The following is a 56,593-nucleotide window of genomic DNA, read 5'->3' as shown; positions in this document are numbered from 1 at the left end:
GTGCGCGCGGGGATCATGGCTCCCAATTCACCATCACCCCGTCAGCGCCCGGCTCATGCTGGACCGATCTGCGAGAGACGGTCGGTTTTCTCGTTAGGGAACCTTGTCGTGTTCTTCGACGGCAATACGTATCTGGGCGATTCGCGCCTGTTGACGATCGGGAGCAAGCGCCCCGGAAGGGACAGTCGGTCTCAGCAAGAACGGACGCTCAAAGGGTCACACAGGCTTAACGTTCCAGACATGCGTTCCTGCGGTCGAGTGTGAGGTAGGGCCGATGGGTGACGGGTGCATTTCAAGAGGTCTCACAACGGTCGAGTAAGCTCCGCCAAAAACGCGGCACCGATCTCAGCAGCCCTTCGTGAGCTTTCGGGGTCTACGTCCAGGCCATGCGCGGCCTCGTTCATGACCCGGAGGGATTCAAGAAACCGTTCTGTACCGGCCGGTGCAAGACTACGTTCGTGAAGAGCACGCAGCATATTGTCGATGCCGATTGGCTTCGCCGGCAGAAGGCCATGCTCGGACATGGTATCCCGCAAAGCTCGCTCGATCTCGATTCGCAACTTGACAACGGATATGAGCGGGAATTCGCGTGCGAGCTCCTCGACGGTCGGTAACGTCGTTTGATACTGCGCCGGCAGCGCTGGTGAGAGACGGTATTGAGCGACGCCCATCGGCTTGCTGGAGTCGCGCAAGGCATATTCGACGATTATCTCGTTACGGCCTTTGCAAAGAATAATACCAATGGTCGGCTGATCGTCCTTGTGCTTAAGCTGGTCATCGATAGCGGATAGATAGAAGTTCATTTTGCCGGCGAATTCAGGTTTGAATTCCTCAATCTTCAGTTCGATCACGACAAAGCAACGCAGTCGTAGATGGTAGAAGAGCAGATCCACGTAATAGTCCTGGCCGCCGACTTCAAGATGGTACTGGCTACCGACGAACGCGAAGCCTTTGCCGAGTTCGAGGATAAGCGAGCGCAGATGGTCGATCAAACCGCGTTCGAGATCGCGCTCCAACATATCCGGGCCAAGCGCCAGGAAGTCGAAGGTATAGGGGTCCTTGAGGAGCTGCTGAGCAAGCTCGGACTGTCCAGCCGGCAACGTCCGCGAAAAGTTCGTCAGCGCGCTGCCTTGACGGGCGAACAAGTCGCCCTCGATTTGATGGACAAGAACGGCACGACTCCAGCCATGCTCAATGGCTTGCTCTGCGTACCATGCACGCTTCTCGGTTGCCTTGACGGTATCAAGAAGGCTTACGTTGTGCCCCCAAGGCAATTGTGCAACGACCCGTTGCACAAATTCGGCGTCCGTCCAGGCTGCAGCAAAGGCGCGCATATATTTCAGGTTTCGGGCCGAAAGTCCGGTCATTTCCGGAAAAATCCGGCGTAGATCATCCGCGAGCCGGTCGATGACTTTGGCGCCCCATCCTTCGCGCTGCTGACGAGCCAAAATATCGCGCCCGATGCCCCAATAAAGCAGGATCAGCTCGTGATTAACCGCCAGGCTGGCACGGTGACGCGCCTCGCTGATTCTCCGCTTCAGCTCCACGACGAAGGCGGAATAGCTATTGGCATCGATCTCCGTGGCGGGATCGCTGACCTTGCCGCGGCGAGGGGTCGGTTTGGAAGAAGGGTCATGCATGCTACCTACTCCAGCTGAACAAGGGCCGCCTGGTTCCAAGCGGAGCAGCGCGCAGCTATTGCTATACGGCTGAAGGAATGATACCTGTGATTGTCGACGATCTTGCGTTCCGCGTCGGTTGTCTGCCGATGGCCGCGTTCTGCCTGTCGGCGATCGACGCACGCAGCCCATAACAGCCCGCCGACTTTCCGAGTAGAGACGCTCGAAACCTCGCGCTGGACGCACTCACCCGTCCGCCAACATGATGTTCAGTTCAGTTCCTGGCTGAGGATCCTCTAAAGCATGAACGGGTTTAGCGCGGTAACCATGTGAATAAGCTTAGGCGGAAAGCTTCGTTTGACGAGCATTCCGTAGCGGGTAGGCTTTCGCGCCAACTATCAAACCATCTAAGCCGGCATCGACTTAGAGACTAACTGCGCAAAGTCGGTGAGCGCGTCAACCGTGTAGGTACGCAGGGATTCGCACCTGTGCCTGATTGGCACGATTTTGGGTGCGGAAACAGAGCACGTATGCGGGGCAGCGCACCAGAATGAACTTGTACGAGGTAACAGATGAAGGTGTTCGACGATTTGACAGATAAAGAGTGGGAGCTGATCCAAAAATTATTCGACGAGGAGTTTGCCCCGAGCAGTCGACGCGGTCGGCCGCGAGTGGAAGCGCGCACCGTCGTCAACGCCGTGCTTTGGGTTGTGGCGTCAGGGGGAACTTGGGCCAAGTTGCCTGGCCGGTATACGTCGCCGAAGACCTGTCGCCGCCGCTTCGAGACGTGGCAGGCCGATGGCACGTTCGCTGAAATAGTCAGGCGACTCGGGACAAGTGGTCGTGAAATTTCGCTGCCAGGCAAGATTCGCGTCACGTCTGCAAAGCCTCTGACACAGTCGTTAAGCGATCGCTCGCGCGGCGCGTTCTGGACCGATCCAGCATCGCGGCGCACTGGCCTAACGGCGCAGTATCGCCACTCCGATTGTCCCCAACCACCCAGAGAGCTCGACGCCCTGACGCGCGAGCGAATGATACAAATCACGTAAGACGTCGAGCCTGGCGACGTCGGGTGCACTGCTGCTCCCGATTGTCGAAGATCTGGACGCCAGTGTTGACTGACCGGTTTTGACCGGCTACTCGGTACTTGTCAAGGATTGTAGGACGCCCGCCTTCTATTGCCGAACGCCTCTTTTGTGAGTTAAAACAGTCACCGACTGAAGCGATGGCCATGACAGGCGTCGTGGTTTTATCAGCAGAGTGAATGCCTCGTCCCACTTCAATGTCCGACGCAACTCGGATACGGTGGTTGTTCCCCAGTACGATGGAGCAAAGCTTCAAAGGCATGAGACCTTTCATCCTTCCGGCCCACATGTTCACGTCGATATCCATCGGAGTCGGCATTGCATCGCCTCTCCGAGACCATTGCAAAGTATAGAAATCCTTTTCTCCTTTGACAACGGCAATCATTGCGGTCTCACTGTGCCCGGCACTCGCAATAGCGCGGACGGTCCGGTCCGTCGAACTTGTACAAACTGCCGGCTTAAAGTTTGTTTTACTGAGTTGATCTGCATGGCCAGACAGCGGAATGCCTAGATCGATGAAAAATGAAGGATACCTGAATTTACAAACCTGCATCGGATATCAATTGAGAGAAGCTCGCCTGACGCGAGCTTCGATTGAACGAAATCGGTCTGACCCGATTCGGCGTTAACGCGGCGCCTAGGGATTCGGCGGCGTCACCGACAGGATGATCTCGGTTTGCTTGTCGGACTCGTTCCGATATCGATGGGCCAGACGCCCATCGAAGGAAACGCTCTCGCCACCGACCACGGCATAGTCGAAGCGTAGCGCGAATTCCAAACCGAACCACATCAACCGCCAAGAGCCAACTCACTCGAACCGATAATTCACTGCAGCGAGAAAATTCAATTCAGTTCGTTGCTCGGTGATCGGGCTATGCCCTGCGTTGTGCTCCAACCGCCCCGCCGTAAGCGAGACCGAACCCGTCCATTTCTTCGAAAAATCGTAGCTGACGTAGGTGTTGAGGTGAACGTCCCGGATGCCCGAACTCGTGTCATAGACCGGCAAACCAGAAGCAGCGCTTTGACTGGCGGAAACGCCGAACAGTGTCCGGTTATAGACGGCATTAGCCCACGTCACGCCGGGCCCGACCGACACCAGCAGCTTCGAAGTAAGCGGCATATTCGCCACCAGATCGCCACTGACGAGCAAACCCTGCCCCGTCCCCGCGATGTCCTGATAAGCCGCGACCGAGCCCATCAACAGCGACACCGAATAATCCGCAAACACTTTCAGCTTGGGTCCGTAATGCACATTACCCAGGCCGCGGAGGTGCGGATCGTCGGACTCGTTACGCGATTGAAAATCGAAGCTGATTGCCGTGCCGAAATGATAAGCCGGGCCTTTCAGGAGATTGACGCCGAGCACGTCGAGACCTTGCGAGAAGATCCGGTCGTCGTAGGAAATATCGAGCGACGGCAGCGGCAGCACCTGGAACGCACGGGAACCGGGGTATTTCGGCGACACCATCAACGCGGGGCCGATCGAAACCTTCCATAGACCGGCGGCAGCGGCGCTTGCGTCGGGGGAAGCGCTGGCATCCGCCGCAGCGCCTGGCTCGTCCGCAATGGCGGCGTTCGTCAGCCAGACGCAAGTGAACGAGGCTACGGTGCAACGGCAAAAATCGGCAAACTTCACTGCGGGTTCCCTGGCATATCGAGTCCTTCGGACTCGTGTGGACTGAACGTCTTCAGCGGCTTGGGCGTCGCCTGCAATGCTCGCCGCTTCGTTCCGGCGCAAGAATACGCCAATCTCCGCGCACCAATCTCCCGCATGCCGATCTTCTAGCCGCTAATCACAATGCGCGACTTCGCGCCGCTCGGCATTGTGCATGGGAAAGTCCGCGAACGCACAACTCATGAGGCTGTGCAGCGCCGCCCCGCCGGCCGGGTCGCGATCCGCATGCGTCGCGCTCACCTGATAACTCAGCGCTCCGCTCGACCGCTGGACAAACTGGACGGTCAGCGCATGAACATAGTGTTTGCGTCCAAACCACTCCTTCTGCGGCACGACGTCATCGCATGCGCTTTCGGGCGCGCCAGTGCACTCGGCGCGCACGCGCACGGCTTGCGGACGCGTTGCATAAGCCAGCTTGACGAGGTAGTCCGCGCTGTTCGGCGGCGCCTGCCGCAAGCCCTTCGCGGCCAGTACTTCATCAAGCCAGCGAGCGGACGCCTGATCGGTCGACGCAGCGGTCGCCGAAGCGGCCGCACCGTCGCCCTGAGGCTCGACATTCGATGATTGCAACGCATAGGTCTTGACGCCCGCCGTCGCGAAATCTCCGCCAGATGCACTGTAAGCACTGATCCTCACCGGCGGCTCGCTGGCGCAACCGCTCAGGAGCGCGAGAAGGAAAATGGCGCTTGCCATCGATCGTATGTTCACTTCGTTCCCCAAAAAACGTTTATTGCTTCTGCGCAGCGGATTGTTCGTCGCCCGCTTCGCGTGGTTCGATTGTCTGTGAGCTCAAGGTGATCGTCACCGTCGTCCCCCGATCCGGCGCGCTTTGAATGGCGATCTCCCCCGCGTGGCGGCTGACCACCGTTTTGACGAACGCCATCCCCAGCCCGGTTCCGTCGCTCGGCGGCTGGCCATCGAGATGAAAGCGCCGGAAGCGTTCGAACAAATGCGCCTGCTGCTCAAGCGCAATACCGTAACCCGCGTCCCGCACCATACACACGATCGCGCCGGGCATCTCCGTGACGACACAGTCGACGCACGTGCCAGGCGGGCTGTATTTCACCGCATTGCTGAGCAGATTGATAAGCGCGCGCGTCATCAGCGACCGGTCCGCCAAAACCCAGAAGGCCTGCCCTTTGCTCTCGCAACGTACCTCGATGTCCTTCGCGTTCGCGAGCGGCCAGATTTCGTCGCTGGCGTCGATCGCGAGTTCATGCAGGTTCAGCAGTTCGAGGCTGTAGTGCTGCGACTCGGCGCGGGCAAGCTGCACAAAATCATCGGCCAGTGCGAGCGTGCGCCGCGCGTAGCGTTCGACGCGCTCCATTAACTCCATCGCCGGCTTCGAGTCGATGTGCGGCCGCTCGGTGTCGAGCAACGCAAGAATGGACGCCTGCGGCGAGCGCATGTCGTGCGACAGCAGATGCAGCATGTCGTCGCGCTGCCGCTCGGAAGCGTGCAGCGCGGTGATATCGACCCAGCTCGCGATCCACCCGAGCGACTCACCCGTGCTGGTCGTGCAGGGCGCATACCGCAGCATGTGATCGCGGCCGTAGCGGTCGCGCACTTCAATGCCGTGCATCATCACGGCGGTGTGACGCTCGACGCGCGGGTCGAGCATCGCCGGCCATTGCATGCCGGTCGGCAGCGCGCCGCTGCTGTCTTCGTCGACGAGACGCACGAAATGGAACTCGCCGAAGAGCTGCGTGATCGACAGGTCAGTGAACTGCAACGGACCAAAATGCAGCCGTGCGGGATCATTGACCATCAGGATGCGGCCGTCGCGATCGCAGACCATGATCGGCTCGGGCAAGCTGTTCAGGCTGTCCCAGATGAACTGCCGCATATTGCGCTGGCGCTGCACGGCCTGGCGCGTGAGAGCGATCAGGCGCTCGAGCACGTCGCCCGCCGTGCCCTGCGGTTTGGGTTGGAGATCGGCCAGCAGATTCGGCTCGGCGGCAAGCAGACGCAGTTCCTGTCCGAGATACGACATCGCGACTTCGAGACGCCGCCAGCTCCACAGCAAATAGATCAGCGCCAGGCCGCCGAGCGCCGGCACCGGCGAGAGCCAGCGCGAGCGCAGATACACCATGCAGGCGCTCGCAATCAGGCTCGCGCAGGCTAGTGCGATCGTCAGCATGAGCGACTGCAACGGCGACACCACCAGCAGGCCCGCAAGCAAGATGCCGACCGGCACGAGACTCGCCCAGCCGGCCGCCTTGTCGCCTATCGGTTCAATGGCGCGACCGTCAAACAACGCGTCGAGGATGGTCGCGTAGATATCAACACCCGGCAGTTCGCCCACTTCGCCCGAGATCGGCGTGGCAAAGCGGTCGCGCAGGCCGGCCGCCGTTGCGCCGACCAGCACGATCTTGCCCGCGAAGAATTCAGGCGGGACCTCGCCCTGCATCGCGGCCGCGAACGACACCCGCGGATAATCCAGCGACGTGCGCGAAAACGGAATCATCATCCGGTGCGCGCGCTTCAGGTCGCCCGCGCCCGCCGGTCCCGACGCCGCGAACTGGGCGTCCACAGCAGATCGTCCAGTCCCGGGCAACACGGCGTCCGGCCCCCGCAACGCCTGATACACCGGTACCGTGATGCTCGGCCACCAATCCTTGCCGCTGCCTTCGAACAGCGAGACGCTGCGCACGATACCGTCGTGATTCACTTCCAGATCGATATGGCCCATGCCCGCCGCCGCCTCGCGCAACACCGGAACGGGTTCGACCGCGGCGGGCGCGTTCTGGTTGACGGGCAGCTGGTCGACGAGCAGCGGCAGATAGGTCGGCACATGTTTCATTGCCTCGGCGAAGGCGGCGTCGCCGGGAGAGGGTTCGGTGAACAGCACGTCATACGCGACGCCCGCCGGTTTCGCCTTCGCGAGTTGCGTCAACAGCGCCGCGTGGGTCTCGCGCGGCCACGGCCAGCGCCCGAGTTCCGCAATGCTCTCGTCGTCGATCGCGACAATCACAATGCCGCCCGACGGATGGCTCGCCGCGTGCAACAACAGTTGGTCGTAGAACAGGAAACTGGCGCGTTCCGTCAGCGGGCTCGCCACGCCGAAGAGCACTGCAGCCACGCCCACCACGCCGATCAGCGTCCATTCCAGGAAGAAGCGCTTGCCGATCGACGGCCCCGCCCAGCGCCGGTTGTGGAAGGGGAAGCGCCACGGCATGGGTCGCGCCTACCGCGTTTGAGTGAACGACCGGATTTCGCTCGGGATCGACAAGAGCCGGCCGTTCTCGAAGGTATCGACAACGATCGTCCAGTAGTACTTGCCTGGGCTCAGATGCGCCACCGACATCTCGCCGCCCGACACGTCGAGCAAGTCGATAAGCGGCGCGCTCAGGTCCGCATGACTCGACAGGATGAACCGATACCGCGCGCCGTTCGCCTCGCCATCGACATGCCAGCGGAATGCGTAGCCATTACCTTCGATGGGCGTAGCCGCCGCGTTGGTGGTATCGAGATGACGGCTGAACGTGAACACTTGCGGCAAGCCGTCGATGCCGTGCGTATCCGTGGCCGAGACGCGCACGAAATAGTTGCCGTCCGGGATGTTGTCGAACGCCGCGTGCAGGCCTGTCGTGCGCTGATCGCGAAGCAGGTCGAGGAAGTCGGCATCGGTCGCGATCTCCGTACGGTACGCGCCGGCGCCGTCTACCGGCGTCAGGTCGAAGGCGACCTGGGGGGCATTCTGCAACTTGCCCGGATCGGCAATCTCCGGCGGATCAAGCAGCCGCACCGACGCGCCGGCGGCATCGCCCGTGCGCGTCAGGTTGCCGTAGCCGGCCAGCACGAGCGTCTGCGCACCGCCCTGGATCGGCTGCGGGGCGGCCGTGCGGTTGGCCGCTCCGTCAGGCCCCGCTCCATCCACGCCGATCTTGCCCGCCAGCACCTCGACGCTAGTCGCATCCTGCGTCGCCAGGTAATTCACCCGGAAACGCGTGCCGCGCACGCCTGCCACCACCGACGGCGTAATGACCCGGAACGAATCGCGTGGATTCTTGAACGGCGTGACGTCGGTCGCGACCTCACCTTGCTTCAGGTCGAACTGCCGGTCGACCGCGCCGGTCAGCAACGTGGTCCGCAAACGTCCGATCCGGATCTGACTGCTCGACGGCAGGACGACATGCGAGCCGTCGGGTAGCAGCATGGAAACAAACGCGTCACGGCCGGTGCTGATTTCGTCGCCTTCCATCAGCAGCGTCCCCGCGCTCACCGGCATGGGTGGCGCGCCCGCGGTGCCGAGCTTGTCGACACTGCCGCGCACCGCCACCACTCTGGCCGTCAGCAGTGTCTGCCTGAGCCGCGAAGTGGGCATCGAGAGATGGGCGTTGACCTGCAGGCGCCGCGGGTTCGCCACGTGATTGATGGCGCGCAACAACCGCCAGTCGGCAGGACTCTGCATGTAGCGGTCCGCCAGCGTGTAGAGCGAATCGTCCGCGCGCACCACATAGGGCGTCATGTCCTGCTGCGGCACGCGTTTGGCGTAGGCCGGCTGGATCGAACAGACAGTGACCATGACACCGGCCACCGCCATTGCAGCGTCCAGCCTCGAGCGCAGACGCTGATGCGCCACCCGGCCCCGCCTGTTTTTATTGATCCCGTTCACGGCGCTTCATTCCCCACTTTTTCCAGCCGGTAGCCGTAGCTATAGATGGGTGTTATGCGGTAACCGTTTTGCGGCCGCAACACCAGCTTGGAGCGAATCTGCGACACATGTGTATCGATCGTGCGCGACGGGATATCCACGTCCTGCCGCCACACCGATTCGCGGATATGGGTGCGTGACAGCGGCCGCGACAGGTTGCGAAAGAGCAGCAGCGCAAGCTCGAATTCCTTCTGCGTCAGCGCGGCCGGCACTTCGCTGACCAGTGCGATCTGGTCGGTCAGATCGAATCGATAGATGCCGTAGGTTTCCTGGGTCACCTCGTTCTGAAGCATGTAGATCCGCCGCAGCAACGCTTCGACACGAGCGAGCAACACGGCTCGCGACACTGGCTTGAGGATGTAGTCGTCGGCGCCGGCGTTGAGCATCTGGACAATGTCGCTTTCAACACTGCGGCTCGTCAGGAAGAGAACCGGCAGGTTCGTGGTGAGGTTTTGCCTGACCCATTTCAGCACGACGTCGCCCGGCATTTCCGGCATGTTCCAGTCGAGCAGCAGCAGGTCGTACGGCTGACGCCTCAGCTCATGGATCAGGCTCTTGCCATCCGTAAAAACCTGGCAGAAGTGCCCGGCCGCAGTCAGTGTCTGAGCCACGAACGCCGTCTGGCTCAGGTCGTCGTCCAGCACGCAAATCCGCATTGCCTGATATCCCGTTAAATAGTCAAGACGGCCATGTCATTTATTTGCTTGGGCGCCGAATGCCGGTGGCAGATTATTTTGTATTTTTATTATACTTTTTTATGCGGAATCACCGCATTTGAATCAGCATCCGGTCAAAGCTTTTCATGACGTGATCCCACGCCGCATCCGAGTAATCCTCACGCGTGCGTGCGCACATGCACGCGAATGCCATCAAACGCCGCGCCGTCTGTGCGCAATGAGTCAGCGGCATTGGGGCGGTCTCATCTTCCTGAAGTCCGGCTTGAAGTCCGGCCTGAAGTCCAGCAAACCGATCCTGAGCGCGGTCCACCGAACTATTTAATCTCTCCAGTCGTGCTCGCAAAATATCCGCCAACCACGGCAGCTCGGCCGCGCATGAATCGGCATAAGCCTCGATTGCCGCACGAGCATGCGAATCAGACGCGAGATCCAGCGTCACATAACGCAAGCTGTCGGCCGGCTGCCCCGGCTGGATTTTCGACTTCCACGCAAGCGGGCCGCCGCTGGATTTATTCAACATTCAAAGCACCCTGGTCCGGTCCTGTTGGCTGACATGAACGCGCTGTAGAACGAGCTGGATTCAGTTGATTCATTCCGACCTGTCTCCAGCGATCGGTCTAGCAGCACGCCACGAGATCGCCTAAAAGCGATTGCACCGCGACGTTCTGTATATGGCTCAGACCAGAATCCCGCAACGTCAATAAACGGTTGCGCCAATAGTTCGCGTGAAAAATCGCGCCATCGGCTCCCATCGCGAGACAACGCGACATGATCGCTTCAATATGCACTATTTCCGCGTCGATTATTATCGACGCACGATTTCCTTGGTATGGCGTTTTAGTATCCATTGATATCCCCGAAAACTGACGTCTTGTGCGCGGCGAACCCGCCTCTCAGCACTACATAATACGGTTCGCCTTCATGGGCACTCATCCCTTTGGCGTGTGGCGCCGGGCATGTTTTTTCCCACTGATATTATTGACCGAAGGACAAACCGAAAAATGTCTTTCGATGACGCACTCTACCGCCAATCACTGCACTATTTGACGTACTTTTCAGTATTTAACAATTCGCCCACACAGCCCCGGGATGCATCCCAAGGACGTTGAAGTAAAGTGTTTACTTTCGCGGTAAGTTAATTGTCAGGCGAAATCCGTAATCGTTTGCGCATCTTTCTGCGCTGAATAAGACGGGTGTTCACTAGCGGCCATTACCGTTAATGCGTTTAAATTTTGCCTGCGCAAACGTTATCGACTTATCCAGTCTTTTTCCGTGCATTCGATTACGCGATTTGCGGCCGGCATTCCGGTGGGCGCACGACATCCGGCAGGAGCGAAAGCGCTGCTCGACTATCTCGCCTCGCCGGAAGCGGCGCCGGTCGTCACGCAAACGGGACTCGATCCTGTCACGCCGCATTGAGCCGGCCTGCTAATGTATGGGCTGAACCCCGGTCATTGAAGGAGCGAAGCATGTTGACTAGCGTCGAGCAACTGGAAGATATCTACGGCAAGCCGAACGAGCGTTCGGTGCGCAAGGAAATTTCGTTCATCAGCGAAGACTACGCGGCGTTCATCGTTGCGTCGCCGTTCGTGATGCTGGCGTCGGCGGGAGAGGACGGCCTCGACTGCTCGCCCAAAGGTGATGCAATGGGCTTCGTTCGTATCGTCGATGCCCATACGCTCGCCATTCCCGACCGCCCAGGCAATAACCGTATCGATACACTCAGGAACCTCGTGCACGACCCGCGTGTGGCCTTGCTGTTTCTTGTGCCGGGCGTGGGAGAAATGATGCGCGTGAACGGCCGTGCATCGATTGCCGACGACAGCGAACTGCTCGCCTCATTCAGCGTCAACGGCAAACCGCCGCGCACGGTGATCCTCGTGCATGTGGAGTCTGTGTATTTCCATTGTTCGAAGGCGGTCGTGAGATCGGACTTGTGGAACGGTGAGAAATACGTCGACCGCTCGAGCTTGCCCTCAGCCGGCGCCATGCTGCAGAACGTAAGCGATGCCAGTTTCGACGGCAACGCCTACGATCGCGCATTGCCTGGACGCCTCAAGACCGACCTGTACTAAACGGCGCCGTCGCGCTCCCGTCCTACGCCCGCGCTTGCGGCGAGTCACCGCATACCAGCTACCGGCGCTGCCGGAGCGGGCGTACGGATTTCGACGCCGCCCGTCCGCTTTGCCGAGCGTTATCGCGAACGGCTCGATATCTTCGAACTGCCGTTCGAGGCGCGCGGTTTTACGCCGTTTGCGGTGTGGCCGCCTCGCAGTCAGGCCGATCCGGCGCACGTGTGGTTGCGTGACACGCTGGCTGGGCTCGCTGCAAATCAAGGGGCGGGGTTGGGAATGCCGGCCCGTCGGGTCGAACATCGAAATGACTTATGATGTTGCCCCAACCGCGACATCCGACATGGCGAGCGATGGCAGAACTGAGCGAAATTTCACGGTTTGACACCGAGACGAATTTCAGACTTGACCGCCTGTGGTCCGAGTTCGAAGACCCGTCGGTGGAACAGGAGTTTCAGCGCCATCACCGGAGCGCAAACCATGCTGCCCTCGTGCGGGCGCTCGTCTTTTGCAGCTTGTTCTACGTCGCTTTCGCGATAACCGACGTAAGCGCCCTGGGCTACTCCCGCACGACCCTTGTGCTGTTCCTGGCCCGTTGCTGCGTCGCGTTGACGTGCGTGGTGAGCTTGCGCATCGCAGGCTTGCGGCAGGTTTCGGTCACCTCCCTGCGCATGGCTGCGAGCGCGGTCGAAGTGGTCGGCTTTGCCGCCTTCATGGCAATCACATGGCTTCGTCCGACCGGAATGACGGTGCACTGCATGTCCATGGGCATCATGCTGATCGTGGTTTATAACTTCATCCCGAACAAGCTGATCTGGGCTTTGCTCATTGCACTGGCTGCAACGGGCGGATTTATCGCCATCTCCGCGGCGTCGAAGGTGCTGGACTCGTCGGCGTTGCTGACGTCGTCGATGCTCCTGGTCTTCACCAACGCCCTCGGTTATGTGATGGCTCGCCGCCACAATCGTCTTGTCCGCGACGAGTTCTGCCAGCACGCCATGTTGCGCAACCTCTCTGTGCGCGACTATCTCACCGGCTGCTTCAACCGGCGGTATCTGACCGATGTGTTATTCGACGCCGAGCTTCAGCGCACCCGCCGGTACAAGCTCAAGCTCGCGGTCATCCTGTGCGACATCGACCACTTCAAGCAGATCAACGATACCTACGGGCACCCCGCGGGCGACGCAGTCTTGCGGACCTTCGCCGCCATGCTGCTTGCGCACACGCGGCATCAGGTCGACAGCGTGATTCGCTATGGCGGCGAGGAATTCCTGCTGCTGCTTCCACAAACGGATCTCGCCGGCGCGACGGTGCTCGCCGAGCGAATACGCCAGTCGTTCGAGCTGACGGCCACGCGCGCGTGGGATGGCCGCGAAGTGCGGTCTACCGCGAGCTTCGGTGTAGTGGCTGTGAATTGCGCTGGGGAATCAGGTTCAGGTCTCGTGACCGAGGAAAGCCTGGTGGGCGCCGCCGATGCGCAGTTGTATCGCGCGAAAAACGCCGGGCGTAATCGGGTGTGCGCCAGTCCGGCACCGAGCGTGTCGGGCCGGGACGCCGGGCAAGAAGGCATGGTTGCCGTGACATAGCCCTAGTTTTTATAGCGCTGCGCTTATTGGCTCCCGGACACGGGCAACATCGTGGATTTGAAGCCGGGCCGTGATGCCGCGCTATACGCGAACAAAAACAGCATGGCCCGGTTATCAGCCTTCACGCGGCTGACGAATAAACAAGATCACCTTCTACTAGTCGCAGACTCTCCAATAGATAGGTTTCCTCACAATTTTCCTCCTTCCCGCCACGATCCACTACGATAAAGTCCGCAGCAACATCCAGCACGATCAGCGGATGATGCCAGACGCCTCGCGCATAATTCACGCCCTGCCAGCCGCGCGTGAAAAATGCCCGCAGTCTTGATGCATCGAATTCACCTGCCGGCGCGACCACCACCAGATACGACACCGCGCCAAGCGGCAGGAAGGCCTGGCTGCCCAACGGGTGACGCTCCATCATCGATATCTCGATGGGTTGCGCACGCGGCTGACCCCGGAACACATTGATGAGCGGCCGGCCTCCCTCGTGCGCGCCAACATCCACGCTCGCCAGGTCGTGAAAGCGCTCGGTCGTGCCGCCGTTGATCGGAAAATGCTGCGCGCCGTCGAGTTCGATTACATCGCCGAAGGGCTCGAACGCCGAGCGCGTCAGGGGTTCGAGCGTAAGCGTACGCATGGCTGCTTACTCGATCGCACCGAACAGGCGCAAGCGCGACACGCCGCCGTCCGGGAACATGTTGAAACGAACGTGCGTGACAGGTCCAAGAGCCGCCACTTCACTTTCGAATCGATGGATATTGTTCGCCGACAGCTTTTGTTGCGGCAGCAATACTGGCCAGAACATGGCCTGGGTGACGAGCGATTCATCCGTGCCGCCGGTCACACGCGCTGCCTGCAACGAACAGCCATCGGGGAAATTGCCTTTGAAGTGGGCAGTATCGACTTCGATAGCATGGATCACGCCGGGGTGCGCCAGCGCCACGATCGCCCAGTCGTTGCCGGGCTCACGACGACGCCGCGTCTCCCAGCCGTCGCCCATGTCCACGCCGCGTCCTGGCATCAGCATTTGCGATGCCGGTCCGAAATGCTGGTTGTTCGCCGCCACCAGATAAGCGCCATTTTCGATAGCCGCAAGGTCCACTCGCGACCCGCGTTCAACGCGCGTCCAGTCCACCTTCGGCTGACCATACACACGCAAACGCGCGATACCGCCATCGGGGTAGATATTCACGCGCAGGTGCGTATAGGCGCGGGTATCGGCGATGGAAAGATAGTGATGCTGGTTGCCCTGCAGCGTGGTCGCCGGCACGATCTCGCGCCAGTCGGCGTCGTCTTGCGGCGTGGCGCTGTCGCTCGTGCAGGCATCGATTGACGCTGCCGGCGGAAAGTTGCCGGTGAAGTGGCTCGTATCCAGGTCGATGCCGTGAATGGTGCCCGGCCGCGCCAGCTTGACGATGCAGAAGTCGTAACCGGTGGTGCGCTTGCGGCGCGTTTCCCAGCCGTCCATCCACTTGCCGTTGTCATCGTATTTGCCCGGGATGAAAACCGCCGGCTGCGGGTCGAGCATGCGCTCCTTGGGCGCGAAGAATTCATCGCTGGCGAAGAGCGCTGTGGCGCCGAGACGCGGATCGGCGAGATTCATGAAGCGGCGGGTAAATGCCGGAGCGTTGGGGTCGAGAACGGGGCTGGCCATGAGGTGGTTTCCTTTTTTAACGATTCAGAAGATGGCGATGAAGAGCGCGCTCAGAGAGCGTGTGCGGGTTCGTGGCCGTGACTTGTGCCGGCGTGATCGGCTGGGACGAAAAGAAGTTCGGTATCCTGATTGAGTACACGTGTGGCGCGAACGCGGTCAATATCCTTTTCCCACACGGCCACGACCACCGTCGCGACGCAGTTGCCGATCAGGTTGGTGACAGCACGCGCAATACCCACGAACCAGTCCACCGGCAGGATCAACACGAGGCCGAGCACGGGAATGGCGGGAATCGCAGAAAGCGTGGCGGCAAGGATCACGATGGCTGAACCAGGAATGCCATGCGCGCCCTTCGACGTCACCAGCGACACCAGAACGACTATTATCAGGTCGTGGATCGACAGCGGCGTATTGGTGGCCTGTGCGATGAAAATCACGGCGAGCGTGAGATAGATCGAGAAGCCGTCGAGGTTGAACGAGTAACCGGTCGGGATCACGAGGCCGACGGTGGAATCCTTCACGCCCATCCATTCGAGCTTGCGCATGATCTGCGGTAGCACGGCGTCTGACGAAGCGGTGCCGAGCACGATCAGCAGTTCCTCGCGCAGATACCGCACGAGCTTGAAGATGCTGAAACCGGTGAGCCGCATCACCACGCCGAGCACGACGAAGACGAAGAGCAGGCAACTCGCATAGAACACGATCACCAGCATGCCGAGTTGCTTCAGCGACTCGACGCCATAGGTCCCGGTCGTGAACGCAATCGCGCCGAGCACGCCGAGCGGCGCGAGCTTGATGATGAAACCCATGATGCGAAAAAACACGTGCGAGAGTTCATCGATAAGACTCGTCACGCGTTGCGCCTTCTCGCCCAGCAGCGAGAGCGCTGCGCCGAACAGCACGGAGAACACGAGTATCTGCAAGATGTCGCCCTTCGCGAAGGCGTCGGTGGCGGTATCGGGAATGATCTTGAGCAGGAAGCCGGCCGTGTCTTTCAGGCTTTTCGCGTGTTCGGTGTAGGTGGCGAGTGAACCGGCGTCGAGCGTATGCAGGTCGATATTCATGCCCACGCCCGGCCGGGTGGCATACGCGAGCAAGGCGCCGATCACGAGCGCGAGCGTGGTCATCACCTCGAAATAGACCACTGACTTCAGCCCGACGCGCCCGACTTTCTTCAAGTTGCCCGCGCTTGCCATGCCCGAGACGACCACGCAGAACACGATCGGTCCGATCACCATCTTGATGAGCTTGAGGAAACCGTCGCCGAGCGGCCTCAGCGTTTGCGCAAAATGGGGAAACACCGCGCCGATCACGATCCCCGCGACCAGCGCGATCATGACTCGTCCAAACAGGGAATTAAGAAATCTCAACACAATGTTTCTCCTCGGTGTCGCACGGCACGGGATGGTGATCATGCTAACTGTTCAGACTGGTCGGACCAGTTACTGATGAGGAATATTAGAAAGCCGATATAGTGGAGTCAAGATCCGTTTGATACCGGTTTACCCGGGTTTTCAGCGCGCTTTCAAGCGGAAAAGGCGTGACAGAGCAGACGCTTCGGCGGTGTCGCGCCTACAATGGCGGTCAGACCGCGCCACTCTTAACTGTCCTATGAAAAATGTTCCGCATACCGTGACCGATGCCGCCATCGCGACTATTCGTGAGCGCATCGAGACGAGCGTTTATCCGGTGGGAAGTTTGCTGCCGGCGCAGCGGCAGTTGTCGGAGGAACTGGCGATCAGCCGTGCCTCGCTGCGTGAAGCGCTGTCCACGCTGGAAGCGCTCGGGATGCTGACTATTCGTCCCGGCAAGGGCGTGTATGTGAACAGCGCCGAGGCGGCCGGCACGCACGCCTGGCGTTTCGCCGATCAGGCGTCGCTTCCCGATACCTACCAGATGCGCTTCGCGCTCGAGGGTTTCGTCGCGCGGCTGGCGGCGCCGGCTATTGGGGACGCGGACATCGTCTGGCTGCAGGACAATCTCGACTCGCTGCAAAGCGCACTGACCTGCGCCGAACTCGACGATGCCGCGCAACTCGACTTCGCGTTCCATATGCGCATCGTGAGCCTCGCGGGGAATACGGCCATTGAATCGATCCTGCGCGGCAGCGCCGACATCATGAAAGAGAGTCAGCGTTTGCCGTTTTATCGGCGAGAACTGGTGCTGTCGACGTATCACGAGCATCTGGCGATTGTCGAAGCGTTGAAGGCGCGCGACAGCGAACACGCGGGGCGGGCAATTGAAGCGCATATCGTGAACGCGGCTCAACGGGCGGGCGTTCATTTTCCGATTCCGGTTTAATGCGGCAGAAGGTGTTTACGCCGTGCGACGATGAAGCGAAATGGCCGCGCGGGTTATTCACCGTTTATGTTGAGAACCCTGTGGATAACGTGTCTGGCGACCATCTAAGCGCTTGATGTAGCTCGGATTTGAGCCGCTGCCTCGGTTTGGTCAGCGGCGCGTCGCGCCGGGAAAATCCGCTTGGTCCTGACCTCGACAACGGGAATCACCCGCCCTGCGGTGCCGGCGCGAATGACCCGCATCGAGCACGCTGGGACACGTGCCGCGCGAGCATCGCCTTCTACAATGCGTCCATGCCGCCGCCTATTTCCAGACCGACATCCGATCGCCACGCTGACTTGATTGCCCGCGCGCTGGCCCATGCAGAGAGTCATCTCGACGAACCGCTAACCGCCGAAACCCTCGCCGATTGCGCTGCCATGTCGCGCCATCATTTTCATCGGATGTTCCGCGCTTATACGGGCCGCACGGTGGCGAACTACGTGACCTTGCTGCGGCTTCGACGCGCCTGTGCGCTGCTGGTCAGCGGCCATGAAGCGGTATCGGATATTGCGTCGAAGGTGGGCTACGAGTCCGCACAGGCACTCGCCAAAGCAATGCGCCGTGATCTCGACACCACGCCGACGGATGTGCGTCGAGGCAATGTCCCCGCGTGGAACGACCTTTTTACACATTGTCGTGAACCCGATTTTCCCTCTGCTCTCAAAGGAGCCGCCGTCATGCAAGTCTCTCGAATAACCCACTTGCCCGAGGGCATCGTCGCCCTGACCGCCACGGGGCGCGGCATGGTCGACAACAACATGATGCGGGCAGCGCAACAGGCATTTGGCGAGCTGATGCAAGTAGTGAATGGCGCGGGCCTTCGCGATCAGGTGTCGAGTTACATGAGCGTGGTTCCCGACGACCCCAAAGGTCCTGACGATCCGCATTGCCGGTTTGTCGCGGGCCTGGTGTTCGGTTATTCGATGGCCACAGGCAGCGGGCAGTGCAAGCAACCGGACGGCCTGGCGCTTTCCGGCACGCTGAACTGGCAACCGATCGCAAGCGGCCGCTATGCGGTTTTCACCCACGTCGGTCCTTATACGACGTTGCATCGCACGTGGAAGGCGGCGTATCGGGACTGGCTGCCGTCATCGGGCGAACAGCTTCGCGACGAACCGCCGCTGGAGGTCAACCTGAACCGGCCCGAAGTCACTCCTCCGGAAGCGCTTCGGACGGAAGTGTGGTTGCCTTTGGTGTAGCGAACAGGTTTCGCTTACGCCGATGAACCGATCAAGGCTCCCACGGCGCGAGCCGACCAAACGCTCAACAGGCCTGCATCATCGATGGAAACCCGCTGACCAAAGCAAAGCAAAACATCCGGCTGGAAAAGCCAACGCAAGTATCACCGCAAAAGCCCAGGGCAACACCTTGGCGCCATACGCTTCGCCCACGGCGATCGCAATGTTGATGCTCACGGGCGATTGAACGGCACGAGGCGCCGGTCAACCGGCCAGAGCACCGCGAGTCCGCGTCACTGGAACAGTCAGGAGCCGGTGTTAATATCTACCGCTCAGATTAAAGCCCCACCCCGCTCATATCCGATACCCGCTTAGGTCCAGCTTCGCCTCGGACGGCCGCCCGAATTTCCACCCAGCACCTTCATTCGAAGGAACCCGCAGTGATCCGATCGCAACCGCCGGCGCATTCCGATGCGTCCGGAGATGACCTGCATCGTCATATTGTCGATGCCGTTCATGAACATGGATGGTCGGAGCAGGACATTTTCCTGCCGCCGGACCTGACCCTCGCGCTGGCGCTGGAATGCGCGGCACTCGCGGCGGCCGGGAAGCTGACCCTGGCGCGTGTCAGCCAGGGCGCGGCGCGCTCGCTGCAACCTGGCGTGCGCGGCGACCGGATCCGGTGGCTGGAAGCGGGTCAGTCGGACGCGTGCGACCGTTATCTCGCGATCATGGAAACCCTTCGCATCGCATTGAATCGCGGCCTGTTCCTGGGTCTCGATGAATACGAAAGCCACTTTGCGTTCTACGCACCGGGCGCTTCATACATGCAGCACCGTGACCGGTTTCGCCACGACGACAGTCGGACCGTATCCGTGATCGTCTATCTGAATGAGGACTGGCTGCCCGAGCACGGCGGTGCTTTAAGGCTGCATCCGGAAGGTTCGAGCACGCGAGATATCGCGCCGGTCGGCAACCGGATCGCGGTGTTTTTATCCGCCGACATGCTGCACGAAGTATTGCCCGCGACGCGCGACCGTTTATCGCTCACGGGATGGTTCAGACGCCGCGCGTGACTCATTTTAAATATATCAAAACTGATGATATAACTTGATAGTCAGCGTCCCCTATCCTTTTCAGGATTCCCTTCATCGGCCAGCCGCCTTGCCGCTTCGCGCTTTAAAACCGCCCGGTCGATCTTGTTGGTCGACGCGAGCGGAAACGCATCGACGAACCAGACTTGCCGCGGATGCTGATAGGCCGGTGCGTGCTCCAGCGCGAACGCCTTCACCTCCTCCGCGCTCAATTGCGCCCCCGGTTTCAGCACGACAAAGGCCACGGGTTTCGTACCCTTGATCGCATCGTCGACGGGAATCACGCTCGCTTGCTGGATCGACGGATGCCGCTCGAGCATCTTTTCTACATCGCCCGGGAAGATGTTTTCTCCACCGGAAACGAACATGTCGTCGCGTCGTCCGATGAACGAGTAGAAGCCGTTTTCGTCGCGGCGGAATACATCGCCGGTGCGATAAAAGCCGTCCGGCGTGATCGGCGTTGTCAGGTCCGGACGATTGTGATAACCGTTCATCAGGCCCGGGCTGCGCATCTCCAGTTCACCTTCGCTCGCGAGCTCGCCGTTTGTATCGATGAGACGAAGTTCGACTTGGCGGTGCGCCGCCCCGATCGCGTGCGCCGGCGTGGGCAAGCCTGCGGGATGCGGTCCGAACACGACCGGCCCACCCTCGGTCGTACCGTACGCGTTGATGACCGTCGCGTTCGGCAGCAGCGCGTGAGTCCGCTCGAGCAACGCACCGCTGACCGGCGCCGAGCCCATCCGCACATAACGCACCGACGACAAATCCGTGCGCGCAAGCAGTTCATGCTCCTGCATCATCATGGCGATCATCGGCGGCACGGAAGTGAGCCACGTGCAGCGATAAGTATCGATAGCGCGAATGTAATTGCGCGCATTGAAAGCGGGCATTAGCACGGTCGTGGCGCGAGCAGCCAACGCAAGGAGCACCAGCGCGAGCGCGTTCATGTGGTAAAGCGGCGCGGCGATCAGCACACGCTCACCGCTCAGTGGCTGCGCTTTCAAGCGCGTCTCGACCACCCAGAGATGACTCGCGTGCGAAAGCACGACGCCCTTGGGCCGCCCCGTGGAACCCGATGTATAGAGGAACAAAGCGGCTTCGTTTTCGTGTGGAACAACGGGCACGAAGGTCGGGCCGTGCGATTTTTCCGCTGCAATAAACGATTGAAATCCCTGCGCACCAGGGGCTTCCTCTTGACCACCGAACACCACGCGCGGCAGGGGCGCAGGCGCATCACCTACCCGCTGGGAATCTGTGAAGACGAGACGCGCTCCGCTATCCGCGATCACGTCCGCAATCAGCGCGCGTGGGAATTTATAGTTGACCGGCACGGCGACCAGCCCCGCGCGCATGATGCCCAGCATCGTCGCGACATAGTCCGCTGAATTGGCCGCGAGCAATGCAATGCGCTCGCCTCGCGCGTACTGAGCGGCGAGCGTATAGGCCACTGCGTCGGCGAGCGCATCGAGTTCGGCGAAGGTGTATCGGCGCTCGTTGAAACCATCGTCAAGGCCGATGATGGCGAGTGTATCGGCGCCCTCGCCGCGTGCAATCAGCGCGCCGAGATTCGTCGGAAAAGTCATGGTATGAATTCCAGCAAGGTATCGAAGCGAGGCAGCGCGACCAGCGCCCTTTGCATCTCGACGGACGCAGGGAAACCCGCTGCGTCCGCGCGCTCACCCACCGAGCGCCAGGCCGGCGTACGCACCGTGATCGCGGCATAACGCGGTCCGCGAGCGGCAACGTACTGCGCAGTCGTGCCAAAACGCGCGTAGAAATCAGCACGCGTCCAGTACACCAGTTCGAAGCCCGGCTCGATCTCACCGAGTTGCACATACGGTTCGGGCGCAACATCGATCAGATGCAGCGCGCTCAAACCCGCCGCGCCATTCGGATGGCTCTGCCACTCGCTGCGGAAAACGAGCTCGGGCGTCAGGTGCTGGCAGAAATAGACGCGGCCTCCATCAAGCTGGCCTGGCTTCAGCCGCACGGTGGTGAACCGCGCATCGGCGGGGGGCTCGCCGTCCAGTTCGACCGGCCGCGAGAAGGTCTGCGGCGGCGTCGCGTGGAAACCGGCACGCTGCAAGGTATTGAAGGTCGCGGCCGGATCGTCGATGCGGAACACGAGACCGTCGAGACCCAGCGGACTCGACACAATCTCCTCGCGCACGGTCTTGCCATCAGCAGGCAAGCCGATGAGTTCAAGGTAGTGGTCATCGAACACGATCGCGTGATTGATCGACCCTAGCGTGTGATACCCGCGCGGCGCAACCGTGAAGCCGAGTTGCTCGAAGGTGCGCTGAGCAGCGTCGGTATCGAAACGCGTGTTGATGACGAGATGGTCGAGCTTCAGCATCAGGGGGTTGGGGTTACCGTTGCCGTTGAATAGACGCCGCGGCCGCTGGCGACGAGCTTGCCGTCCTTGTCGAAGACCTGCGCTTCGGACACGGAGACCTGCGAGCCGAACTTGATCACCTTGCCCTTCACGGTCAAGTCGCCCTGAAACGCGGCGCGATGATAATCCACGCGAAGGTCGATAGTGGGCACGCCCCGTCCGGTCTTCGACACCAGCGCCCAGTCCGCCGCGAGGTCCACGAGTGCGGCGAGAATGCCGCCGTGCGTGTAGCCCTTGTCGGAATTCACGACCCATTCTTCGCGCCACGTGGCACGCAGCTCGATCTCGCCTTCGCTCACCGATACCACCTTCAAACCCAGCCATTCGTGAAACGGGCCGCGCCGCAAACGCGCCTCGATATCCTGCGCGCTCGGCAATGTTGCTTCGCTCATGATGTTTTCCTCAGCGTATCTCATCAATAGATTCAGGGGTTGACCACGACCTTACCCAGCACCTCGCGGTCGCGAATCAGGCGCAGTCCCTCGGCGGCTTGCTCAAGCGGCAAGGTCCGGTCGATGGCCGGCACCAGCTCTCCCGCCGCAATCTGATCGAGCAGCGCGCGCAGGTTTTCATCATAGAAACTGTTCGAGCCGATGATCTTCAGTTCGAAGCTCCAGATGTATCGAAGGTCTTCGGCGGGTGCATGGCCAGCCGTTGCGCCGCATACGAGCAACGTGCCGCCGCGCTTCAGGCACTTCAGCGACGGCACCCAGGTGTCGCCGCCGGTGAAATTCACCACGACGTCCACCCCGCCCTCGTAAGTCCGCCGCTGGGGTTTGCCGTACTCGCCGATTGCCCACTTCGAAAAGTCCGTGGTCTTGTAGTTCACCGTATGATCCGCGCCGAGCGCTTTCAGTTGCTCGCACTTCTCGTCGCTGCCGGCACACGCGATCACCTCGGCGCCCAGTTGCTTCGCGATAAGAATGCACGCCGTGCCTACCCCGCCGCTTGCGCCGAGAATCAATACGCGGTCGCCTGCTTTCACGGTCTTGTGGGTGACCAGCATGCGGTGTGCCGTGCCGTACGCCACTGGCAACGCGGACGCGGCGTCGTAACTCACGGCATCGGGTAACGGAATCAACTGCCCGACCGACACCAGGCAGTATTGCGCCATGCCGCCATCGAGCATTTCGCCCATCAGGCCTTTCTCGGGATAAAGCGGATTCACGAGCACACGGTCTCCCGCCTTCCAGCCCTCCACGCCTTCGCCCAACTCCGCAATTTCACCCGCCATGTCGAGACCGATCACCACCGGAAACGGCACCTTGATCCCCGGCATGCCCTTCACGGTGAACACATCGTGGTAGTTGAACGACGACGCGCGCACGCGGATCACCACATGCCCGGGTGTTGCCTTCGGCACGGGTTTGTCGGTCACCACGTGGAGTTGATCGAGGTCGCCGTGCTGGTTCAGCACGAGTGCCTTCATGGTCGATGGAATGCTGGTTGTCACAGTGTCTGCTCCGTTTTACTGGATTGATTTCGATGCGGCATACGGGCCGGTATCGAAGAGATCGGGGGGCAGCGTGCCTTTGATCACACCGCCATCCACGAAGATCTGATGCTCGCGCTTGAGCGTCTCGAGATCGATCGGCTCGAAGGTCACGCGATTGATGTCCGACCAGCGCGCGGCATACGCTTGCGCGTCCTCGGCGGGCAGATTCGCGCTCTTTTGCAGGATTGCCGCGACGTCGTTCTGATGCGTCGCGCCCCATTGCAACGCCGTGCGCATGCCCGCGATCAGCTTCGCCACGTCCTGCGGATGCTGGGCCAGGTAATCCGCACGGATCGCGCTCACGCCTATATAGGGCGTTGCGTCGGACTTCGTCAGCTTCTTCCACTCAGCGCCAAAACTGCCGAGTCGCTTCACCTTCAATTCCTTTAGTTGTGCGATGGTTACCGATCGCAATGCAGCGGCGTCGACCTGCTTTTGCACGAGGAACTGGGCGAGCCGCGCTTCATTTCCCGGGACGATGGAAAAATCGTTCGCCTTGATGCCGTCGTTGCCCTGCAGCACCGCGGTGGCAATCGCCGCGACCGAACTGCCCGGTGGCGACATACCGACTTTCTTGCCGCGCAGGTCGGCGAGCGACTTGATCGGCGAGTCCTCAGGCGCGACGAATTCGACATCGGCCGGTTGCGTGGCAAGCACGATCTTCAATGGAACGCCCTCGGCCGCTGTGCTGAAAACAGCAGCGGCAGGTGCCGCGAATGCGAAGTCGATCGCGTTGGCGGCCAACGCGCGATTGGGCGCGTTGACGTCGGAGAAACGAATGAAGGTAACGTCGAGGCCGCGTTGCTGCAGGAATTTTTGTGCCTCGAGCACCGCCCCGAAACCCAGGCTCACGCCGCTCGTCCAATAGCCGATACGCATGGGTTCGGCATGCGCCGTTTGCACAGTACCGAACATCGCGGTCGTCGTAACGGCGGTTGCAACCGCCGCTCGCCTGAGTAGTGAAATGGCTTTCATGGTTCCTTGTTTCCCGTTAGATCAGTCGGTCTTTTTCCAGCGAAACAGGCGGCGCTCAAGCGGCTTCAACACGCCCGCTTCCAGCAGCAGCATCAAGACAACGAGCGTGACGGTCCACGCGAAAACCTGATCGGTCTGCACGAGATCGGCAGCCTGCCGCAGGCGGTAGCCAATGCCGTTCGACGAGCCAATCGTCTCCGCCACCAGCGAGACACGCCAGCCAAAACCGAATGCGAGGCGCGCACCGGCGAAGAAATGCGGCAGGATGGTCGGCAGGAAAATCTTGCGCATGATCTGCGTCTGCGACATGCGAAAGCTACGCGCGAGCTCGACATGGTTCCGGTCTACTGTCAGTGCGCCTTGCCATACGTTCGTCAGGATCAGCGGCATCGCGGTCATGAACACCACGAAGATGGTGGTTGCGTTCGAGATGCCGAACCAGATGATGGCGAACACCGCCCAGATCGCCGACGACACCGTGTTCACAATGGACAGCAATGGCTCGAAGAAATGCGCCACGCGCGGATTCGCTCCGAGCGCAATACCGAGAGGTGCACCGGCCGCGGCAGCCAGAAGAAATCCAGCCACAACGCGATACAGCGTGATGCCCAGGTCATCGAAGAACGTGCCGCTCTGAACGAGCTCCACAAATGCGTGCGCCACTCTCAGCGGCCCGGGCAATACAAACTGCGGCATGCGCAGCGACGCGGCCCACCATGCTGCCAGAAGCAGGATAACGAGCACAACGCGTTGCGCAACGGTTGAAGCAAATGAACTACGCGGAACAGTGGACATGGGTCAGATCAGAAGACGCAATTGGCGGATCGCCTCGGCCACGGTCGGATCCGTGGCGGTTCGCGGGCGCGGCAGGTCGACGTTGACAATCTCGCGTACCCGGCCGGGACGCGGCGCAAGCACCACGACTCGATCCGCAAGCACGATCGCTTCCTCCACGTCGTGGGTCACGAACAGCACAGTCATGCGCTGCATCGCGTGAATGCGCAGTAGTTCGTCGTGCATTTGGGAGCGCATCTGCGGGTCGAGCTTTGAAAACGGTTCGTCCATCAGCAGGATGCGAGGGCCGGTGACCAGGCTCCGTGCGAGGGCGACGCGACTGCGCATGCCGCCCGATAGCTGATGCGGGTGGGCATCGGCGAAACCTTGCAGGCCGACCAGATCGAGGACCGCGTTCGCGCGGGTATGGCGTTCGCGGGCGGGAATCGCGGGGCTCGCGGCTTCCAGGCCGAACTCGGCATTCGCGCGCGCAGTGCGCCAGGGCAACAGCCGGTCTTCCTGAAACATATATGAGAGCGCGTTGCGATCCTTCGTGCCTTCGGTCCGCTTGCCGTCGATCCAGAGTTCGCCCTCCCCCGGTTCGAGCAATCCCGCCACCATGTTGAGCAACGTGCTCTTGCCGCATCCCGACGTGCCGAGCAGCGCGACTATTTCACCTTGCGCGACATCGAAGGAAACATGATCCAATACCTTTAGTGATCCGAAGTTCTTTTCTATTCCGCGCAGGGAAATGGCAGCGCTCATCGGCGAAGCTCCGCCACCGTGTACAGTGGCAACGATGCCCCCGCGCTGGAAAGACTCGCGTATACCTTCTCCATTGTCATGCTCTGGAACGTCTCTATATGACGGCGCGCAATAGTCTCTGCGCGACGCCCATCGCCTGCGATAAACGCATCGATCATTGCATTGTGATCGTGCTTGATCTCGGGTTTGGTTCCCTGTACGCCAAAGCCAAGCGCGACGAGGCGCGACATTTCATCGAGCAGGCTCGCGAGCGTTCTATGCAATCGCTCGTTGCCACTCGCCGCCGCTATCGCCAGATGAAATTCGCGGTTCGCGTCGAGAAAAACGTCAATTTGCGCCGATAACGCCCGTTCCGGATGCGGCACGCGGCACGCCGCTTCGAGACGGCGCAGCAGCTCCACGTCAACACGGCCGCAGGCTAGCCGCGCTGCCAGTGGTTCAAGTTGTACCCGCAGCGCGAACACCTCTTCCACGTCTTTCAATGTGATCGCTGCAATGCGGTAACCCTGTCGCGGCAGAGAACGCACGAAGCCTTCGTGCACGAGCCGCACGAGTGCAATACGGCAACTCGTTTTACCAATGTCGTACTCCGACATCAACTGGCTTTCGGTAACGGTCGACCCAGGCATCAGCTTGCATGAAAGCAGATCGCGGCGGATGCGTTCGTAGGCGTCATCGCCGCGCAACATTGCGGGGGCAGACGGTGCAAGCTGATCGGTAGCGTGTGTGGCGGATTCGTCGTAGGTCATGGCCGTTGGGTTGTAAGCTGCTCACGACATCGAATTGATAGGTTCAAGAAACTATCGTAGGCGTTTACGACATTTTTCAAAAACAAGTTATTTAAATAAGTAAGTCCAGAGAAGAGATATCGTGGGAGGCTCAGGGGTGAGTAACTTGACCACTACAAACGTCCAGGGCTTGCGTAGGGCGCGCATCCATTGCCTAAGCTGATTTGCAGGCTTCTCCTTTTCATTCCGGTGTAAATGCTGACTATTGTGGGCAATCCTTAGCATGATTTTTATTGCCCGGTTCGCAACTAAGCGGTAACCAAATCGGCGCGAGGAATCGAATTGTTGTTACCGGCAAGGGGAATTGACCAAAGAGTTAAGCGATCACTGATCTGGCCTGCGGTTTGCGTGTACCTGCTTAGCAAACTTCATTGGAGATGATCATGTTCAAGGCTCTTATTCCTGCTGTTGTTATCGCCTCAGCGCTCGCCACGCCGACATTTGCGTTCGCTCAGGACAACACGCAAGTGACACGCTCTGCGGTAAAGAACGACCTTCAACAAATGGAGCAAGCGGGCTATAACCCGGCGGCCGACCGCACCAATTATCCCGACCAAGCCCAGGCCGCCGAACAGCGCGTGGAAGCGGAACGCGGCGTGGCCGCTACGTCCTATGGCCCCTCGGTGAGCGGTACTTCCGCTTCAGGCATGCGCTCCGACACGACCCAGCCTGACGGAACCCACTCTGTCTATTTCGGTCATTGAGGCGCCAGCGAAAATTGAGTCTCGCCTGGATCGCTCACGGATAGAAAGGTGGCCAGTGATGATTAAGCGGCGTTGCTTTGCACTCTGAGAGCGAGTGCGGACGTGGCCGCCGCGGGCGGCCGGCAAATGGCAACTGCAGTACTGAAAAGGCCGTTTCCAACGCGAGTTGGAAACGGCCTTTTTATGTTTCAGTTCGTATTGTTTTCGGGTTTCAGCGTCTGTTGCCGGAAGCTGGTGTGCTCCCTTTTACCTGCGCGTCTTATTGCTGCTCCGCCGCTGTTTCGTCAAGCATCTGCATTGCCGCTTTCTCCGCATTTGCCACATGCAGTCGTGCCGCCGCGCCGGCCCCTTCCTCATCGCGTGCCTTCAGCGCTTTGAACAACTTGTCGATCTCACGGAGGCTGGCCGGAAGGCGGTCTGGGTGCATCAACGAAGTCGCGCGCAGCAAAGTGACCCGCGAATACAGGCTCGTCAGGATCTCTTTCACCAGGGCATTGCCGCAGTTATCGAGCAGTACATCGTAGAGTTCGGTCTTAGCCTTGATCACGCCAGCCTGATCATTGGCCAATGCTTGCGCGCGCAGCAGCTTTGCTTTTTCGCCGAACAGGGCAATGGCTTCATCGTCCGCAATTCGAGCAAACTCTCCGGCGGCGAAACCTTCGAGCAAACCTCGAATTGCATACAATTCAGTGGCCTCCTGCTTCGACATGATCGCGACCACCGGCCCCTTGTGCGGCACGCTGCGTACCAGCTTTTCCGCTTCCAGCCGGCGCAATGCCTCCCGAACCGACGTCCGGCTGACACCCAGCGTCTCACACAATTCACGTTCGATGAGCCGCGCGCCCGGCGCGAAGCGACCGGACACGATGGCTTGTCGGAGCACATTCTCTACCTGATGACGCAGCGTTTCCGGCCGCACCAAACCCATTCCGGCTGTCATTATTGTATTCCCGTCTGACAAAGATCACCTCGGCATGATACTTGATACGGCATGCCAGAATGAATGATCGTGGGCCCGGCGTTATGCCGATGGGGTGACGCGCGTTGTTATTTTGCAACGCCATTAGATTGAATGATTGTCATACAAAAGAGCTTGGAATGCCAGATGTCGGCTGGTCCACCGGAAGCTTCGGTGACCGATTTCTTTTCGAGGTTACCTTTCGATCGCGGGATTTGAACTCCAGACAGGGCATGCCGACTCGTTCACGCTTTCCCGCCGGGATATTTGTCGGGCAAGTATGCGGCGCATATTTCGCAATTGATTCGAGAATGGCCGGACCGCGACCCGTTAAAAGCAGATTGGGTGATCGGGTTGAATATTGGGCTCTAGCCTGCGCGGAAGGCAGACGAATGATCGGCTGACCGTTAGTTGCGACTATGCGAATTAGATCGAACAGGATGTAAGGCCCGAAGCCTCGGCGATGCGCGCGGATGCTTATTTTGTTCGATCGGGTTTTCAGGGATAGTTGTAATGGTTGTATTACGCAGCCTCTTTCGGCGTAAGTCGGCTTGATGTTTGTCTGCGAAACGCGGTTGAACGCGTAAGCGCTTATCCAGTGAGCCGAAAGATAGCGCATCGATTTCATGCTGATATCCCGATACCCATACCGCGTCGCGCTCAATCTGGCACGACCGTTCATGCCGCCCGGATCGGTACCGATCCGGGCGGCGATGGCGAAGAGCATCCGATTCTCAGAATTTCGCGAAAACGAACCGATACGTGCCGTCATTCATTGACCTTCAAAACTTGCCCCGAACTCTCGGCAAGCCGCGTGTCACGCGTGTTCAAGGAAACGCCGGCGCATGTAGCCCGGAGCATCTTCTTCATGTCACTTAGGCGATCGTTGATCGTCGATGTCCTTGTTCGCGGCATCGCATGTCCGACTGGTGCCGTGGTCGCCGGTTGGACCGCATGATTGTTGTCGCACTTCAATTGAAATGCAGTGAGCCGATCGGGCGTCGCTCGGACAACTTCCCTTGCACTCAGCGCAGCGACGAACGCGGCTGCCCACTGGCCAGTCGACACGCGTGGTTTTGCTTCTCGGTAGTCGTGGACGGTGATCGAATCGGCTGTGCTGGAGACGGTAATGAGGCGGGTATTGGCGATATCGATAAATACGTGTCCAGCGCACTGGAGCACAGCGGCGTCGATATTCGCGGATCGAGCGTTCTTTTCGGCCAGTTGCTCTGCGGCGAGTCGCTTGGCTCGAATCTGATGCCCGAAATCAACCGGTGAACGGAGCAGGGCACGAAGGTAGCTGATCGGGCGCTTCGCGTTTCGCAGATACTCCCAGGTCGCTTCGACGACGTCGGAAAGCAGCTTTGCCTGCGCCTTCGCTTCTCGCATGAGTTTAAAAATCAAAAATTGACGAAAACCCAAAGTCAGCAAGCGCTGGAGATCCGCTGGGAGCTCTCCTGGTTGTCTCTTTTGATTCTTAGGGAATAGATCCTTATATATAGCGCCGTCTGCCACCGTGACACACGGCGGGCTAAATGAATGGGCCTGTGCGCTGAGTGTCTCAACACCCGGCGGAGCCAGGTCATCGGATTGAGCGGCAGAAAGCTGATGATCAGGAGATTGAGTTTTAGAAGACTGAGTTTCGGACAACTGTGACGTGTAGCCGAGGACAACCGCGGATTTTTCCGTGAGATGCAGATAGGCGCGACCAAACAAGCCAGCGGTTCCGAAGCGCTTCTGCGGCACGCGCTCAATCAAACCGGCTGCTTCGAGATCGTCCAGGCTCCGATAGAACGTGCGCATCGATTGCATGGCGCGCCCGGTCAGGAGCTCACGACGGGCGAATATGGCGGCGTACGGTCGGTTGGCGTCAACGGTGCGTGCAAGTGCAGCCAACACGGCGCGAGCGCGAGCAGGGAGTGCCGGGAAGCTCGCAGCACGATGCGCGGCCCGGAATACGACCCAAGGGAGGTTTGATTGACCGGCTAGAAATTCATCCAGCGCGGTTTGGTCGATATCGACGGAATCGTCGGAGGGTGGAAGAGGGTACAAGTCCCCCTCGCCAGCAACGGAAAGTTGCGCGATAAGCATGTCACACGTCCATTTCTTCAAAATGGAAGAGAAACGCTTGACTGCCGATCGCTATCCGCTACACTTCGAGGTGTTGGGCCTTTATCCGATTCCCGTCGGAGAAATGCAGCGGTGGGCAAGCGACAGCGAAGCCCGGTTACTCAAAAGCCTTCGGTTCCCGCCGAAGGCTTTTGTTTTTCCAGCATTGAAATCAGTTCATGATCGTTCTCGGCCGTTTGGTTAAGTCCATGATTTTTAACGATTCCCTACTAGGGAAGTCCTGAACCTTGATTCACGACTTCAGGGTGCTGATGTGCTGCGAGCTAAGTCATTGATTTAAAGCAGTTCCCTACTAGGGATCACTGCTTTTCGAGTTCCGACTCAATGAATGCGTGAATTCGTTCTGCCCATTGCTCTGCCTCGTCAGCGGCTTTGCCGGAGAATGAAACCCCGACAACGCCATTTCTGGCCGAGATCTGACAAACTTTCTTGGCGCCGCGTTTGACGATCAGTGGTTCGTGCTTCTCACGAGGCGCCCGGTCTGGCTTCGTTGCCGCGACCGCTTGCGCCTGGGTGTAAGTGTCATCAGCCAAAAGCCGCTCGATCGCTGCTTTGACCTTGTCCTCCCGCCCCTCAGCTACCGCCTTGGCCATTTGCTCTGCCGCGTTACTTCCCAAGCGCTCGGGTCGAGCTGCCAGCAATTCCTTGCACTCGTCAGGAAGCAGATCGAATTTCATGATCCGCCCGACGTGCGAGTCACTAATGCCGGCAGCCTTCGCCAGATCCTCTTTCGTAATCCCCGTTGAGTCCTGGAGCGACTTGAAGCCCCAGAATTTCTCGAAATCCGAAAGAGTGGGTGACAAGAGGTTGGAGAAGAAGGCGGCGTACTCGACCATCGACGCATCGATGTCCAGCACAATGCCGTCAATCTCGGTGCGACCGAGTTCGCGATACACCGACGCCCGGTTATGACCAGCCACGATGTCGTATTCGCCGTCGTGGCGTTCGCGCACCGTAATAGGCTGCGCGAGAGGGTATGCCATCAGGTTCGCTTTAAGTTCTGCGTACTCTGAAGGCGTAAGACGTCGGCGACGGCCGGGAATCTCGTGAAGCTTGTTCAGCGGAAGTTTGCCGGGCGCACGCTGTTCCAGTGCCCGCTTCAGCTTGTCAATTTCAGCCTGCTGGCTGTGAACCCGCCCTTGAAGACCGATCAACTGCCCAGGCGCGGTGCGAGGCGCCACCGGTTCCGAAGGCGTGTCAATGCCATCGTCGTCCAGTCGAATGCCTGCTGCCTTTGCCTTTTGTTTCGCTGCTGTAGACATGCTTACTCCTTGTCCCAGAGGTAACAGACCTTGCTGTCGATCAGATCCACGACCTGGTCGTATGGCACGCGGATTCGTCGAAGCGTTGCGGCATTGCCGTCGTAGTTCGGGAAGTCGTACACCGTCGAAAAATCGTTGGTGGTCGTCCGGGCAAGGTCGGTTTCCGGGATTTCAACCGGCAATACACGCTCGCCATAGGTCGTAATGACCCAGTCGCGAACAATGGACGCATTCGCCTTATTCGGCATGCGCGTCACCAGGATGTCGATGAAATCGAACACCTTCGCTTCGTCGGCTGATTCCCCGAATTGCTTCATGCCGGAGACCATGTCGGAGAAAAGCGACCAGAACTGGACCATTGATGCAAACGAGAGCGTGTCCGGCATCACCGGCACAATCACCCCATCTGCCGCGAAAAGCGCATTGATGGTCAGGTAACTCAACGTGGGCGCGGTATCGATGATGATGTAGTCGTACTCGTGCTTGAGTTCCTTGAGCCCGTCGTTCAGCACGTTCCAGAACTTTGCGCTCGGCGAAGCGTGAACGCGCGCCGGGAGCATGAATTCGGCGTTGAACAAATCCGTGGATGATGGGATCAGGTCAAGGTTTTCCCAATACGTCTGCATCGGCAAATGCTTCATGTCGAAGGCTTCGCCGCTGACGTAAGCCTCGATCAAGGGCAAAATAGTCTGGTCGCCGTTGATTTCCGCGTGCGGGTTGATCCCGTACAACGTGGTCGCGCTGCCCTGCGGGTCCATATCTATATGGAGGACCCGGCGGCCGTGACGCAACGACAAGCCTTGCGCCAGCACCATGGACGTCGTGGTCTTGGTCACGCCGCCCTTGAAGTTGCCGATAGCAATGACTTTCCCGTCTTTCCCCGCCGGACGTTGTCTTGGCTTGCGTTCAGCCTTGACCCACTCGATGGTTTCAGCGAGCGTAAATTGCCGCGCGGCTCCGGCCTTCTCCTGGGTGCCTTGAGGCAGTTCCCCTTTCTTGATCAGATAGGAGAATCGGGCTTTGTCGATGCCACACAGTTCCTGCAGTTTGCCGCTCGGGAACACCGGGGCAACCTTCCGTGGGAACGGCTGGAGCATTTGAGTGCGAATTCGCTCGAGCATTTTTGCGGAGCGAGCCGCCAAATTGACGAGGTCGTCCGGCGTCACCTCGATGGGTGGCGTCGAAAGGTTAATATCCATGCGTTCTTCCCGGTGGCACTGGTTCTACCAAAAACGTGGATTCTCCCTCAAAAGGTAGAACCGACGGTAACCGAAGACTAAGAGGTATACGGAGTAAACGCAAGTAAACTTTGCCGGGCCGGGGTAGCCGCAAAGGCACGTGGTTGTTGGGCTTGCAGGGAAAAGGTGAGAAAAGACTTGAGGCAAATCGAAGGTTTTGCGGCGCTTTAGGTCTGTAGATTCAAGCGCCGGCGAGGAATTTCTTGGCTATTGGCGCGCCGACAAGACGCCGTTTTTACCGTTAGTGGACGAGCTGTGACCACGGGCTTTCACATAAAGAAGCGTGGTGGACAGGTTGGCGTGGCCGAGGCGGAACTGGACCTCGCGGCAATCCGCGCCGCCTTCGAGTGCGTGATGCGAGTGGGTGTGACGGACCCAGTGAGTGCTCGCACTGAAACAACGATGTGAATCGAGCAAATTCTGCTGTGTTGAGAGAACTGCGGCCCAAGAGAAAAGCCGCCGGAATACCTGCCCCATCCCATCGGGCGTCAATGAATTGCCGGTGCGAAAATGAGCCAGAAGCGGCGTGTCGGCTGGACAAGCGCCGGGGTCCCCGGGCAAACCGCGCGCCCGTAGGCTCTCAAAAAGCAATTCCATTACGGCCTTCGGGACCGGAATGGTGCGTGCCGCACGCCCTTTTCCGGGGATTGCCAGTTGCCAGGCGTTAGCCCATGCGCTTTCAAGTCCACTTTCCAGCGCAGGCTGGATCAGTTGGCCGGTTGTTGCGTGTGCCAGTTCCGCCCGCCGCAGCCCGGTCGAGTAGGCAAGATTCAGCGCCAGATAGTCACGCAATTCCCGTTGGGAATACTGGTCCCGAGAGGCCGCCTGGACCACGCTCTGCCACTGCCCGTGGTTGAGCGAGCGCCCTGAAACGTCAATTCGCGGGCCAATTGCCACCGCCGGAGCATTCGAAAACGGGTTGTGCGCCCAATAGTTCTGCTCGACCAGCCATTGACCCATTGCGTGAAGAATTGCTCGTGCGGTCTCGCGGCTGCGATTGGAGAGGGCGCCGGCAAACGGCCGCCAATCCAGATGAGTTCGCTCGATTTTCGCGCGTCCGACCCAGCGGGCGGCCGGTTGCGGATCGGCCAAAAACGTCCCGATATACCCCGCGCAGTCGGCGCCATCCAGCGACGATAGCGCCTTTTTCTTTTCGTTGATTGCCCACAGAAGCAGTCGTTCGGCCTCCCGGCGATAGGCGCGGGCGGTGTGCGGACTGTGTTGCCGGGTGGCAAGCCACGCACCAATAGCCTGCAAATCCGTTTCCAGCGAACACGGCAAACCGTGATTTCGCGCCCGGTTAGTACCCGTCGATCCATCTATTTCCGCGGGTACGGCAAGTGATTCGATCGGCACGACGCCGCTCTGGCGTGGCCGCACAAGCACGGGATCGTTGCTGGACAAGCGCCGGCGCGGAGTGAGCGCGCGCGTGGACAGCATATGACGGAGCGAATCGGCGTGAAGAGCGAGCCAGTCAACTATCCGGCGCGCTGCCTTTGGCCCGACCCGCGCCACGCTTGCATACCAGCGGTGGCCGCGCTGTTCGATGAATCCGAGGAGATCGGCGAGCGTATGGATACCCGCGTGCTGAAGACGGCCGGCAATCGCGGGTTCGAGCCAGCTTGCAACCGGGTGGTCCGGCTGCGGCGCCTGGACCAGACTGGCTTCCATACGGGCGAGGGCGTCGATCTGACGTCGGCGCAGGCGGGCATTCCGGGTTGAACGGCGATCGATGCCCAGGCCGCTTTCCTGCGGAAATTCCGCCTGATAAAGCTCCAGTAGTTCGGATTCACTATGGAAACCGTGTGGATCGACGGATTCACGATAGGCCTCCAGCGATGGCATCTCTCCGGCTGTCGACCGCTGCGCGTCAGGAATGCTGCCTGGTCTCAGGCGCAGAAGATGCGTGGCTTCGACATCGCGGGTGCGGCGCGCAGCGCCCGACAGGGTGTCGCGCAACAGGCCGATCAGACGTCGGGTCGCCCGGATGTCGGTAGTGGCGTCGCCGTAAGTCGCATGTAGTTGCTCGACCGAAACGCCATCCAGATATCCGCGATAGAGCGCGAAATGTTCACGAGTAAGCCGCTTGATTGAGGTGCGGTTCTCGGGATTGCGAACGGATGATGGTGGTAAAGCAGCTGGCATGAGTTATTTATGCTTTCGTTTCAATAGCTTGGAGTGAGGCTACCAGCGTGGAGGCGGTTTGACAACAAAAAACGTCACATCTGATAAGTATACGAACCTTCGCAGGTGTTGGCCGTTCGTCGTCGCGCTGGTTGAGGTGCAACGACGAGGCTCGATAGGGTAGTGAAATCTGAAGCGCCGGCGCGCGCACGCCGGACGAAATGGAAGAAGCCTATGAACGAACCGACGTCGAACGTCGATATTGGGAAGCGTTCTTTGGGTTCAGCGACTGGAAAACTATGAGGACAATGCAACGCCGTCGTCACATTGAACGAATCGTGCGTGCAGGCACCGTCACTAATCCACACGCACCAGAAAACGCGCGATTACACCGCGAGCGCTTCGGCCACCACGGTAGCCAGGGGCGTAGTCGGCCGGCCAAGGAGTTGACTCAACTGATGACCCTCATCAAAGAGTGCGCCCTTTGATGCACCCGTAGACGAGTCCGACAGCAGCGCAGCCAGGACCTCCGGCAACCCGACGCCGATCAGCGCGGCTTTGTAGTCCGATTCGGAAAGATTCTGGTACTCGACCTTCTTGCCCGACTGCCGCGTTACTTCGGCAGCGAGCTCGGCGAGGGTGTAAGCGGAATCGCCGGCCAGTTCATAAATGTGTCCCGCCTGAGCGTCGCGGGTCATCGCCAGCGCGGCCGCCTCCGCATAGTCGGCGCGTGCCGCCGAGGAAATTTTGCCGTCACCCGCGCTGCCGAGGATCGCACCGTGTTCGAGCGCGGGGGCGAGGCTGCCGGTGTAGTTTTCCGTGTACCAGCCGTTACGTAGCAAAACGAACGGTACGCCTGATGCGCGCAGTGCCTCTTCCGTCTCGCGATGTTCATCGGCTAATCCTAGCGGCGATGTATCGGCGTGCAACACGCTGGTGTAGCCGATCAATTGCACGCCGTTGCGCTTCGCAGCATCGATTGCGGCGCGATGCTGGACTGCGCGCCGGCCAAGTTCATTCGATGAAATCAGCAACACCTTGTCCGCGCCCTTGAAGGCGGTCTCGAGCGTGGCGGGTTCGTTATAGTCGGCGCGCCGGACTTGCACGCCCAGCGCGGCGAGGTCGGCCGCCTTCTCCGGACTGCGTACGGCGGCAACAATTTCGCTTGCCGATTGGGTCTTCAATAACGCTTTGATAACAAGCCGGCCGAGTTGGCCGGTGGCTCCAGTAACGACGATCATGATCAAACTCCTGGGTGAATGCGACAGAAACCGTACCGTATCGGATAAACTAACTTTTCGTAAGTACGTACGCCGAGGTAAGTATCCATGGACTCAAATAGTGGTTTTGCCCGCGACGGCGTGCCGTTATCGGATCAGTTGCGCCATGGCGAATTGCTGTCGGCGGACTGCCCGTCGCGGGAAGTGCTCAAGCATGTCACCAGCCGATGGGGCGTTCTCGTGCTGATGGTGCTGCTGGAGCAGACTTGCCGTTTCAGCGATCTGCGCCGGAGGGTAGATGGCGTGAGCGAAAAGATGCTCGCGCAGACGCTGCAGTGGTTGGTGGCTGATGGTTTCGTGATACGCACTGCGTATGACGAAGTGCCGCCGCATGTGGACTATCGGCTGACGCCGTTGGGGGAGGAAGTCGCGCGGCAGGTCACGTCGTTGGCGGACTGGATTGAAGTGAATCTGTCGCGCATCCTGAATGCGCGGCCGGCGGAGGCGTAGAAGATCGGTACTGATCGGCGACCGCGAGCGGCGTTGCGCCCGTTGTTCGATGGAAACATCGATGCCGCGGCCGACGCGCTGCACGAAAATTTACATGTGGCCCAGCGGCGTACGTTGTAGCGGCCGCGGGCGCTGCCCGTTATATGCGGCGGATCGTGTGAGCGCACCGTCAGTACGGCCGGGGAATTACCGATCGCCGACGTCCGCAAGCGTAACGCTTTCGCTTGTCACCAGATTGGCGCGCATCCAGTCTTCAAGCCCACACGCCGCAATGCCGCGTTGGGCATTGAACGTCTGCGACTTGTCCCACGCCACGCCTTTTCCTTCGGCGAATACCGCGCGATATTTCTTGATCGAATTGTCGGGATCGTCGGCCAGTTCGCGTTTCAATTCCGGCACGGTCCATTCAGTGCGATGGACGTTCAGGTCCAGTAGCTCGTCGACTGCATCGGCCAATTGACGATAGGTGACGGTGTCGCCGGCTATGTACACGATCTGATCGACGACGCGCGGTTCGGCGAACACGATCTCGGTCGTCAGGGCGCCAATGTCGTCAGCCGTTGTCACGGTCACGCCGTTGTCCCAACTTCCCAACGCATTCACGGTGTTTCGCCCGAGGTCCACCACGCCAAACGATGGCTCGAAGAGAAAGCTGGTAAACATGCCTGTCGATACGATCACCCACTCTGTCTGATCTTGCGAGCGCAGCAGGTCGCGCACGTCGAGCTGCTCGTCAAACAGATCCTGCGGGCTACCCCGGCCGATGACATCGTAGTCAACGCCGAACTGCCAGGGAAAATATCGCTTTACTTGCGCCTTCAGTACGGCGCGGGCGAGCTTGAGCTGAACGCCGCTGCCGCCCACGAATCCCGTGCACGAGATGACCGTGTGGAAGCGGCCAAAAACAGCAGCAAGCGATTCTTCCGATTGCTCAGCCAGATCGACCGGAAGCAGTTCGACGCCAAGAGAGCGCAGCTCGGCAATGTCCTTTTGCTTGGCGAGCGCTTGCGAATCGATCGTCGACGGACGTAGGAGCGCTGCGATAGAAATGCCCAACCCCGGCGTAGCGCGACGCGCGAGACTACGCAACATGGCCATGCCGAGTTCGCCAGCACCCAGGACGAGAATAGAATTAGCTTGCGACATGCGAGTACCCTTTTTAGCTTGAGAAAAGTTATCGGAAGCGCGTGCTGACGCGACCTGTCTTCACCGGCGCACTACTCCGCAGCGTTAAAGGAGAGGTCAGCCGGACAATCGGAAGTGTAGTGGCGGGGGTGTGCGGCATTGTTCGCTGTCACGGAAATGAGAACGCGTGTGCATCGAACGATCCGGCGGAAGAGGCTGAAGATTAGTGCAGGATGAACGGCGCTTTTGAGCCACCCGCCGCCGCCAAAAATACAAACTGGACACGTATCCCGTTCATGGACAAACTTCAAGCGATGACAACCTTTGCGCGGGTCGTCGAAACGCAGAGCTTCAGCAAGGCGGCCCAGACCCTGTCAATGCCGCGGTCATCGGTAACGACGCTGATCAAGAATCTTGAGTGGCATCTGGGTACGCCTTTGCTTCGGCGAAGCACACGAACGCTCAGCCTTACCGATGCGGGCGAGCGCTACTACGCGTCATGCCGGACGATTCTGTCGGACATAGTCCAGGCAGAGAGCGGCCTGCTGGCGGACGCGACGGCGCCGCACGGGCGAATACGAGCGGGTATGCCGGGTGTCATAGGACGCGCGGTCGTGCTGCCGCGACTGCGGGAATTCGAACAGCTTTTTCCCGGTATTGAACTGGCGCTGGTTCTTAGCGACCGTCCCGTCGACCTGATTTACGATGGTATTGATTGCGTCATCCGCACCGGCGATCTGACGGATTCCACATTGACCGCACGCCGGCTGGGTCACCTGAGCTGGTTGACCTGCGCGTCCCCGCGATATCTGAAGGAGTACGGAGAACCTGATAGCGTCGAAGCGCTGGGCGCTCATCGCGCGGTCAACTATATATCGAACGCCACGGGCCGGCCCCTTGACTGGCGCTTTAGTGTAGACGGCGAAAACGTCACCGTGACAATGCCAAGCCGTTTTTCCGTCAACGAAACAGAAGCGTATTTGCAATGCGGTCTGGAAGGATTGGGACTGATCCAGTTGTCGGAGTTTGTTGCATCGCCGTACCTCGAAACCGGGCGACTGAAAGAGGTTCTGGCAAGCGCAAGAAGTGCACCCGTGCCCATTTCAATCGTTTATCCGAACGGTAGAAATGCGGGCGCGGCCATCAAGGCTTTCGTCGATTGGGTCATCCGGATTTTTCCGCAAAGCGGCGTCAACCCGGACGCACGATCAAGATAAGAAACCGCTATACGACATGCTCGCTTTTAACTTGTTCGACGCCCGGCGGACTATCCGGGGCAACGCGGATGCGCGTTAAGCCGTCATCGCGTACGCTAGCCGGAAAGGCCGAATGGGTTGAGCACAGTTGACCGTTTGATCGCAGACAATGCCGTTAGCCACGCTTTGGAGGGTAGTGCCATGAAATCCCTGGTTGACCAGCTTGGACAGTACGCGGTGTATCACCGCGACTCGCGCAACATCGTTTCGCATCTCATTGGCATTCCACTGATTGTGGTTGCGGTCGCCACTTTGTTAGCGCGGCCATCGGTTGGCGTGACGGGCACATTGAGCGTATCGCCGGCAATGCTGCTCGCCGCAGCGGTCGCCGTGTTCTATCTCCGGCTCGACATACGATTCGGTATCCTGATGACTCTCTTGCTCGCGCTGAGCGTGTGGGCGGGGAAGCTGCTCTCGATGCAAACGACCGGGCAGTGGCTCGCCTGGGGCCTGGGCCTGTTTTTTATCGGCTGGGTGATCCAGTTTATCGGCCACTACTTCGAAGGCAGCAAGCCGGCTTTCGTGGACGATGTAATCGGGCTGGCGGTCGGGCCGCTGTTCATCGTGGCGGAGCTAGCGTTCTTCCTGGGTCTGCGCGACCCGGTTCGACGCGCGATTGAAGAGCGTGCTGGCCCCATTCGCGGCGGTGCAGGTAAAGGAGCCGTTCGATAATCGTCAGCCATTTGTATGACGACGCTATCAACTCCCTTTCGGGGTGCTAGGGTTAACACCTAAATCGACAATAATCCCTTGCGCGGTCTGCTCTTAATCTTAAGCGTGCATTTACCTACACTTGAAACACTGAAACGCGAACAGGGTTGTTCGCGAAGAAAATCAAGATTCGGAGGTAGGTCATGAAACTCGTTCAATCGCTTATTGTTGCCGCAGTCCTCGCTGTCCCGGCCGTGTCGTCGTTCGCTCAATCGAATGCGCCCGTTACCCGTGCCGAAGTGAAAGCTCAACTGGTCCAGCTTGAAAAGGCGGGCTATCAACCCGGCCGCGATGACCCGCATTACCCGGCTGATATTCAAGCTGCAGAAGCACGGGTCGCTGCGCAAAACGGCGCTGCCAACAGCTTCGGCGGTGTGACGGATGGCACGTCGGCATCGGGTGCCCGCGCAGTCGTGAGCCCCGCGCTGAACGACAACGGAAGGTCGATCTACTCCGGCCACTAAGCAACATAATTAGCCGGTTGCGTTGCCATGCTGTGCAGTAATCCTGCCGGTATTGAAGACGATGCGAAGGTGGTCGATGAGCGCGCAGCAATCCTGTGCGCTTATCGCTTTCGCTCAGTCAATTCGAATCAACGAACAGCACCTCCTCCAGCGGGGTTGCTCCGATCCCGATGGATTTTGCCCAGCTATAGGTTGGGCTTTTTTTGCGTCACCGCGCAAGCAAAGACCAAGGCTAAGCACCTGAGGGTCGCGTTGATCTGCGAAGCAACATCTACCCTAAGACCCTAAGCGCATAGCAGTTCCGCCGTGCCGCGTTATCCGTGTCCGTCTGGAAAAAACCACTCATGTCTTGCGGGATTCTTCTCGCCGAGCACGATCTCATCGATGAACGCTCGCAGATCCTGAAAATGGAAATGTGCTTGTCAAGCGCTCACAACCTCCAAGTCTAGGCAGCGTATGCCGGGAAGTCGATATACGCGCTTTCGTCTCCGCCCCAGAACGCGTCACGCACGTAGTGTGTCAGCGGATAGCCATGACGATAGCGCGCCGGCAGGTCCGGATTCGAAGAGAACAGGCGCCCGAATGCCACCAGATCGGCGTCGCCTTGCTGCAGAATTTGCTCGGCACCTTCGCGATCGAATCCGCCTGCCGCAATGATCGGCCCTTTGAAGATCTTGCGCAGGAACGATGACGCGACCGGCGCCTGCCCTTCCTCGAGTGTCTCGGTGCCCATCACGCGTGGTTCGATGACATGCAGGTAGGCAAGGCCATACGCGTTGAGCCGCTCTGCGAAGTAGCCGAAGGTCGCTTCTGGATTGCTGTCCGAAATCGCGCCCCAGCGTCCGCTCGGCGACACCCGCACGCCAACGCGCTCGCTGCCCCAGACGGAAGCGAAAGCCTCGACCAGTTCCAGCGAGAAACGGGCACGCTTTTCGAGCGTGCCGCCGTAGGCATCGGTGCGCTTGTTGGTGCCGTCCTGCAAGAACGTATCGGCCAGGTAGCCGTTTGCGTTGTGCAATTCGACGCCGTCGAAGCCCGCTTCTTTGGCACGTGCCGCTGCCCTGCGAAACGATTCGACCAGCGCGGGAATTTCCTCTGTTTCGAGTGCGCGGTGCGGCGAATTCGGCACCCAGCCGTTTTGCGTAAACACCGTTGTTTCGTAGGGTACGACGGACGGTGCGATCGGCGCATTGCCCCCACTCAGGTCCACGTGCGACTGACGGCCGTCGTGAGCAATTTGCATGACAATACGCGCGCCTTTGGCATGAACCGCATCGGTGATCTTCTTCCAGGCCTCGACGTGCTCCTCCGTGTAGATTCCGGGCGCACCGATATAGCCGCGGCTGTCATAGGACGGATGCGCACTTTCGGTGATCAGCAAGCCGCCTTCAGAAGCCCGCTGGCGGTAATACTCGACCATCATCGCGCTAGGGCTGTGGTCCTCGTCTGAACGCAGACGGGTCATGGGCGCGTGTACGACGCGGTGCGACAGTTCAAGCGCTCCGACCTTGACGGGAGAAAACAGCTTCAGAGTGTTCGATTCCATTTTATCTTTTCCTGACTCACAAAAACCGAGCTTGCCGAGCATGAATCTCTCTCCGAAAATACCGGCCGAGAGCCCGGCGAACTCATCTGCTCAACGAGCATTCGCATAGTCCGTAAAACGTCAGCGGACATTGAATGCGCTGAAGCTGATCGTGCGGCCGTAACCGGAATCGATTGCAAGCCGCACCGCGAACATGCCCATGGCCTCGGCGTACACTGCGTTTGCCAGCGAGCCGCCATTGATCGCATGGAATCCCAATTCCTTCACAAGCCCAGAGACTGCCGCTTTTGCATCTTCATGATCGGACGCAACAAACGCGCTGACCTGTCCGTCTGTGCCAGGGGTCCGAATGACGTCCGACCAGATCGAAGTGAACGCGCTCACGACCTTGGCGCCCGGGAGCGACGCAGCGAGTGTCTCGGCCGAACTGGGCCGACCATCGCGACCGACGGTGCCAGAAACCGAGACCGCTACCACAATACCTGTGTAGCCACCAAGCGTAGCGGCAGCCCCACTGAGCTCGGTCGCCGGTACGACGATAAACACGATGTCGCTCGTGGACAAATCCTGCGGTGTTGCCGCAGTCACGCCGAGCTCGCCAACCAGCTTCTTTGAGGAAATGCTGGCGTCATTCGAGCCGCGCACGTGAATCGTGTGATTGGTTCGTTTTTTGAGCGCTGTAGCAATCGCGCCGCCCATATCGCCGGTGCCGAGCACCGAAATTTTCAACGTTTCCATCAGTTCAACTCCATCACTGCAGGTTGTGGGAATCACGCATAGCCAGGCCGAATCGACTGACTTCGGGCATTGGAGCGCGCACTGTTCATTACCCGTTGAGCACCGACCTCATCTGCGCGTTAAAGGCATTGACGAACTCGTGTTCCTTCGGCCCTACATTGCTGCGCAACATCTTTCCGGCGTCGACGACGATTTCGTCAGCACTGCTATCCAGAATCTTCATCGTTTCGTCGATGAACTGGTCCAACGGCATCGCCTGTTCCGCTTCGCGACTGTTCATCAGATCCGTGCGTACCCATGGCGGAGCGATCTCGAGCACACGAACCGGTGAGTCTTTCAGCAAGAAGCGTTGCGAAAGAATGTACGAGTGCAACGCGGCTTTGGTGGCCGAATACACGGCCGTTACGGCCAGTGGAACGAACGCGAGCACAGATGTCGTGTACGCAACGACCGCATCCGGTTTCGTCTTCAAATGATCGATCAGAGCAGAGGTGAGGCGCATTGGTCCAACCAGGTTGGTCTCAACTGTTGCCATCATCAACGCATCGTCGAGTCGTTCATCCGCATGGTCGATCTGCATGATGCCCGCGTTGTTGATGAGCACATTCAGATCGGGATAGTCCGCGATCATCGTCGTCGCCACATGTTCGACGCTTGCCGGGTCGGCGACGTCGATCTCGATTGCGTCGATGCCCGGATTGGCCGCGACGACTTCATCGAGTTGCGCGCGCCGCCGGCCACCGACGATGACCTTGTTGCCGCGCCGATGCAGCGCTTCGGCAAGCGCCCGTCCGATTCCGGAACCACCGCCCGTTATGAAAACTGTATTACCTGTGGGTTTCATGATCGTATCCTCACGTTTGAAAAAGTTCAGGAGGGGAAGCGTTCGCCGAACATCGGCAGGCCGCTGACCGACTCCGTTTCCGTGGCTTCTTCCTGCAGCACGTCCCAGTGCTCAGCAAGCTTGCCGTTCTCGATACGCACGACATCGGCGGCAATCCACGCCTTCGTCCGTCCATTGCCGGAGAAACGGCCATGTGCGATCACGTAGTCACCTTCGGCCACGATCAACTGGTTCTCGTAGCGAAGCGTTGCGGGCAGCGTACGGATCAGGGCGAAGAGACCTTCGCGTCCCGGCGCGATGTGCGCGCTATGCTGGATGTAGCGCTCCGACCAGAAGCGTTCGGCGGCCACGTAGTCGCGCTGGTTGAAAAGCGTGTCGAAAGCCTCGAGGACGAGGGCCTTGTTCTGTTCGGGCGTCGTGGTGCTCATGTCGGTCTCGCTTTGCTGAAAGGCTGAAGGGGTCAAACAGTGCACAAACGCAGGGACGGATAGTCTGTGTAACCCTGCGGGCCAGCTCCATACACGGTGGTCCAATCGATTTCCGCGAGCGCTGCACCATTTGCAATTCGCTCGACAAGATCGGGATTGGCGATATACGGCCGCCCGAACGCAACCATGTCCGCGAGGCCTGCGTCGATTAATGCAGCGCCACGCGCCGCGTCCATCTTTACATTCGCGATCAGCGTGCCCCGATAGATCGGCCGGAAATGACGGAACATGCCGTCGTCCATCAGGTGTTCCAGCGGCGTGCCCGTGAAATCAGTGGTGTTGCCCATAAGCAGCAGATGGGACAAGCCGTACCCTCCCAATTCGCGGATCGCGTACTCGGCCATCGGCAGCGTCTCGTCGTTCGCCGCGAACGGGCCGTGCTCGTGCATCGGACTGATCTTCACGCCGACGCGCGCCGGTTCGACCTCCCCGAGCACGGCCTCGACTACTTCAAACAGGATGCGGGCACGGTTTTCAATACTGCCGCCATAGCGGTCCACGCGCCGGTTGGTCGTGCGGTTCAGGAACTGCGCGAGCAGGTACAGGTAGTTGGCGAGAATCTGCACGCCGTCGAAACCGGCGTCCATTGCATTGCGGGCGGCGCGCGCATAATCGGCCACGGTCTGCCGTATCTCGGCTTCGGTCATTGGCCGCGGCGCCACCGTGGGGACACGGCCTTGTCGTGTCACGGATTCGTGCTGCACGTTCACATCGGAAGCGGACACCGGCAGCGCGCCGCCTCGCAGGTCGGGATGCGCGATCGCGCCGGTGTGCCACAACTGCGCGACGATCCGGCCACCGGCCGCATGGACGGCGTCGGTCACCTTGCGCCAGCCGCGCACCTGCGCGGCGTTCCAGAGACCTGGCGTGTCGGCCCAACCGTAACCGTCCGGACTGATCGCGGTCGCCTCGGCGATGATCAGCCCGGCCGATGCGCGTTGTGCGTAGTACTCGGCCTGCAGTTCGGTCGGGACCGCATCGGTCGAACTCGCACGCATGCGTGTAAGCGGGGCCATCACGATGCGGTTGGGCAAATCGAGGCTGCCCATGCGGGTCGGCTTGAACAAGGATTCGAAAGTCATGATAGGTAGCTGTCCAAAGGTTTAGAGCGTGACGACAACCTTGCCGATCTGCTCGCCCGCTTCGATGAAGCGGTGAGCGTCGGCGATTTCATCGAACCGGAAGGTCCGCGCGATGACCGGACGCAGCGATCCATCCGCGATACCGTCGCCGACAAAGCGCTTCATCGCTGCGAGCTGCACGTCGTCGCGCATTCGAACAGTCAGTGCAACGCCACGCACCGTCACGTCGCGGGCGAAGATATCGAATGGCGCAATGACGGTCGCATCGGTCGCGAGCGCGCCGTACAGCACCATCGTGCCGCCGTTCGCAGTCGCTTTCGCGAGTTGTGCGAAGCCTGGGCCGCCGACCGGATCGAACACGAGTTCGGCGCCGCGGCCATTGGTGAGACGCCCGACTTCCGTCGCCACATCCTGCGACTCCGACACCACGACGGCGGAGGCGCCGAACCGGCGCAACGCGTCCGCCTTGGCCGCGCTGCGTGTGAGCGCGATCGGTCGCGCACCCAGACGGTTGGCGACCTGGATTGCCGCGAGCCCGACACTGCTGGATGCGGCGGAAATCAATACTACTTGCCCTTCCTGCAGGCGGCCGACCGCGACCAGACCGCTCCACGCCGTGCCGAACGCGGACCAGACGGCGGCTGCGTCGACGAAATCGAGTTGATCGGGAATCCTGATCAGTGAACGCGCTGGGGCGATCGACATCTCGCCATAGAGCGGATACTGCGCGGCGCCGTAGGCGGGCACGAGCGCTACCCGATCGCCGGGCGCAAAGCCGGTCACGTCCGGCCCGAGCGCGTCGATTACACCGGCAGCTTCAAAGCCGATGCCACTGGGAAGTGCCGGTTTGACCGGGGAACGGCCGGACCGAAGAGTCAGCTCGGTCCGGTTCAGACCGATCGCATGAATGCGCAGGCGCACTTCACCTGCGACCGGGTTGGCAATCGTGACGTCTTCAATGCGAAGCACGTCAGGTCCACCGAATTCGTGAATGCGTACCGAGCGGGTCATCGTCTTTCCTCATCGCTGCGTGGTTGTGCCGTGAGGGAAAGATAGAGCGCGCGCCGCGATCCCGGTAGCCACCGGATCAGGCTATCTCTTATGCGCCTGATGCATTAATGAGGATGAGAGACAACCGTGCGGGCCTGTTAGGGAAGCGCTGGGGACAGCCCCATTTCGTCGCGCTGGAAGCCGGCGACGAGATGCTCGACGACCGCACGGCCTGCTGCGCGGGTCGCCCGTCCCATTGGGAAGTAGGCGTGAACCGGTATGCCTGCGAGTTGCCAGTCGGGTAGGAGGCGCACGAGCGTGCCATCGGTCAGTTCACGACGGCATGCCCACTCGCTCGTCGACGTGATACCGAGGCCGGCCGTCGCGGCCGCCACGGCGCCTTCGTTTTCGGTGGTCGAGAAGTGCGCTTCGAGGTCGACCGCGATTTCGTGCTGGCCGCGCGTGAAGCGCCACGCAGTCGGCACCGCTGAGGCCGGCCCGCCGACTATGCGATGCCGGTTCAGGGCCTCCGGCGTATCGGGCGCGCCGTGCAGATCGAGGTACGAGGGAGAAGCGACTATGACGCGAGCGATGGTCGCGATCAGCCGGGCCGTCGCCGTGGAATCGACCAGCCGTCCCAGGCGGATCGCCACGTCCACTGCGTCGCGCACCAGGTCCTGAGGCCGGTCGCCGAGCATCACCTCGACACGCAGTTCGGGATGCAGCGCCATGAACGGTGCGAGTTGCGGAATCACCGCGCGCGTGGCGACGCTGCTGGGCATGCTCATGCGCAGCACACCGCGCAGGTCGCCGCCTTCGCGCACGCTCTGCTCCGCCTCGTCGAGCGCGACAAGGATCGGATCGATGCGCGACAGGAACTGCGCACCCGCGTCGGTCAGGACGACGGCGCGTGTTGTGCGTGTCAGGAGCCTGACGCCGAGTTCGCTTTCCAGGTCGGCGATAGTACGCGAAGCCTGCGATTGCGACAGGCTGAATTCCCGCGCAGCCGCGGAGAAACTGCCCAGCCGGGCGACCCGGGTATAGAGGCGCAGCGAGAAGATGTCCTTCACGGAATTAGCCTTGGCGGTTGGGCGGATCCTCAAAATGCTAGTGGATTAATGCATTTTCCGCAATTTTTCCGCGAGCGTCATGATCGCGTATCGGCACACGGGCGACCGATGTCGCAAGGGACGCTGGCGTGTGGATGTCGGTGGGAAAGCGGCGGACCAAGAGCGAACGGAGCCGCGTCCAAGCTCTCCGAAATCAATGTCCCGCGAACGGAAAGTGGTTAACGTAATCGAGGAAGCGAGAAAGCGAGTGAAGGCCCGGACGAGGTAGGCAGTCGAACTGAAACCGCACCGGAACCCGTCATGACGAAAGCGGCGGCATCGTTTTCAAGGTGCGGGTCATGAGGTCCTTCACACTCTCCACAAGAAGCGAATCGACTGTACCCGAGCACGAAACGACGGCAATGCCAACATGCGGAAGCGGGGGCAGCATTTCTCCATCGGGCATGATCCGCAAATCTGCAGGAACGGCGCCTCTCGTCAGCACGGCGACAGCAATGCCCGCCCGCACGATTGCCAGCAGACCATCCTTGCTGACGCTCTCATAAGCTACGCGGTAGCTGACATTGGCACATTCGAGCGCACGCCGCGCCGCCTGATGGTCGAGCGTTTCGGGCACCGACAAGGCTATTTGAAGAGGCCCATCGCTTGGGTGGTAAAAGTCCTGCGATGCGATCCACACCAGATCCTCCCAGCGAATCACCCGCTCGAGGTTCCCCTCCGGCGCGAGCGATACCAATGCCACATCAAGACGGCGTGCATCGAGCATTTTCTCGAGCAACGGCGTAGGCGCACATACGACTTCCAGTGCGACCCGCGGATGCTGCGCTGCTATTGCGCGTAGCACGGCCGGAAGGAACTCCGTGCAATAGTCCTCGGGGCATCCGAGCCGGATCGAACCGGTGAGCCCGCGACCGGTCACGTCGACCAGCGCCTCGTCGTGTGCTCGCACCAGCCTTCGGGCGTGCGACAACAGCCGATCTCCGCGCGACGTCAATTCCACGCCGCGTGCGGTACGCACCAGCACCGCGCCATCGACGATCTCTTCGATCCTCTTGAGCTGCATGCTGATCGCGGATTGCGTGCGGCCAACTTCCGCCGCCGCGCGTGTGAGGGACCCGGCATCGGCTATGGCGACGAACGTCCTGAGCAAATCGAAATCCAGCTGCAACATGATGGCATCAGCTCCTCGAATGGCAGGCATCACAACTTTTCATTTCCACCCACGGGTTTAGTTCGCATACATTGACCTTCGGCGCACCCGCCCTCCACACATGGACACCGTCATGTCAGCACAAACCGATCGGGACTTTTGGTCAAACGCTCAGCGGCACCTGATTCGCTACGGCGGTACATTCTCGCCCGTCATAATCGAGCGTGCCAGCGGCAGCCATGTCTATGATTCCACGGGCCGGGCGATACTCGACTTCACCTCTGGACAGATGAGCGCCATACTTGGCCACTCTCATCCGGAAATCGCCGAAGTTATCGCAGAGAGCGCACGGAATCTCACCCATCTTTTCAGCGGGATGCTTTCGCGGCCGGTCGTGGACCTGGCAACCCGCCTCGCCGGCATCGCGCCTGAAGGACTTGATCGTTCCTTGCTGCTCAGCACCGGTGGAGAAGCCAACGAAGCAGCGATCAAGATGGCAAAGCTCGTAACCGGCCGGCACGAGATCGTGAGCTTCGCTCAATCGTGGCACGGCATGACCGGCGGTGCAGCTTCGGCCACTTATAGCGCCGGCCGCAAGGGTTACGGTCCGGCCGCCGTGGGGTCCTTTGCCATTCCGGCGCCCTATCCGTACCGGCCACGATTCGAACGCAACGGTGTTTATGATTGGGCGGCTGAACTCGACTATGCATTCGACCTGATCGACAGGCAGTCTTGCGGCAGCCTCGCGGCGTTCATCGCTGAGCCAATCCTGAGCTCGGGTGGTTTGATTGAACTGCCGCCAGGATATATGCGCGCGCTAAAAGCGAAGTGCATCGAGCGCGGGATGCTATTGATCGTGGACGAAGCGCAAACCGGCATGGGCAGAACCGGAACCATGTTCGCTTGTGAGCACGACGGCGTGGTGCCCGACATCCTGACCTTGTCCAAAACGCTTGGCGCGGGCCTTCCCCTGGCTGCCGTGCTGACGACTCAGGACATCGAGAATCAAGCACATGAACGCGGATTCCTCTTTTATACGACACATGTATCCGATCCAATGCCGGCAGCTGTGGGGCTAAAAGTCGTCGAGATCATCGAGCGGGATGGCCTGGTTGAACGCGCTGGTGTAATCGGTACGCGTTTGCGCAACGGTCTGGAGACGCTTCAAGGCCGCTTCGAATGTATCGGCGATGTACGCGGACGCGGGTTGATGCTCGGGATCGAAATCGTCGGCAACAGATCAACGAAAACTGCGGCCCCCGCTCTTTCCGCTGCAATCACGCGTCGCTGCCTCGAACTCGGCTTGCACATGAATATTGTTCAGTTGCCGGGACTTGGAGATGTCTTCCGCTTGGCTCCTCCGCTTACCATTGCTGAGGCTGAGATCGATAAGGGGTTATCGATCATCGAGCAAGCTATCGAGGAAAGTGTGGGTATGTGACACGCAATGCCAAGTCGCGAGCGCCATAAGGCCAGCGCTGTCATTGGTCGAACCGGGCGGAGCGGCAACAGGTTCTGCTGAGAGGCCGAGCGGCTCCCATCGTTCAGTGGTCGTTCACTTTTGAGCGTCGAAGGATGTCCAACAGGGAGTCCATGGCGATGGCCATTGCCCATGAAGATGCTGACAGTCAACGCGAGACGATGCGCTCATGAAGCGGTTTCACAAGCCCAACGACGAGAAGCGCCCCGTTGTCATTGGGCCGCCAATTCAATATGAGGAATGGCTATCCTGAGCGTCGACCGGTTACTTGCTGCGCGGGGTTTCCGCTGCGCCTGCGCCCGGCTTCACGCTACCGTCGGGCCGCGGAACTTCCACAGGCTTGACTTCGACCGGGGCGGTGCCATTTTCTTTCAAACCGAGCTTATCGGCGGTCTTGGGCGACACGTCGACGATTCGATTCTTGACATAGGGGCCGCGATCCCTGATTTCGACAACCGCGCTGGCGCCGTTTTCCAGATTCGTTACCTGGGCCTTGGTGCCAAGCGGCAGAGTCTTGCTCGCGGCGACATTGGATTGCGGATTCATGCGCGTACCGTCGGCCATCTTTTTTGAGTAAAACTTCTGGCCGTAGTATGAGGCCTTGCCCTTGCGGGTTTTACCGGAGCGGTCAAGGCCGGCGCGGGGAGTTGCCTTCGCGCTCGCCTGCGTGGCATCGGTGGATGCCGGCTTTTGCGCCCGAAGCGCCGTGCTCAGGCAGCACGACAGGACCAGAACCAGAAGCGCTCGAAGCTTGCTTCTTCGACCGTGCCGCGAACGGGTGTGGTCGACGTGGTCGCCAGCCTCGTACACCACCCATCCCGGCGCCGGGTCAACCGACACCGGTTGTGTTTTCAGACGCACCCATTCCGCTTCGGGGAGGGGGCACAGTAGCCGATTCTCCGTGGTATGAAAATCATTTTTCATTTACCACCCCTCTTCAGCCTGTCAAAAGCAGCGGGCACTTGACTCAGTGAGAGAAACACCTGAATTACGCGTGTATGCGGGGTATTACAAAGCCTCTCACGCGAGGCTGGGGATGTCTGTACGGTATCGGTAAGACGTCCGTCAGTTCAATGCACGCGCCGCCGCGCCAGCGAAATTCTGGCGCGGCGCCACGGCGTGATCCGCGCCACGCAGTCGCAGTCGATTTTCAACGATCCATACAGCATTGTTGAGTGGCTGACAGTGGCCGAAATTCGTCTTTCCCTGGTCAAGTTGCATGGAGCAAAGCTCGAGCCAGCTCCCGAATAAAGTACACCTCGTCAGGAGGACCAGGGCGCATTTTGCAAAACGATTCGGTAGCCATCGAGATCTTCGAATGTTCGACCCGATACGTCCCAATAGGGATTGGACGACGTCACGCAAACGAATCCATTCTCGATAAGGCGCTCGCACGTTGACTGCCAGGCTTCTCGATCCGGGACGTAAAACACCAGCAAATCCTCGGGCGTCGGAGTTGGCGATAGCGGATATTTTCGACACTGGGTGAACTCGAAGTGATAGTCCATTCCGGAACGTCCGAGCATTACCCCGTCAAAGCCCTGGTGATCTTGAAATCGTGCCAGCACGACCAGGTTTAGGGCTGCGCAATACATGCTCTCTAACCGGGGAAGATCGCTGACGGGTCGGGCGATTCTGAGTTGTGCTTGCATCGGATGGTGTTATTGCGATCGGTGGTTAAGGGTGTCCGAACATCTGACCTGCGAGAATACGTCAACCGAAAATGGCCGACAAATCTCGTCGCCTTGACATAAGCGTGGAGCGTCCCAAGCTCACCGCGATCCCGCTGCATTAGTTCAGCTTTTCGACATCGCTCGGTTTCCAGGTTTTCTCAAAGAAGGCTTTAGTCGGTCCATAGAGCCTCAAAATGACAAAGTAGCCTTTTCCCGGCAACGTTCCAAGCCAGTTCTTGCCGGTGCCTGGTGACTCGGGCCCGAAATAGATGTCCGTTGAACCGTCTGCGTTCTGGATGGGCTTGTCCATCGTGTTGATCGAAGGGAAGGGCTGACCATTGTCCAGTCCGGACGCAGTTGTCGAGTCGTAAACCGTAACGGACCAGAACAGCGCGGCGGGGACGTCTTTGGGTAACCGCAGACGATAGCTGTTCTGGCCGCGTAGGAAGTCGCCGTTCGCGTCGACGAATGTGGCCGGATATTTTGCGCCGACATTCTCCATGTTCACAGCCATGCCCGGGCTGGCCGAGTAAGCGTTCGTAAAAAATCCAGTACGCGGGTCGATATAGTTGAACGTGTCCCCCGTGAACGTCGCATTGCCGGGGAAAACATTGAGCCAGCGTCGGTCTTCGTACCACGTGCCGTTAGACACGATTGTCTGCGGCTCGTAAGAGCCCGCGAGGCCGATTTTGCTGGCCGTTTTCGCTGCGTCGTCGAGTAACTCACGGTTGTGCGTGTCAGTCTTGAACGGTTGCCCTTTGACAATGCCGATCGCCGCGAGCATTCCACGCATCTCCATGTCCTGCGGGTCAACATATTCGTGATCGAGAAAGCGAGAAAGCATATCGAAGGCTGTCACATCCTTTGGATAAAGCATGTTTACCGGCACGCCCGATGCATCCGGAAATTGCATCGGCTTGGCCGACGACTCTTTTCCAAGCGGATAGATGCGCGTCTGTTGCATGACTTGCACGGGCGCTTCCAATTGCTTGGGGTCCTTGAAGAAGCCGCGCCAAAACACGAAAACATTGTAGGTACGTGAGCGGTACGCCAGATAACCGGGCGGGACCTTTCCCTGGTAGTCGGGTGGCACGATGAGATATTTAGCCCCCTTGCCCTTATCGGGCCCAGGCAGCCCGACGTCGCCACACCACTGCCGGCCATCGATCTTGCCGATAGAGCAGATCGGACGCTGAAAGAAGTCGTCGAGAATACCTTGCAGTCCCGGGGGCACTTCAATGACCATCGGGCCATCCTGGTGCAGATCCAGGTAGCCCATGGCATAGATCACGTCCGAATTTGGCGTGGTTACCAGCGTCTTGGCATTGAGGCGTTGCTTCCAGATTGGCAGCACGTTGTAGCCCGCGCCGAATTTCGCCTCGGACCCTTCCTTCATGGCGTACACATTCAACGCCGGCAGCGCCCAAATATAACTCTGCACCCCGCGCTGGAATAGCAGTTCGTCCCGCAACGTCTTGATGCCGTCCCGGGTTGGATAGCCGTCATCGAATGGTAAGTCGGCGAGGGCCTCATAGTGCGACGTTGACGTTGACATTGATGCCGGCTGGGCCGCCTCCGCACTGCCTGACTGCGGGGGCGAGCTGGAGCACGAGCCTAGCAGACAAGCAACGCAAACTGAAAACGTGAGCTTAAGCACGGGTTGCATTGGAACCGCCTCATTGTCAGGCATGGCTGGCTAAGGGCCACGCAGCGTGTATGGGTTGAGTCCCGTCGATTACCGAGAGGTCGCACCGTGTATCTGCATTCGCTTATCCCCTTGATTGAGTACGAGATGAGACGACGCCGACCTAAACCAATAGTTGATATCCGAACCTTTGTGTGTGTCGAAAGAAAATATTTCTTGAAACGCGGGACTAAATGCGGGACTCACAGGCATCAGTCCTGAAATCCAAAAAAATGCAGGAAGTTAGCTGAGCCGCGTGCATTGCGATACAAAATCTGATATCGGTCGAATTTGCCTCAGGATTACATCCTCATTCTGCGATGGACGTCGCTTCTGGCAAAGCGGGTGCATGTCGGCGCCCTGCTCAGGCCCCGGCCGGTGAATCCCGGGAAAGGAACGATGCATAACCAAGGACTCCTATGGTCAAGTCAGAGGTTCAGCTACTCCGCCCGCGTTCACTGCTCTTAGGGGGCGCCATGATCCTGGCCGCCCTTTCATGCGCGCCGAACTCGTTCGCCGACACACAGCGTGTGACAGTGCCTGGCCTTAGCCGGGCGATCCCCTCTGGCCCTGTCGCTGGAACGCAGATGCCGGAATCGTATGTTCGTAACCTCGCGAAGATCGCCTACGTTTGGGGATGGCCGCTTGTGAACATGCACAATCGTCACCTCATTTTTTCGAAGGTGCCGGAATCCGGCCTGGGTGATGGCGTGCTGCCGTTAGCGCCGCTGAACAGGCTCACGATGTTGACCGACTACATCAAGCCCGAGGAACGCGCCGTTGCAACCCCTAATCAGGACGTCGTCTACGGGTTCGGACTTTTCTCTCTGGAAAAGGAACCGGCGGTATTTCAGGTGCCCGATTTCGCTGATCGTTTTTGGGTGTATCAACTCGGCGATCAGCGTACTGACACGCTTGGAGGCGTCGGCAAGATGTATGGCACCAAGCCGGGTTTCTACATGGTGGTTGGGCCAAACTGGAAAGGCACTGTGCCAAGGGGAATCAAGGGGGTATTCCGATCGCCCACGAACCTTGCGTACGTGATTCCGCGCGCCTTCCTCGATGATACGGCGCAAGACCGTAAGGCAATCCAACCGCTGGTGAGTCAGATCATGGCGTACCCTCTCAGCGAGTACGACGGCAAGATGAAAACCAAAGACTGGGCGGCCATTCCGACGTTGTCCGATCCGGCCGGCGGCACACAGGGCAGCGGCGCTGAAACCCAATGGGTCAAACCGGAAGCTTTTTTCGCTGAACTACCTGCGGTGATGAAGGAGGTGCCACCGCAGCCTGGAGAGGAAGCAGTTTATGGCTGGATCTCTTCCCTGCTCGATGCCGCAGCCAAGAATCCGCAAGTGGCCGAGACGCTCAAGCAGGCTGCGGTGGACGCAGACAAGGAAATGATGCCTGAGATGCATCAATACTCTTTCGCGGGCGTCCCGGTTGGAAACGGTTGGGTCGCGCCAATCAATGGCGCGGAGTTCGGAACGGATTACTACACTCGTGCGGCCGCTGCCAAGGCCAATATCTTCGTCAATCCTCGCCGTGAAGCCGCCTATTACGGCCTGGAGTATGACGTCAGCAAGAAGCGGCTGAATGGGGCCAACGCCTACCAGATTACTTTCCCGAAGGGCGCGACGCCGCCAGTAAATGGATTTTGGTCGCTAACGCTGTACGACGACGCCCACTTCTTCGCTCCGAATGAGCTCAACCGTTTCTCCGTTGGCACCAAGAACAAGAACCTCGTCTATGGCGATGACGGCTCGTTGACCTTCTATGTGCAGCATGAGCGTCCAAGCGCTGACAAAGTCGCCAACTGGCTGCCGACGCCAGCGGGCGACTTTGAGCTGTTCATTCGTGCCTATTGGCCTAAGGCAGAGATCATGGCGGGAAAATGGATTCCTCCGTCCGTAAGCCAGATCGGTCAGTAACCGGTGCGCGGTTGCGTCGATGCGCGTCGAACCATGGAGCCGCCATGAAGAGAAGTGCCCTTGCCCGATGTGGTTTTTTCTCTGTCTGTTTCATGCAGGCTTTACTCAAGGAATCGGCGAGGCACCTTCGCCTTGCGTTCGAAAACGCTTCCTGTAATCCCCCGGAGACAGTCCGGTGAGCTTGATGAAGACTTTCCGGAATGACCCTACATCCTCGTAACCGACTTTCCAAGCGACCTGATCGAACGGCTGTTGACTCGTTTCGAGCATCTCACGCGCTTTGCCCACCCGAAGATGCTGGCAATACTCTGTCGGGCGAAGACCGGTCGCCTTCTGAAATCGGCGAAGAAAGGTTCTTTCCTCCAAGCCGGCGCGCTGAGCCATCAAAGCAACTGTGGGATGGCGGGCACTGTCCTGCTGTAACCAGTGCTGCACGTCAAGAATGATTTTGTCGCCGTGATTGAGCTTGGGGGAGAACGCACTGTAGTAACGTTGTTCCCGTCCCGGAGGATCGACTAAAAGAAAACGGGCAGTCTCCAACATGGCTGCAGAACCGAGCAGACGGTCGACTATCCTGAGTCCCAGATCGGCCCAGGCCATCACGCCTCCCGCCGTAAGAATGTCACCATCGTCAATCAGGAGTTTGTCACCATCCACGTGGATTTCGGGAAAGCTCTCGGCAAGGAGTTGCGCCTGTGACCAATGCGTTGTCGCCGAGCGCCTCGCGAGCAGTCCCGTCTGAGCGAGAAGAAACGTCCCGACACAAACGGACGCCAGCACGGCGCCTCTCGCATGACAGTCGTTCAACCATTTCACGATCGGAGCGAAAGTATCGCCGATGGGCAGTCCGCCGAGTGAGGGCGGAATAATCACGAAATCAGGTGTGCTATCTGCCCAGGGTGGAGAAGAGCTGCCCGCATCAAACTGAATGTGGCTTACCTTCAGCATCGGGTGCTCGACACTTTTTGACCGCTGAAATAAGCGCTCAGCAATGTGGAATAAGTCTGTTAGCCCATGAACGGCAGCGAGCTGGCACCCCGGATATATCAGCAGTGCTATTTCCACGGGGGCTATTTTCTTTGCCATTGTCAGTTTTACCTCGTTTTTTGTCAGTCCTGCCAATTCGCAAAACAGTCGCGCAAGCTTACTCTTGAGTCTCAGAGAACAATCGCGTTTCTCGTCAATACCAGGAGAATAGACATGACCCAGCGTGCACTCATTATCGTAGACCTGCAAAACGATTACTTCCCAGGCGGGAAATGGACATTGACGGGCATCGAGGCCGCTGCCGCGAACGCGGCGCGTCTTCTTCAATCAGCGCGTGCGGCGGGGCATCTCGTCGTGCACGTTCGCCATGAGTCCCCGAAGAGCGACGCGGCG

The 56,593-nt window shown here is 59.6% G+C and carries 53 protein-coding genes and 1 pseudogene (1 of these 54 only partly in view); 15 read left to right on the top strand and 39 right to left on the bottom strand.

Annotated features, from left to right (window positions below):
• Positions 1–302: 302 nt before the first annotated feature.
• Positions 303–1,640, bottom strand: coding sequence for a PDDEXK nuclease domain-containing protein (locus ACSQ8V_RS31590; protein WP_436208419.1), 1,338 nt, complete (start codon positions 1,638–1,640; stop codon positions 303–305).
• 551 nt (positions 1,641–2,191) lie between these two features.
• On the opposite strand from ACSQ8V_RS31590, the gene ACSQ8V_RS31585 reads away from it, so the two are divergent.
• On the top strand, positions 2,192–2,668 hold the full coding sequence (locus ACSQ8V_RS31585) for a transposase (RefSeq protein ID WP_436208418.1): 477 nt from the start codon (positions 2,192–2,194) through the stop codon (positions 2,666–2,668).
• Positions 2,669–3,341: 673 nt separating this feature from the next.
• On the opposite strand, the gene ACSQ8V_RS31580 is transcribed toward ACSQ8V_RS31585, so the two are convergent.
• From ACSQ8V_RS31580 to ACSQ8V_RS31550, 7 genes are all read right to left on the bottom strand, one after another.
• On the bottom strand, positions 3,342–3,494 hold the full coding sequence (locus tag ACSQ8V_RS31580; protein WP_436208417.1) for a hypothetical protein: 153 nt from the start codon (positions 3,492–3,494) through the stop codon (positions 3,342–3,344).
• Positions 3,495–3,512: 18 nt separating this feature from the next.
• Complete coding sequence (locus tag ACSQ8V_RS31575) at positions 3,513–4,340, bottom strand: MipA/OmpV family protein (protein ID WP_436208416.1); 828 nt, start codon at positions 4,338–4,340, stop codon at positions 3,513–3,515.
• A gap of 153 nt (positions 4,341–4,493) precedes the next feature.
• Positions 4,494–5,072, bottom strand: a complete 579-nt coding sequence (locus ACSQ8V_RS31570) for a DUF4136 domain-containing protein (protein WP_436208415.1) — start codon at positions 5,070–5,072, stop codon at positions 4,494–4,496.
• 34 nt (positions 5,073–5,106) lie between these two features.
• Positions 5,107–7,557, bottom strand: a complete 2,451-nt coding sequence (locus ACSQ8V_RS31565) for a CHASE2 domain-containing protein (protein ID WP_436208414.1) — start codon at positions 7,555–7,557, stop codon at positions 5,107–5,109.
• A gap of 9 nt (positions 7,558–7,566) precedes the next feature.
• Positions 7,567–8,997, bottom strand: coding sequence for a FecR domain-containing protein (locus tag ACSQ8V_RS31560; RefSeq protein WP_436208413.1), 1,431 nt, complete (start codon positions 8,995–8,997; stop codon positions 7,567–7,569).
• On the bottom strand, positions 8,994–9,692 hold the full coding sequence (locus tag ACSQ8V_RS31555) for a response regulator transcription factor (RefSeq protein WP_213767519.1): 699 nt from the start codon (positions 9,690–9,692) through the stop codon (positions 8,994–8,996). The genes ACSQ8V_RS31560 and ACSQ8V_RS31555 overlap by 4 nt, the downstream gene beginning before the upstream one ends.
• Before the next feature lie 109 nt (positions 9,693–9,801).
• The gene (locus ACSQ8V_RS31550; protein WP_436208412.1) at positions 9,802–10,233 is read right to left on the bottom strand and encodes a hypothetical protein; all 432 of its coding nucleotides are present in this window, start codon (positions 10,231–10,233) and stop codon (positions 9,802–9,804) included.
• A 749-nt stretch (positions 10,234–10,982) separates the two neighbouring features.
• Between ACSQ8V_RS31550 and ACSQ8V_RS31545 the strand changes: the two are divergent.
• The 3 genes and pseudogenes from ACSQ8V_RS31545 to ACSQ8V_RS31535 all read left to right on the top strand — a co-directional run.
• A pseudogene (locus ACSQ8V_RS31545) lies at positions 10,983–11,132 on the top strand (substrate-binding domain-containing protein); the annotation flags it as partial.
• A gap of 50 nt (positions 11,133–11,182) precedes the next feature.
• A complete protein-coding gene (locus tag ACSQ8V_RS31540; protein ID WP_436208411.1) occupies positions 11,183–11,788 on the top strand; it encodes a pyridoxamine 5'-phosphate oxidase family protein in 606 nt (201 codons plus the stop codon).
• A gap of 350 nt (positions 11,789–12,138) precedes the next feature.
• On the top strand, positions 12,139–13,371 hold the full coding sequence (locus tag ACSQ8V_RS31535) for a diguanylate cyclase (RefSeq protein ID WP_436208410.1): 1,233 nt from the start codon (positions 12,139–12,141) through the stop codon (positions 13,369–13,371).
• Between the two features lie 121 nt (positions 13,372–13,492).
• Here ACSQ8V_RS31535 and ACSQ8V_RS31530 read toward each other — a convergent pair whose 3' ends face one another.
• Genes ACSQ8V_RS31530 through ACSQ8V_RS31520 form a run of 3 tightly spaced genes read right to left on the bottom strand, consistent with a single transcriptional unit; the run spans position 13,493 to position 16,401 of the window.
• Positions 13,493–14,011 carry an ureidoglycolate lyase gene (locus ACSQ8V_RS31530; RefSeq protein WP_436208409.1) on the bottom strand — a complete coding sequence of 173 codons (519 nt, stop codon included), beginning with the start codon at positions 14,009–14,011 and terminating at the stop codon, positions 13,493–13,495.
• A 6-nt stretch (positions 14,012–14,017) separates the two neighbouring features.
• Positions 14,018–15,028 (bottom strand): allantoicase, encoded by a 1,011-nt coding sequence (gene alc / locus ACSQ8V_RS31525; RefSeq protein ID WP_436208408.1) that lies wholly within the window; start codon positions 15,026–15,028, stop codon positions 14,018–14,020.
• Positions 15,029–15,078: 50 nt separating this feature from the next.
• Complete coding sequence (locus ACSQ8V_RS31520; RefSeq protein WP_436208407.1) at positions 15,079–16,401, bottom strand: C4-dicarboxylate transporter DctA; 1,323 nt, start codon at positions 16,399–16,401, stop codon at positions 15,079–15,081.
• A 238-nt stretch (positions 16,402–16,639) separates the two neighbouring features.
• On the opposite strand from ACSQ8V_RS31520, the gene ACSQ8V_RS31515 reads away from it, so the two are divergent.
• From ACSQ8V_RS31515 to ACSQ8V_RS31505, 3 genes are all read left to right on the top strand, one after another.
• Entirely contained in the window at positions 16,640–17,329 is a 690-nt protein-coding gene (locus ACSQ8V_RS31515; protein ID WP_436208406.1) for a FadR/GntR family transcriptional regulator, read from the top strand.
• Positions 17,330–17,457: 128 nt separating this feature from the next.
• The gene (locus ACSQ8V_RS31510) at positions 17,458–18,570 is read left to right on the top strand and encodes an AraC family transcriptional regulator (RefSeq protein ID WP_436208405.1); all 1,113 of its coding nucleotides are present in this window, start codon (positions 17,458–17,460) and stop codon (positions 18,568–18,570) included.
• A 419-nt stretch (positions 18,571–18,989) separates the two neighbouring features.
• Complete coding sequence (locus ACSQ8V_RS31505) at positions 18,990–19,625, top strand: 2OG-Fe(II) oxygenase (protein WP_436208404.1); 636 nt, start codon at positions 18,990–18,992, stop codon at positions 19,623–19,625.
• Between the two features lie 41 nt (positions 19,626–19,666).
• Here ACSQ8V_RS31505 and ACSQ8V_RS31500 read toward each other — a convergent pair whose 3' ends face one another.
• Genes ACSQ8V_RS31500 through ACSQ8V_RS31465 form a run of 8 tightly spaced genes read right to left on the bottom strand, consistent with a single transcriptional unit; the run spans position 19,667 to position 26,796 of the window.
• On the bottom strand, positions 19,667–21,226 hold the full coding sequence (locus ACSQ8V_RS31500) for a class I adenylate-forming enzyme family protein (RefSeq protein WP_436208403.1): 1,560 nt from the start codon (positions 21,224–21,226) through the stop codon (positions 19,667–19,669).
• The gene (locus ACSQ8V_RS31495; RefSeq protein WP_436208402.1) at positions 21,223–21,999 is read right to left on the bottom strand and encodes a VOC family protein; all 777 of its coding nucleotides are present in this window, start codon (positions 21,997–21,999) and stop codon (positions 21,223–21,225) included. Before ACSQ8V_RS31495 ends, ACSQ8V_RS31500 begins: the two co-directional genes overlap by 4 nt.
• A complete protein-coding gene (locus ACSQ8V_RS31490) occupies positions 21,999–22,430 on the bottom strand; it encodes a PaaI family thioesterase (protein ID WP_436208401.1) in 432 nt (143 codons plus the stop codon). The genes ACSQ8V_RS31495 and ACSQ8V_RS31490 overlap by 1 nt, the downstream gene beginning before the upstream one ends.
• Before the next feature lie 32 nt (positions 22,431–22,462).
• The gene (locus ACSQ8V_RS31485) at positions 22,463–23,467 is read right to left on the bottom strand and encodes a quinone oxidoreductase family protein (RefSeq protein ID WP_213767572.1); all 1,005 of its coding nucleotides are present in this window, start codon (positions 23,465–23,467) and stop codon (positions 22,463–22,465) included.
• 39 nt (positions 23,468–23,506) lie between these two features.
• Positions 23,507–24,508: an ABC transporter substrate-binding protein gene (locus tag ACSQ8V_RS31480; protein WP_436208400.1), complete on the bottom strand. Its 1,002-nt coding sequence runs from the start codon at positions 24,506–24,508 to the stop codon at positions 23,507–23,509.
• Between the two features lie 21 nt (positions 24,509–24,529).
• On the bottom strand, positions 24,530–25,303 hold the full coding sequence (locus ACSQ8V_RS31475; protein ID WP_436208399.1) for an ABC transporter permease: 774 nt from the start codon (positions 25,301–25,303) through the stop codon (positions 24,530–24,532).
• Between the two features lie 3 nt (positions 25,304–25,306).
• Positions 25,307–26,047 carry an ABC transporter ATP-binding protein gene (locus tag ACSQ8V_RS31470; RefSeq protein WP_436208398.1) on the bottom strand — a complete coding sequence of 247 codons (741 nt, stop codon included), beginning with the start codon at positions 26,045–26,047 and terminating at the stop codon, positions 25,307–25,309.
• Positions 26,044–26,796 (bottom strand): GntR family transcriptional regulator, encoded by a 753-nt coding sequence (locus tag ACSQ8V_RS31465; protein WP_436208397.1) that lies wholly within the window; start codon positions 26,794–26,796, stop codon positions 26,044–26,046. The genes ACSQ8V_RS31470 and ACSQ8V_RS31465 overlap by 4 nt, the downstream gene beginning before the upstream one ends.
• Positions 26,797–27,218: 422 nt before the next feature.
• Between ACSQ8V_RS31465 and ACSQ8V_RS31460 the strand changes: the two genes are divergently transcribed.
• The gene (locus tag ACSQ8V_RS31460; RefSeq protein WP_436208396.1) at positions 27,219–27,539 is read left to right on the top strand and encodes a DUF4148 domain-containing protein; all 321 of its coding nucleotides are present in this window, start codon (positions 27,219–27,221) and stop codon (positions 27,537–27,539) included.
• 259 nt (positions 27,540–27,798) lie between these two features.
• On the opposite strand, the gene ACSQ8V_RS31455 is transcribed toward ACSQ8V_RS31460, so the two are convergent.
• The 7 genes from ACSQ8V_RS31455 to ACSQ8V_RS31425 all read right to left on the bottom strand — a co-directional run bounded on the left by ACSQ8V_RS31455 (position 27,799) and on the right by ACSQ8V_RS31425 (position 36,492).
• On the bottom strand, positions 27,799–28,479 hold the full coding sequence (locus tag ACSQ8V_RS31455) for a GntR family transcriptional regulator (RefSeq protein ID WP_436185619.1): 681 nt from the start codon (positions 28,477–28,479) through the stop codon (positions 27,799–27,801).
• 139 nt (positions 28,480–28,618) lie between these two features.
• Entirely contained in the window at positions 28,619–29,269 is a 651-nt protein-coding gene (locus ACSQ8V_RS31450) for a hypothetical protein (RefSeq protein ID WP_436208395.1), read from the bottom strand.
• On the bottom strand, positions 29,266–30,588 hold the full coding sequence (locus ACSQ8V_RS31445; protein ID WP_436208394.1) for a replication protein O: 1,323 nt from the start codon (positions 30,586–30,588) through the stop codon (positions 29,266–29,268). The genes ACSQ8V_RS31450 and ACSQ8V_RS31445 overlap by 4 nt, the downstream gene beginning before the upstream one ends.
• 338 nt (positions 30,589–30,926) lie before the next feature.
• The gene (locus ACSQ8V_RS31440; RefSeq protein ID WP_436208393.1) at positions 30,927–31,781 is read right to left on the bottom strand and encodes a ParB/RepB/Spo0J family partition protein; all 855 of its coding nucleotides are present in this window, start codon (positions 31,779–31,781) and stop codon (positions 30,927–30,929) included.
• A gap of 110 nt (positions 31,782–31,891) precedes the next feature.
• Positions 31,892–33,088: a ParA family protein gene (locus ACSQ8V_RS31435; protein WP_436185616.1), complete on the bottom strand. Its 1,197-nt coding sequence runs from the start codon at positions 33,086–33,088 to the stop codon at positions 31,892–31,894.
• A gap of 246 nt (positions 33,089–33,334) precedes the next feature.
• Positions 33,335–35,272 (bottom strand): phage integrase family protein, encoded by a 1,938-nt coding sequence (locus ACSQ8V_RS31430; protein WP_436208392.1) that lies wholly within the window; start codon positions 35,270–35,272, stop codon positions 33,335–33,337.
• Between the two features lie 365 nt (positions 35,273–35,637).
• Positions 35,638–36,492: an SDR family oxidoreductase gene (locus ACSQ8V_RS31425; RefSeq protein ID WP_436208391.1), complete on the bottom strand. Its 855-nt coding sequence runs from the start codon at positions 36,490–36,492 to the stop codon at positions 35,638–35,640.
• A gap of 87 nt (positions 36,493–36,579) precedes the next feature.
• On the opposite strand from ACSQ8V_RS31425, the gene ACSQ8V_RS31420 reads away from it, so the two are divergent.
• The gene (locus tag ACSQ8V_RS31420; RefSeq protein WP_436208390.1) at positions 36,580–36,981 is read left to right on the top strand and encodes a winged helix-turn-helix transcriptional regulator; all 402 of its coding nucleotides are present in this window, start codon (positions 36,580–36,582) and stop codon (positions 36,979–36,981) included.
• 186 nt (positions 36,982–37,167) lie between these two features.
• On the opposite strand, the gene ACSQ8V_RS31415 is transcribed toward ACSQ8V_RS31420, so the two are convergent.
• The gene (locus ACSQ8V_RS31415) at positions 37,168–38,127 is read right to left on the bottom strand and encodes an aromatic alcohol reductase (RefSeq protein WP_436208389.1); all 960 of its coding nucleotides are present in this window, start codon (positions 38,125–38,127) and stop codon (positions 37,168–37,170) included.
• 275 nt (positions 38,128–38,402) lie between these two features.
• Between ACSQ8V_RS31415 and ACSQ8V_RS31410 the strand changes: the two genes are divergently transcribed.
• The 3 genes from ACSQ8V_RS31410 to ACSQ8V_RS31400 all read left to right on the top strand — a co-directional run bounded on the left by ACSQ8V_RS31410 (position 38,403) and on the right by ACSQ8V_RS31400 (position 40,537).
• Positions 38,403–39,323, top strand: coding sequence for a LysR family transcriptional regulator (locus tag ACSQ8V_RS31410; RefSeq protein ID WP_436208388.1), 921 nt, complete (start codon positions 38,403–38,405; stop codon positions 39,321–39,323).
• 180 nt (positions 39,324–39,503) lie between these two features.
• Positions 39,504–40,034: a DUF962 domain-containing protein gene (locus ACSQ8V_RS31405; RefSeq protein ID WP_436208387.1), complete on the top strand. Its 531-nt coding sequence runs from the start codon at positions 39,504–39,506 to the stop codon at positions 40,032–40,034.
• A 182-nt stretch (positions 40,035–40,216) separates the two neighbouring features.
• Positions 40,217–40,537, top strand: a complete 321-nt coding sequence (locus ACSQ8V_RS31400) for a DUF4148 domain-containing protein (protein ID WP_213767550.1) — start codon at positions 40,217–40,219, stop codon at positions 40,535–40,537.
• 445 nt (positions 40,538–40,982) lie between these two features.
• On the opposite strand, the gene ACSQ8V_RS31395 is transcribed toward ACSQ8V_RS31400, so the two are convergent.
• The 8 genes from ACSQ8V_RS31395 to ACSQ8V_RS31360 form a co-directional block, all read right to left on the bottom strand.
• Complete coding sequence (locus tag ACSQ8V_RS31395; RefSeq protein WP_436208386.1) at positions 40,983–42,083, bottom strand: alkene reductase; 1,101 nt, start codon at positions 42,081–42,083, stop codon at positions 40,983–40,985.
• A 120-nt stretch (positions 42,084–42,203) separates the two neighbouring features.
• A complete protein-coding gene (locus ACSQ8V_RS31390; protein WP_436208385.1) occupies positions 42,204–42,821 on the bottom strand; it encodes an NADPH-dependent F420 reductase in 618 nt (205 codons plus the stop codon).
• 88 nt (positions 42,822–42,909) lie between these two features.
• Positions 42,910–43,665: an SDR family oxidoreductase gene (locus ACSQ8V_RS31385; RefSeq protein WP_436208384.1), complete on the bottom strand. Its 756-nt coding sequence runs from the start codon at positions 43,663–43,665 to the stop codon at positions 42,910–42,912.
• A gap of 26 nt (positions 43,666–43,691) precedes the next feature.
• A complete protein-coding gene (locus ACSQ8V_RS31380; RefSeq protein WP_436208383.1) occupies positions 43,692–44,093 on the bottom strand; it encodes a nuclear transport factor 2 family protein in 402 nt (133 codons plus the stop codon).
• A 32-nt stretch (positions 44,094–44,125) separates the two neighbouring features.
• A complete protein-coding gene (locus tag ACSQ8V_RS31375; RefSeq protein ID WP_436208382.1) occupies positions 44,126–45,235 on the bottom strand; it encodes an alkene reductase in 1,110 nt (369 codons plus the stop codon).
• Positions 45,236–45,256: 21 nt separating this feature from the next.
• Positions 45,257–46,246, bottom strand: a complete 990-nt coding sequence (locus ACSQ8V_RS31370; RefSeq protein ID WP_436208381.1) for a zinc-dependent alcohol dehydrogenase family protein — start codon at positions 46,244–46,246, stop codon at positions 45,257–45,259.
• Positions 46,247–46,383: 137 nt separating this feature from the next.
• Complete coding sequence (locus ACSQ8V_RS31365; RefSeq protein WP_436208380.1) at positions 46,384–47,295, bottom strand: LysR family transcriptional regulator; 912 nt, start codon at positions 47,293–47,295, stop codon at positions 46,384–46,386.
• A 298-nt stretch (positions 47,296–47,593) separates the two neighbouring features.
• Positions 47,594–48,466, bottom strand: a complete 873-nt coding sequence (locus ACSQ8V_RS31360) for a LysR family transcriptional regulator (RefSeq protein ID WP_436208379.1) — start codon at positions 48,464–48,466, stop codon at positions 47,594–47,596.
• 112 nt (positions 48,467–48,578) lie between these two features.
• Between ACSQ8V_RS31360 and ACSQ8V_RS31355 the strand changes: the two genes are divergently transcribed.
• Positions 48,579–49,886 (top strand): aspartate aminotransferase family protein, encoded by a 1,308-nt coding sequence (locus tag ACSQ8V_RS31355; RefSeq protein WP_436208378.1) that lies wholly within the window; start codon positions 48,579–48,581, stop codon positions 49,884–49,886.
• A gap of 303 nt (positions 49,887–50,189) precedes the next feature.
• On the opposite strand, the gene ACSQ8V_RS31350 is transcribed toward ACSQ8V_RS31355, so the two are convergent.
• From ACSQ8V_RS31350 to ACSQ8V_RS31340, 3 genes are all read right to left on the bottom strand, one after another.
• A complete protein-coding gene (locus tag ACSQ8V_RS31350) occupies positions 50,190–50,849 on the bottom strand; it encodes a septal ring lytic transglycosylase RlpA family protein (protein ID WP_436208377.1) in 660 nt (219 codons plus the stop codon).
• A 338-nt stretch (positions 50,850–51,187) separates the two neighbouring features.
• Positions 51,188–51,577, bottom strand: coding sequence for a VOC family protein (locus ACSQ8V_RS31345; RefSeq protein WP_436185599.1), 390 nt, complete (start codon positions 51,575–51,577; stop codon positions 51,188–51,190).
• Between the two features lie 139 nt (positions 51,578–51,716).
• Positions 51,717–53,069, bottom strand: a complete 1,353-nt coding sequence (locus tag ACSQ8V_RS31340; protein ID WP_436208376.1) for a DUF1254 domain-containing protein — start codon at positions 53,067–53,069, stop codon at positions 51,717–51,719.
• A gap of 800 nt (positions 53,070–53,869) precedes the next feature.
• Here ACSQ8V_RS31340 and ACSQ8V_RS31335 point away from each other — a divergent pair.
• Positions 53,870–55,213 (top strand): DUF1254 domain-containing protein, encoded by a 1,344-nt coding sequence (locus ACSQ8V_RS31335; protein WP_436208375.1) that lies wholly within the window; start codon positions 53,870–53,872, stop codon positions 55,211–55,213.
• A gap of 105 nt (positions 55,214–55,318) precedes the next feature.
• Here ACSQ8V_RS31335 and ACSQ8V_RS31330 read toward each other — a convergent pair whose 3' ends face one another.
• On the bottom strand, positions 55,319–56,299 hold the full coding sequence (locus ACSQ8V_RS31330; RefSeq protein ID WP_436208374.1) for a GlxA family transcriptional regulator: 981 nt from the start codon (positions 56,297–56,299) through the stop codon (positions 55,319–55,321).
• A 114-nt stretch (positions 56,300–56,413) separates the two neighbouring features.
• Between ACSQ8V_RS31330 and ACSQ8V_RS31325 the strand changes: the two genes are divergently transcribed.
• On the top strand, positions 56,414–56,593 hold the beginning of the coding sequence (locus ACSQ8V_RS31325; RefSeq protein ID WP_436208373.1) for a cysteine hydrolase family protein. The gene runs 369 nt beyond the window's last position; only the first 180 of its 549 coding nucleotides appear in the window; its start codon is at positions 56,414–56,416; its stop codon lies beyond the right edge, outside the window.

The sequence above is a fragment of the Caballeronia sp. LjRoot31 genome, assembly GCF_964253885.1.
In the GTDB taxonomy this organism is placed as follows: domain Bacteria; phylum Pseudomonadota; class Gammaproteobacteria; order Burkholderiales; family Burkholderiaceae; genus Caballeronia.
This window is presented reverse-complemented; position numbering and strand designations above follow the sequence as displayed.

Excerpts from the sequence above, each read along its gene's own strand:
- ACSQ8V_RS31395 (WP_436208386.1), bottom strand. The coding sequence starts at position 42,083 with ATGGAATCGAACACTCTGAAGCTGTTTTCTCCCGTCAAGGTCGGAGCG.
- ACSQ8V_RS31565 (WP_436208414.1), bottom strand. The coding sequence starts at position 7,557 with ATGCCGTGGCGCTTCCCCTTCCACAACCGGCGCTGGGCGGGGCCGTCG.
- ACSQ8V_RS31495 (WP_436208402.1), bottom strand. The coding sequence starts at position 21,999 with ATGCTGAAGCTCGACCATCTCGTCATCAACACGCGTTTCGATACCGAC.
- ACSQ8V_RS31470 (WP_436208398.1), bottom strand. The coding sequence starts at position 26,047 with ATGAGCGCTGCCATTTCCCTGCGCGGAATAGAAAAGAACTTCGGATCA.
- ACSQ8V_RS31590 (WP_436208419.1), bottom strand. The coding sequence starts at position 1,640 with ATGCATGACCCTTCTTCCAAACCGACCCCTCGCCGCGGCAAGGTCAGC.
- ACSQ8V_RS31375 (WP_436208382.1), bottom strand. The coding sequence starts at position 45,235 with ATGACTTTCGAATCCTTGTTCAAGCCGACCCGCATGGGCAGCCTCGAT.
- ACSQ8V_RS31350 (WP_436208377.1), bottom strand. The coding sequence starts at position 50,849 with ATGAAAAATGATTTTCATACCACGGAGAATCGGCTACTGTGCCCCCTC.
- ACSQ8V_RS31335 (WP_436208375.1), top strand. The coding sequence starts at position 53,870 with ATGCCGGAATCGTATGTTCGTAACCTCGCGAAGATCGCCTACGTTTGG.
- ACSQ8V_RS31480 (WP_436208400.1), bottom strand. The coding sequence starts at position 24,508 with ATGAAAGCCATTTCACTACTCAGGCGAGCGGCGGTTGCAACCGCCGTT.
- ACSQ8V_RS31555 (WP_213767519.1), bottom strand. The coding sequence starts at position 9,692 with ATGCGGATTTGCGTGCTGGACGACGACCTGAGCCAGACGGCGTTCGTG.
- ACSQ8V_RS31530 (WP_436208409.1), bottom strand. The coding sequence starts at position 14,011 with ATGCGTACGCTTACGCTCGAACCCCTGACGCGCTCGGCGTTCGAGCCC.
- ACSQ8V_RS31380 (WP_436208383.1), bottom strand. The coding sequence starts at position 44,093 with ATGAGCACCACGACGCCCGAACAGAACAAGGCCCTCGTCCTCGAGGCT.
- ACSQ8V_RS31400 (WP_213767550.1), top strand. The coding sequence starts at position 40,217 with ATGAAACTCGTTCAATCGCTTATTGTTGCCGCAGTCCTCGCTGTCCCG.
- ACSQ8V_RS31585 (WP_436208418.1), top strand. The coding sequence starts at position 2,192 with ATGAAGGTGTTCGACGATTTGACAGATAAAGAGTGGGAGCTGATCCAA.
- ACSQ8V_RS31450 (WP_436208395.1), bottom strand. The coding sequence starts at position 29,269 with ATGACGGCACGTATCGGTTCGTTTTCGCGAAATTCTGAGAATCGGATG.
- ACSQ8V_RS31455 (WP_436185619.1), bottom strand. The coding sequence starts at position 28,479 with ATGACAGCCGGAATGGGTTTGGTGCGGCCGGAAACGCTGCGTCATCAG.
- ACSQ8V_RS31435 (WP_436185616.1), bottom strand. The coding sequence starts at position 33,088 with ATGGATATTAACCTTTCGACGCCACCCATCGAGGTGACGCCGGACGAC.
- ACSQ8V_RS31580 (WP_436208417.1), bottom strand. The coding sequence starts at position 3,494 with ATGTGGTTCGGTTTGGAATTCGCGCTACGCTTCGACTATGCCGTGGTC.
- ACSQ8V_RS31360 (WP_436208379.1), bottom strand. The coding sequence starts at position 48,466 with ATGTTGCAGCTGGATTTCGATTTGCTCAGGACGTTCGTCGCCATAGCC.
- ACSQ8V_RS31410 (WP_436208388.1), top strand. The coding sequence starts at position 38,403 with ATGGACAAACTTCAAGCGATGACAACCTTTGCGCGGGTCGTCGAAACG.
- alc (WP_436208408.1), bottom strand. The coding sequence starts at position 15,028 with ATGGCCAGCCCCGTTCTCGACCCCAACGCTCCGGCATTTACCCGCCGC.
- ACSQ8V_RS31415 (WP_436208389.1), bottom strand. The coding sequence starts at position 38,127 with ATGTCGCAAGCTAATTCTATTCTCGTCCTGGGTGCTGGCGAACTCGGC.
- ACSQ8V_RS31540 (WP_436208411.1), top strand. The coding sequence starts at position 11,183 with ATGTTGACTAGCGTCGAGCAACTGGAAGATATCTACGGCAAGCCGAAC.
- ACSQ8V_RS31515 (WP_436208406.1), top strand. The coding sequence starts at position 16,640 with ATGAAAAATGTTCCGCATACCGTGACCGATGCCGCCATCGCGACTATT.
- ACSQ8V_RS31330 (WP_436208374.1), bottom strand. The coding sequence starts at position 56,299 with ATGGCAAAGAAAATAGCCCCCGTGGAAATAGCACTGCTGATATATCCG.
- ACSQ8V_RS31355 (WP_436208378.1), top strand. The coding sequence starts at position 48,579 with ATGTCAGCACAAACCGATCGGGACTTTTGGTCAAACGCTCAGCGGCAC.
- ACSQ8V_RS31465 (WP_436208397.1), bottom strand. The coding sequence starts at position 26,796 with ATGACCTACGACGAATCCGCCACACACGCTACCGATCAGCTTGCACCG.
- ACSQ8V_RS31550 (WP_436208412.1), bottom strand. The coding sequence starts at position 10,233 with ATGTTGAATAAATCCAGCGGCGGCCCGCTTGCGTGGAAGTCGAAAATC.
- ACSQ8V_RS31475 (WP_436208399.1), bottom strand. The coding sequence starts at position 25,303 with ATGTCCACTGTTCCGCGTAGTTCATTTGCTTCAACCGTTGCGCAACGC.
- ACSQ8V_RS31345 (WP_436185599.1), bottom strand. The coding sequence starts at position 51,577 with ATGCAAGCACAACTCAGAATCGCCCGACCCGTCAGCGATCTTCCCCGG.
- ACSQ8V_RS31405 (WP_436208387.1), top strand. The coding sequence starts at position 39,504 with ATGAAATCCCTGGTTGACCAGCTTGGACAGTACGCGGTGTATCACCGC.
- ACSQ8V_RS31370 (WP_436208381.1), bottom strand. The coding sequence starts at position 46,246 with ATGACCCGCTCGGTACGCATTCACGAATTCGGTGGACCTGACGTGCTT.
- ACSQ8V_RS31445 (WP_436208394.1), bottom strand. The coding sequence starts at position 30,588 with ATGCTTATCGCGCAACTTTCCGTTGCTGGCGAGGGGGACTTGTACCCT.
- ACSQ8V_RS31570 (WP_436208415.1), bottom strand. The coding sequence starts at position 5,072 with ATGGCAAGCGCCATTTTCCTTCTCGCGCTCCTGAGCGGTTGCGCCAGC.
- ACSQ8V_RS31420 (WP_436208390.1), top strand. The coding sequence starts at position 36,580 with ATGGACTCAAATAGTGGTTTTGCCCGCGACGGCGTGCCGTTATCGGAT.
- ACSQ8V_RS31490 (WP_436208401.1), bottom strand. The coding sequence starts at position 22,430 with ATGAGCGAAGCAACATTGCCGAGCGCGCAGGATATCGAGGCGCGTTTG.
- ACSQ8V_RS31500 (WP_436208403.1), bottom strand. The coding sequence starts at position 21,226 with ATGACTTTTCCGACGAATCTCGGCGCGCTGATTGCACGCGGCGAGGGC.
- ACSQ8V_RS31385 (WP_436208384.1), bottom strand. The coding sequence starts at position 43,665 with ATGAAACCCACAGGTAATACAGTTTTCATAACGGGCGGTGGTTCCGGA.
- ACSQ8V_RS31460 (WP_436208396.1), top strand. The coding sequence starts at position 27,219 with ATGTTCAAGGCTCTTATTCCTGCTGTTGTTATCGCCTCAGCGCTCGCC.
- ACSQ8V_RS31425 (WP_436208391.1), bottom strand. The coding sequence starts at position 36,492 with ATGATCGTCGTTACTGGAGCCACCGGCCAACTCGGCCGGCTTGTTATC.
- ACSQ8V_RS31485 (WP_213767572.1), bottom strand. The coding sequence starts at position 23,467 with ATGAAGGCACTCGTGCTGAACCAGCACGGCGACCTCGATCAACTCCAC.
- ACSQ8V_RS31390 (WP_436208385.1), bottom strand. The coding sequence starts at position 42,821 with ATGGAAACGTTGAAAATTTCGGTGCTCGGCACCGGCGATATGGGCGGC.
- ACSQ8V_RS31535 (WP_436208410.1), top strand. The coding sequence starts at position 12,139 with ATGGCAGAACTGAGCGAAATTTCACGGTTTGACACCGAGACGAATTTC.
- ACSQ8V_RS31430 (WP_436208392.1), bottom strand. The coding sequence starts at position 35,272 with ATGCCAGCTGCTTTACCACCATCATCCGTTCGCAATCCCGAGAACCGC.